Raw genomic sequence first — 44,032 nt, 5'->3', positions numbered from 1 at the left:
AGGGGCGGGCGAGGGAAGGGGGTGAGTTGTTTTTTGGTTGTGGGTGAGAGGGCAAGCTTCACGACCGGTTCGTGCGCCGATCACGCAACCGCTCTTGAAGGTACTGAACGCCTTGAGGCAAATGAGCGATGGCAGTGGCAGGCTACAAGGCTCCCCTTCCGACTCATATCTGATATCGATGCGAGTCGGTACATGGATAGAGTGATTTCCCCAGAGCGACTGTCCACTCTTGCCGGAGCGGTAGCTCTAACCACCGAGAGCGCAGCCAGGCACGTCTCCGCTGCGCTGGTGGGCATGAGCAAGATCGTAGATATGAGGTGCTCTCTTCAGGCGCGAGCGATCTTCTTCTGCAGGATCGCCGACGCTTCGTTATAGGCGCTCAGGAAGGCGCGGCTTTCGACCCAGGCCAGTGCCATGTCTTCGTCTTCATCGTGGAAGATCTCGCGATAGGTGACCAGCAGGCCCATTATGAAATCGGTCGTAGCCTCTTCCGGTTCCTCGGCGACCACCAACTGCAACACCGGGTATTGCAGGAACACCAGGCACATGGCGAGCAGGCTGATGTCCTCTGCGTCTCTCATGGCCTCGAACAGATCGCTGAAATACACCGGGTCGAAGCCGTTCTCCTGGATGTCCTTGAAGTCGAAGGTGCTCAGGTCGAGTTCGAAATCATCGAACGGCTCGTTGATCAGCGGGTGGGCCAGAAGCGGATGGATGACATTGGCTTTCGGCTTGCCCATGCGGTTCTGTTTGGCCTTGGCTTTGGCCCGCTGGGCACGTTTCTTCTGTTTGTCTGAGGAGGCCATGGAGGCGAGTTCCTTGTTCGGGTAGCTATTTCATGATCGGAAAGATCAGGCGCTTATTGTATGCGCAAACGTCCGTTTCTGGCCGGAAGCGGGCATGGCTACAGGTATCTAATGACCAAGAGGCTTCAGACTTATTCCCGGGCACTTGGTCCCACTTTTGGTTTCGATTCCGTCTTATTACTGTCTGGGCTCGGCTCTTGAAGCTGCCTGGCCTCGGCGATTGACAGGTAGTTTTTCCTGATCGCTTCCCAGCTCATGAAATGCCCATGAGCAAAATACACAAACCTGCCTATTAGACTCTTCAGAAACGATTGGTTATCGATGCTCAATTGAGCCATATGGTGCACCGCAGTAGCCAACCGAAACTCAGCACTGCCGGTACCGGACAAGGCGAGATAAAGGCTTAGTCCGTGGTTGAACACATGGGAGGTGTACGTCACCCAAGGGCTGTACCTTGAGTTGACCGCCAGAGCCTCTTTACCAAATAGGCAGTCAAGGTGCAGATAAATCGCGTTTAGCAGCATTTCCGGGCGCCCTTCAGCGGCGAAGATTTCGCGCCCATGAGTCTGAATGATCTTGAAAAGGATAAGTCCAGCCAGCGTGCTCGGGGTATTAGCCAAGCGATAGATATCTTGGAACGTGAGCGGCAGTGGAAGCGCTCCTAAAGCGTAGAGCACTAATGCGTGACGCCTTTGTTCGAAATCAAACGGTGCGCTCACCATTGCCCTAAGCAAAACTGCCTGGACATTCACTAAAGGATGGCCTTTCGCATTGTGAAGGGCACCAAAAGCCCCATCCATACAGAACCATGGAATCTGGTTGGCTATCGAGAGCTGCATCGCGTCATAAACTGTAGCGTCGACGGCGTCTTTGATCGCGAAGGCCTCAAGCTCAGCGTCATGCACAATCGGCCGGACAACGGTAGCGTTGTCCAGGATGAGGCATAAGTTTTCGAGGACGTGGGCATCCCGCTCACGCAAATCCAATGCTGTCGTTCGGAAAAGCCTCCCGCCCTCAGTAACGCCCAAGAGCATAAAGTGCTCGTCAGAGACCTCAGCGAGGAACGCCTTAAGGGTCTCTTTCGTAGCCGCAGGGACGACGAACGAGATACCAGTGTCTAGTAAATATCTAGCAGCATTTGTAACCGCCAGATAGCTGATGCTGTAAGCATCGAGTACGATTGCAGTCGGTTCCGTCTCTCCTGTATCACATAGTGGCGATTTGGGAATTCGTTGGTCAGTCCAGCAGTTCATAGCAGCCTTGAAGGCATCCGATGGGTATAGCGCATGACCGCGCAGGTACAACGGAATGGCCTCCATTGACTGCAGATGCTCACGCCGCTCCGCATCCCGTGTCATCTTTTCCTGGAGAAAAGGAATAAACTCGGCAGGGTCAGCTGGCATGTGCATCATCACGAAGCAATCGCTGCCATCGTTGTGGATGTGACGCAGCTTCAATGCGATTCGTACACATGCCACGTAAGGTAGAAGACGCTCCTCCATCTTGTAGGTAGCCATGTTCAGGTTTTCTCTCTCGCCTGGCGACAGCCTCTGCAAAAGCTGCCCTACCTGGCTAGAAGCCTTCAACGTGCACTCACTACCCTCCAGCTCATCATCGACAATAAGCCGGACGACTGAGTCCCCCTCATAGGTGTACTGAACAGCCGCCAGGCATTGCCGCATCGAGGACGAAACCTCCATGGGCTCACATCGCCGGAAAGCGAGGCCGAAGTGGAAATTGACGAGATCGACTGCATTTCCTCGGGGATCCTCGATCATCCACTCAACCCAGCGGGGTTCTGCTCGCTTGAAGCTTCCAGCGAGTGTCAGGAAAAAGAGGATGCCCTTCACTTCACGTGAAGGCTTTAGCAATACCGAGTCCGGAACGCGCGGATGGAATGCCTGCTGCTCCTCTAGGCTACGATAGTGACCAAGGAGATAGCAGCGCCGGTACCAGGCATAGGGCCATTCGGGCGCAAGCTCGATCATCGACTCGCTAATTTTGATCGCCAAGTCGATGTCACCGCCACGTTCAGCTTGCACCGACTGAAAGCTCAGCAACGCTACGGACTGATCGGCGCCTTTGATCTTGGCGATCACTTCGTCAAAGGTCTTGTTCTGTCTGGCTTCCTGCAAGCAATTCAGGTAAGTCAATACATAGGGCGAAGGCCACAGCTCATGGTTGGGCATGACCGGCGTGATGAGCCTGAGTGCCTTGTGCGGCAAATTGAGGGCGACTAACTTCTCCGCAAGCTCGAAGAGACCGTTTGGCATGATGGTGGGGAGTGCAGCCTCCCACTCGGCGGCGAACTGGTCTACGTGCTCCTCAATCTCATGCCGATGCACTGGGCTATCGCCTTGGCCCGAGCACCGAAAAATATCAGCGACTAGCCTGATATAGGCTTCCTCCATCTCGGAAGCCCCAGTCAGGATTGTCTCGCGGCTCAACCACTCACCAAGCTCGGACGACTTGGCCAGATTGATGAAAGGGCCCACCTCTCCAAGACTGTGAGAACTCGCCTCAAGAAATTGCCGGCACCATGCCTGCCGTTTTTGCGGATCTTCATAGGCTGCCTGCAAATCCTTCTCTGCCTGCGGGAGGTATGTATCGTCCCCTGCCAACGCCTTGCACCTGGCAATCTCCTCGGATCTATTCGGGTCTAAGTGCTCGACGTGTTTTTTCAGCGCTTCGAGCAGCACACCGCACTGATATTGGTATATTTTGAAAATCGAGCAACCAAGGTCATGAACGCGCCCGTCGGTACCCGACTCCTCAAAAAGCCGAATGACCATATCTCTGAGTTCGTCCACCCGCTCCTTCACCTCCGGCCGGTTCAGCCAAAGGTGATGCCCCGCAAGATCCGGATTGAGCGCAAGGCCTGTTGCCATCGCCAAGAGCACTCTGGCGTTGTAGGAGTCATAGAGCGAATTCAGCCGTGTTGCCAGCTCAAGCGCCAGATTTGCTGAGTGCAGCCGAATGGCCCCTTCGACAGCACCGGTTAGTACACCCTCCGGAGGAAAGCATTTCACGGCCGTACGCAGTTGCTCTTCGCCTGCGTAACAACGCAGATAGGCTTCCTGGGCGTACGCACCCGGTGAGGACTCAGCCAAATAAAGGTCTTTCGCCTCTTCCTCACGTGCGGTGCGGTAGGACAGTTGCAGCAGAGCGGCCTGGCAAACGTCCCTGATGATGGGGTTTGTGGTGCGTGAAACGATCCTCGCGACAGTCGTCCAGGCAGCATCGCGGTTTTGAGCGTCCACGAGCCCACCATAGATGGAAATGACCTCTATCAGCGCGGCAGACTCCTCTTCGCGCTGCGCGATCGCCTTGAGCATGCCCATCTGGGCCTTGGCTGTCGCCTTATCCTTTTGCCTAAGGCTTTCAAACACCATTCCTATGGGTGCGATGAGGTCTTTCGGGGCAAGCGACCTGATCTCATTGATGATCTTGTCACCCGCAACGTTGTCCCCATCACCGCTATGGTGTTGCTCAAAATTAGTCACACGCACACTTTCCGTAGCTCAGTTGACGATTTTGTTGCCAGCCACATTGTCGCCGCTGCCGCTATGCGTCTGGTTGACGGTGGTGATAGTGGACGGTGCAACCAGAGCAGCCTCCGCGTTGATGTCGCGGATTAGCGTGGAAATTGCCTGGGATTGATCGAGTTGCTGGGAGATAGCTTTTTCACTCAGCCCATCGTGAAGATCAAGCTTGGAAAGCTCGCCAGCAACGGCTTCGGCGACGACGTCCTCCTTGATCCATTGGCCCAGGCGATCCTTCAGCACGCCAGCACTGAGTTTCAGGCCGTTCTTCAGGAGGTCGTAAACAGCACTTGCGATGACACCGGTGGTAATGAAGTCCATTCCGGACATTCCTTTTATGTGATGGATTGATAATGACCGCTGGGTTAGGGGTGGTAAGCGCTGGAGGAAATTAGACTCTGAGGCACAAGCCGTACCGACAGCCTGACCTCTTGAGAAAGAGTAATTGGGGACAAGTCTCGATTTTCAAGCCCTTCTGCATTTTAAGTACTCTGCATCGTCCGGCACTTGGGGACCCCCGAGCATCCCCAAAACTGCTGTCCTGCTTTCACCCTTGATTTCACGGTGCGAATTAGCAGGGCACCGCCACACTTCAGGCATGGCCGCTCCGCTGTCGGATCACTACGACGTTTAAGGCTGCACATGCTCGCGGTGGGTGGTGAGGTGCGGCGCGCGTCGGCCGGCCTGCAGAGCTTTCAGTGTGGCGTCGACTTCAGCCGCGCTGAATACCGGCTGTTGGAATGACTTGATGTGGTGAATAAAGCCGATACCCTCGGTGACATTATCCGGCACATCGGTTTTGAAGGAGTTGCCGCTAACGAAGGTGATAACCAAGTGCAGATGTGCCGGAGCGCCATCCGGTCTGTCCCCGTATGTAACCCTCGACACGCAGTGAAGGCCGTACGAGAACCGATCTCTCCTGTGGCGAATAGCTCTCTGACCGGCTGCTTCTGGCCCAGGCTGTGTAAAAACGTATTCGAGAGCGGGGATGCTCAAAAAGAGAGCAAATTTCGCGCTTCCTCGCGAGTTCCAGCCGGGTCAGCTTGGAAAGTCTCCGTAGATTTTACGTAGCAACGTGAGCCTCGAATTTGAGCAAACGTTTTTACACAGCCTCGGCCGATAGCAGCCCCTCCTGACACCTACCATCCCCATCCTCTCGACGACAAGAAAACGAATGCCCGCAAATCGCGGGCATCCGGGAGCAGGGTAGGGCCCTACGCCGTCAGAACTTCCCGCGCAAGGTGACCATGAAGTTGCGCGGCGCGCCGTACCAGTTGCCCTGGTCGCTGCTGGCGACGGTCTGGTAGTACTTCTTGTCGAACAGGTTGTTGCCGTTGAGCGCGGTGGTCCAGTGTTCGTCGATGCGGTATTCCACCAGCGCGTTCCACAGCGCGTAGCCGGCCTGGGTGTATTCGAAGCTGTTGGTGCTGGGGCTCAGCGAGCCGTCTTCCAGGCGCCGCTGGACTTCGCCGCTGACGTAGTTGCTGCTCTGGAGGGTGGCGCCGGTGCCGAGCTTCCAGCGGTTCAGCTCGCCGGGCAGCTGGTAGGTGGTGAAGAACTTGAACAGGTGCTTGGGCGTCTGGGTGCTGATCGGCTTGCCGACCGCGGTGTCGTCGCCGGTCTTGCGCTGCTCGTTGATGTTGAAGGTGTAGCCGGCGGTGAGCTGCCAGCCCGGCGCCAGTTCGCCGGAGATTTCCGTGTCGAAGCCCTTGCTGACCATCTTGCCGCCGGCCACGTAGCAGCAGGCGTTGGTCGGCGTGCTCTCGTAGAACAGCTGGATCGCGTTGTTCTCCTGGCGGGTGTAGTAGAGCGCCGAGGAGAGGTTCAGGCGGCCGCCGAACAGCTCGCCCTTCACGCCCATCTCGTAGGTGTCGCCGGTGATGGCCTTGAGCGGCTTGAAGTCGCGGTCGAGGATTTCCGGCTGCGGTTTGTAGATTTCGGCATAGCTGGTGTACACCGACCACTGCGGGGTGAGGGCGTAGACCAGGCCGCCGAAGGGCGTGACGATGCCGCTGTCGTGGCCGCCGTCCTTGCTGTTGGTGCCGAAGGAGGGCACCAGGGCGTGGATGGTATTGGCGTAGTCGGAGTAGCGCGCGCCGACGATCAGCTTGAGCGGGTCGGCCAGCGCCAGGCGCAGGGTGCCGTAGGCGCCGCTCTTGCGGATGTTCCAGTCCGGGTACTCGTAGTAGAGCGCGGGGCTGGCCGGCTTGGGCAGCGAGCCGATGTCGGTGGAGAACACGTCCACCGCTTGCCGCGAGGTCCACTCGCTGTGGTCGGCGTAGCTGCGCTGGATGTCCGAGTAGTCCACGCCCATCAGCACTTCGTGGCGCCGGCCGAAGGCGGCGAAGGCGCCCTGCAGGTTGGCGTCGAACAGGTCCTGGTCGATGCTGTAGTTGCGGACGATGCGCTGGAAGGTGGCGCCTTCGAGGGTGTCGGGGTTGATCGGGCCGCTCACCGCGCCCATGTCCTGTTCGGTGTCGTAGCGGCTGCGGGTGAAGCTGGAGTTGATCTTCCAGTCCTCGTCGAAGCTGTGCTCGACCTTGAGGAAGCCCTCGCTGCGCTTGTAGTTGTTGCTCGACCAGTCGGCGCTCAGCTTGTCGCTGCGCGACAGGCCCAGCGGGTCGCCGGTGGTGTAGCGCGGCAGGCCGCCTTCCCAGTAGCCGTCCATGTCGCGCCACTCGTAGGTGCCGCCGACGCTGACCAGGGTGGCCGGGGTGAGGTCGGCCTCCAGCACGCCGAACAGCACGTGCTTGTCGCTGTCGGCGCCGTCGTAGAAGTAGCGCTTGTTTTCCTGGGACGCGGCGAAGCGCCCGCGCAGCGCGCCGTCGAAGGCCAGCGGGCCGGTCACGTCGACTTCGCTGCGGTAGTTGTCCCAGCTCCCGGCGGACAGGTTGACCTGCGTCTGCGCCTCGGACAGCGCCCGCTTGCGCACCAGGTTGATCACCCCGGAGGGCTCGCCGGTGCCGCCGAACAGGCCGTCGGAGCCGCGCAGTACCTCGATGTGGTCGTAGGCGGTGGTGTCCGCCAGGGTGTCGTAGGTCTGCTCGCGGAAGCCGGGCGTGCCGCCGTCGACCTGGATGTTGGTGAGGGCGAAGCCGCGGGACAGCACCTTGGTGTTGGCGTCGTTGCCGCCGACCAGGGTGATGCCGGTGGTCTGGTCGAGCGCCTCGGCCAGGTTGGTGATGCCCTGGTCCTCCATGCGCTGGCGGGTGATGATCGACACCGACTGGGGGATGTCCTTCAGCGCCTGCGGGCTCTTGCCGCCGATGCTGGCCGCGCCGGTGGTGTAGGAGCCGGTGCCCTCGGTCATGCTGCCCAGGGTCTGGCCGACCACCAGGGTGTCGTCCAGCGCCAGCGCCGCGTCGGGGTTGCGCACCAGGCCGTAGACGCCGTCGCCGCGGAACACCGCCTGCAGGCCGGTGCCGCGGAGCAGGGCGGCCAGGCCTTCCTCGACGCTGTAGTGGCCGCGCAGCCCGTTGGAGTTCAGGCCCTGGGTCAGGTCCGGGGAGAATTGCACGGTGATCTGCGCCTGGGCGGCGAAGCGGGTCAGCGCCTGGCCGAGGCTGCCGGCCTGGATGCTGTAGGCGTGCCCGGCGGCTTCTGGCGCGGCCAGGGCCTGTGGCATCGCCGACTGCAGGGCCATGGCCAGCGCGCTGAGCGCGAGCAGGCGGCGCGGCTGGGCCAGGCGCTGGCCGGGGAAGGAGCGGTGCGCTCCGGAGGCGGAGGTGATGCGGTGCTTCATGAATGGGTTGTCCTTGGTGTGTGGCAGTTCCACATCAAAGGACTGACGGCGTGGAAAAAGGGGCCAACATCCTTCAGCGTTTGCTGACGCTGACCCAGTAGCGCGTGCGGTAGCTGACCTCCACCGGCAGGGTGGCGGGCAGGGCGGCGAGGATGGCGTCGGTGTTGTCCAGCTGGAAGCCGCCGCTGATGCGCAGGCGCGCCGCCTCGCCGTCGCAGCGCAGCCAGCCGCTGCGGTAGCGGCCCAGCTCGCGGAGGAAATCGCCCAGCGGCATGTCGTCGGCCACCAGTTGGCCCTGGGTCCAGAGCAGGCTGTCGGCCTGGGTGGCGCGCGGCTTTTCCACGGCGAGTTCGCTGAAGAGCACCTGGCTGCCCGCCTCGACGACCTGCCCGTCGCCTTGCCGGGGCATGACCAGCACCTTGCCCTGCAGCACCTGCAGTTGCGTCAGGCCGTCGAGCTGGCGGACGCTGAAGCGCGTGCCCAGCGCCTGCAGCAGGCCTTGCCCGGTGGCGACGCGCAGGGGGCGATGCACCGGGCTTGCGCTGTCCGCGCCGCTCTCGACGAGGATTTCCCCGCGCAGCAGGCGGATCAGGCGTTGCCCGGCGCTGAAGTCGAGGTCGACGGCGGTATCGGTGTTCAGGTCCAGCAGGCTGCCGTCGGCCAGGCGCAGGTGCTGGCGCTCGCCCACGGCGGTCTGGTAGTCCGCGGTCCAGCGCGTCCAGGGGGCCTGGCGATAGCCGAGGTAGCCGGCCGGCAGCAGCGCGGCCAGCACCAGCAGCTTCTTCATCGCCTGGCGCCGTTCGCGGTTGAGCGTGCCCATGGCCAGGTCGCGTGGCAGCAGGCCGAGGCGTTCCTGCACCCGCTGCACGCGCTGCCAGGCACGCTCGTGTTCCGGGTCGGCCGCGCGCCAGCGGCTGCAGGCCTGGTACTGGCCGTTGTCCGCCGCGCTGTCGTGCATGCGCATCAGCCAGTGCGCCGCCTGGCGGGCCACTTCGGGGCGGATCGGCGCGCCGTTGTCGCTCATCCGAGGTCGCCTTCGAACAGGATGCAGGCCTCGAAGGCGCTGACCATGTGGCGCTTCACGGTGCGTTCGCTGATGCCGAGCTGGCGGGCGATCTGCAGGTAGGTGAGGCCGTCGAGCTGGGACAGCAGGAAGACGCTGCGCACCACGGGTTTCAGGCGGTCGAGGAGGGCGTCGAGCTGCTGCAGGGTCTCGCGCATCAGCCACAGTTCCTCGGCGGACAGGGCGAAGGCCTCGGGCGTGCGGGCGAGCAGGTCGAGGTAGGCCTGTTCGAGGGAGTGGCGGCGGAAGTGGTCGTACACCAGGCGCCGTCCGACCGTGGCCAGGTAGGCGCGCGGGCGCTGCAGGTCAAGCGCCTCGCCGGTCTTCTGCTGGGCCTGGAGCAGGCGCAGGAAGGTGTCCTGGGCCAGGTCGGCCGCCTGGCTGGTGCAGCCCAGGCGACGGTACAGCCAACCCTTCAGCCAGCTGTTGTGCTCCATGTACAACGACCCCATCTGATCCTTGCTCAAACCGACTCCCCCCACCCAGGAAGCGCGAACGATAATTGATAATTATTCTCACTTCAATGGTTGGCCGTCGGCTCGATGCTGGCGGGGCTAGTCCGGGTTACGAGGGGGAGGAAAGGCACGGCGGCAAGGATTCCCCTCCTGCTTTTCAAGGCCTGGATTTCTGCCCGGCCTCGTAGAGACGAAGCTCTTCCTGCGCCACGCGAAGATCGGTCGAACCCACTTCCGCCCTCAGGCACAGGCGCACGAACCTTCTCTTCTCATGGAATGCGGCGAGCTGCTCGGTGGAGAGCGGAAGGAGCCCGTTGCTACTGTTCCCGATCAGCTCGTCACGGATGTAGTCGCGGAAGCCGAACAGGGCCCGGCGGGCTTTCTGCGACAGGTAGAGCCCGCTCCTGGCGTTGAAGGTGTCTTCCAGCAGGCGGATGAACGCCCGGGCCTCCTCGACCGAAATGGCCTGGCCGCCGCCCCTGGCCTGCAGCATGCGGCCTTCGCCCCCCGAGCGGGAGGCCGCGGCGAAAATGCTCCAGATGGCCTCCAGGGCGTCCAGCTGGCGGCGGATGATCTCGGCCCGGTGCGCCGCCCCCAACTGCATCCGCGCCTGCCTGATCTGCGTGCGCAGGGTGAGGTAGGCAACGCCGAAACCGGTGAGGGCGGCAACCATTGCCGCCAGGACTTCGTTGCTCATTGTGCTTCTCGCTGGTTGTCGCGTACGGGGGAGGGCTTATTGCCGGTGTAGACCGGCGGCGAGGGGGCGGCAAGTGCGGGCGTGGCGGTCCGGTCATGGCCGGTTGCTGCCGTTGAACGGGTGGTCGTGTTCGTCCTCGCAAGCCACTTGAGATTGCTCTTTGGCAACCTTCGGCTTCCCGAGCAGGTTCGGGATTGCCCAGGATCTGGCGTGGTTGATACGATAATTATTCCCATTTGCATATGGATGATTATCGGCAATGACGAGCCAGGGCCCGGTCCGGCGCTTGGAGGTGGGCGACCTCTACAAGGAACAGCACCGCTGGCTGCGCGGCTGGTTGCGTAGCCGGGTGGATTGCAGCCAACTGGCGGCCGACCTGGTGCAGGACGTGTTCGTCCGCCTGCTGGGCAGTACCGACCGGCAGGGCAGCATCGAGGCGGTGCGTGAGCCACGCAGCTTCCTCGCCACCGTCGCGCGCCGGCTGATGATCGACCACTTCCGTCGCCAGCGGCTGGAGCGCGCCTGGTTGCAGGCGCTGGCGGAAACGCCCGAGGCGCTGGACATCTCCGCCGAGGATCGGCTGCTTCTCATGGAAACCCTGGTCCAGCTCGACGCCATGCTTGCCGCGCTGGGCGACAAGTTGCGCCAGGCCTTCCTGCTTTCCCAGCTCGATGGCATGACCTACCGCGACATCGCTCAGACTCTCGGTGTGTCGCTGGTCACGGTGAACCGCTACATCGCCAAGGCTACGCGCCATTGCATGCTCTACAGCCTGGAGCACGGGCTGTGAGCGGCACCGGTATCAGCGCTGCACAACTGGACTCCATCGAACAGGCGGCGGACTGGTTCAGCCTGTTCGCCAGCGGCGAGGCCTGCCCGGGGGACCGCGACGCCTGGCAGCGCTGGCTGGAAGCGTCGCCGCACAACGTTTGGGCCTGGCGGCAGGCTGAGCGTCTGCAGCAGCGTCTGCAGGGCATGCCCGGCGACTTCAGCGGACGCGTCTTCGGGCTGGCCCGCGAGGATCGTCGCCACAGCCGTCGTACGGTGCTCAAGGGATTGTTGCTGGCGCTGGGGACTGGGGCGCTCGGGCTGGGCGGCTACCGCGAGTTCGAACAAGGTGCGCTGTTCGCCGATTACCGCAGCGGCATTGGCGAGCGATTGCCCGTTACCCTCGCCGATGGCAGCCAACTGTTGCTCAATACACAGAGCGCCCTGGATGTCCGTTACGCCGGTGGACAGTGCCGAGTGACGCTGCGCCGCGGTGAAGTGCTGCTGAACGCCACGCCAGGCGCGCGCCTGAGCGTGGCGACGGCGCAGGGCGTGGTGCGTGCCGAGGGTGGGCGCTTCGCGGTGCGCCAGCTCGACGCGGCGACGCAGGTGCAAGTGTTCTCCGGGCAGGTTCAGGTGCAGCCTGAGCATTCACTTGCCGCCACGGCGTTGGAGCAGGGCAGGGCCTGCCTCTTCGATGCGGGCCGGATTCTGTCCACCCGAGTGCTGGACTACGCGGCCGACGCCTGGTCCCGCGGCCTGCTGATCGCCAACGACCAGCGCCTGGCCGACTTTCTTGCCGACCTTGGCCGCTATCGACCCGGCCTGCTGCGTTGCGACCCCCAGGTGGCGGACTTGCGCCTGAGTGGCACCTTCGAGCTGGACGATCCGGAACAGATCTTCCGTGCCCTTGCCAGTGCGTTGCCGGTGCGGGTTGAGCGTCGCACACGCTTCTGGATCACGGTCATGCCGGCCGGATAAAAAATATTTCGTGCCAGGTGATATCAATTCGCATCTTCGTTCGACCCATGAAAAACGGCCGATCCACACGGCCGATGACCATGAGAGAAGGACGATGATGATTTCCTCGCAAAATCCCCCGGTAGATTCCCTGCAGCCCCTGCGCGCCCGCATCCGCCTGGCCATCCTCTGCTCGGCGTTGCTGGCACCGCTGTCGGCGCTGGCCGACGCGCCCGCTACGCAGCGTTACCAGATTGCCGCCGGCGACCTGAGCCAGGTGCTGACTCGCTTTGCTGCGGAATCGGGGATCGTGCTGTCATTCGATGCCCGCCTGACGCGCGGCCAGAACAGTGCCGGCCTGGATGGCAGCTTCCCGGTGGAGGACGGGTTGCGCACGCTGCTCGCTGGCACCGGCATCCGCGCCCTGCGCGAAAGCGACGGGCGTTACACCCTGGTGGCCGCCTCCACGGAGGGAGCGCTGGAGATGGATGCCACCTCGGTGATCGGCCAGGGCCTGGGCGAAACCACGGAGCACACCGGCTCCTACACCACCGGCAGCAATAGCACGGCCACCAAGATGCCGCTATCGCTGCGCGAAACGCCGCAGTCGGTCAGTGTCATCACCCGCCAGCGCATGGATGACGAGAGTCTCATCACCCTGGGCGAGGTCCTCGAACAAACCACTGGGCTGACCGTCACCAAATGGGGCGGCGAGCGCGAGCGCTACAACTCCCGTGGTTTCCAGGTCGAGAACCTGATGGTCGACGGCCTGCCGATCCAGTACGAGGAAGCTGCGCTGTCCACTGGCGCGATGGCCATGTACGACCGCGTGGAGGTGGTGCGCGGCGCCTCCGGCCTGATGGAAGGTACGGGAACCCCAGCCGGCTCGATCAACCTGGTGCGCAAGCGCCCGACCCGCGAATTCCAGGGTTCGATCACCGGTTCCGCCGGTCGCTGGGACGACTACCGCAGCGAGCTGGACCTCTCCGGCGCGCTCAACGAGCAGGGCACATTGCGCGGTCGCACCGTGCTGTCCTACCAGGACAAGAATTCCTATATCGACTACTACGAGAACCAGCGCAGCCTGGCCTATGGCATCCTCGAGGCCGACCTGGACGACGCCACGACCCTCTCCCTCGGAGCTTCCTACAGCAAAGACAATAACCCCGGGGCCGACTGGAATGGCCTGGGCACTTATCCGGACGGCAGCTTCCTGCCGATCTCCCGGTCCACTCGCATGAGCCCGAGCTGGTCCTACTGGGACAAGGAAAGCCGGACCTTCTTCGCCGAGCTGGAGCATCGCTTCGACAACGATTGGAAAGGCAAGCTTTCGGCTACCTGGATCAACAGCGAGATGGACATGCTGGGGACTTTCCTCAACGCGCCGACTCTCGATGCCAACGGCGAGCCGCAGTACGCCATGCGCGGCGGCGCCTACAACTACGACCGCGACCAGAAGAGTTTCGACGGCTACTTCAGCGGCCCCTTCAGCCTGCTGGGCCGCGATCATTCTGCGGTTTTCGGAGCCAGCCGGCGCAGCGCGGACTGGCACGATACCGGCGCCGCCACGACCCTCGATGGCAGCTTCGACATCGCCACCATCAACCCGCTCAACTGGAACCCGAATTCGCTGGCGATTCCGCCGGTGGGCGAGTTCGGCGAATGGAACCGCTACCAGCAAATCGACCAGACCGGCGTCTACGGCACGCTGCGCCTGAGCCTGGCCGATCCGCTGAGCCTGGTGCTGGGCGGACGCGCCGACTGGTACGAGCTGGACGTGGTGCAGTACGACGGCGACTACCCCTACGGGGCGGCGAACTACAAGGTGACGCGCAAGTTCACCCCCTACGCCGGTGTCGTCTACGACCTGAACGATACCTACTCGGTCTACGCGAGCTGGACGCGCATCTTCAATCCGCAGAACTACCAGACCGCCGGCGGCAGCCTGCTGGAACCGCAGGAAGGCACCAACTACGAGGTTGGCTTGAAGGCCGAATACCTGCAGGGCCGCGTCAATGCCAGCCTGGCGCTGTTCCAGATAGACCTGGAGAACCTGCCCGACGCACTGCCCACCAGCACCTGCGCCACTGGGCTGACCAGTTGCTACAGTGCCGCCGGCGAAGTCCGCAGCCGCGGCGTGGAGCTGGAAGTGAATGGAGAAGTGCTGCCCGGCTGGAACCTCACCGCCGGCTACACCTACAACAGCGCCGAACGGGTCAAGGAGTCCGACTATGATCCCATCGGCGTCTTCAGCAAGGGCAAGCGCTACGGTACCAACCTGCCGCAGAACCTGTTCAAGCTGGGCACCAGCTATCGCCTTCCCGGTGAGCTGAATCGTTGGCGCGTGGGCGGCGCCTTGCATACCCAAAGCAAGATCAGCACACCTTATGGCGTCAAGCAGGGTGGCTACACCCTGGTGGACCTGAGTGCAGGCTTTGCCGCCACGCGGAAACTGGACCTGCAGCTGAACATCGACAACCTGTTCGACAAGCGCTACTACAGCAGCATCAGCGATACACAGGGCTCCAACTTCTTCGGCGACCCGCGTTCGTACCGGCTGACGGCGAAGTACAGTTTCTGAGCCTCGCAGGCGACCTGGAGGGAGACGCTGAGACTGTTTCCGACGAGTCTCACGAGTCTCCCCTTGAGTTGCACATCGGCAGCTTCCGACCCAAGGCGGACACTGGGAAAGCTTCAATATCAGGTTGCAGCAGCTGTACTCATAGCTTGCGTCGTTGTTGCTTCAGCCAATTGACGGTGGTGGGAGATGCTGCGCTCAAGGGAAGGGACGCCTGATACCAGGCGCCATTCCATCCCTCCATGGTGATCCACAACTCGGAGTCGGTAGGGCTGTCGGCCGCAATTGAAATCGAAGCGCTCATATCGTAGGGCGATCCGGAGAGGAGGCTGCCCGCCTTCTTGAGGCTCGAAGGCTTGCCTAAATGCAGGTAGACGGCCTTGACCTCTCCAATGCAAGCCTCACATAACGCGGCCTCGAAGCTTTTAAGTGGTTTGGGGGGCTGTACCCGGGATTCGGCCAGATACAGCTTCCAGGGCCCGACCACGACGACGCCTGCCTCGCGCTCGCCCAGCCCTCGCTCTCCCTTGAATAGAGCCTGATCGGCGAAATAACGTGGCAAGAAAAACACTGGTACTGCAACCAGCAGGATACTGAGATGGAAACGCCACGCCGGCCACAGGGAACGCCAGGCTGACGCCGGTTCGATAGTCTCATTCTTCCGTGCGGCGCGTTTGAGCGCCGATGCGGTAGCCACAGCGGTTCGCTTGCTCCATATCAGTAGCCCGCTGAGGATCAATACGCTTAGCACCAAGCCAAAGAGGAACCATATCCCCTTCAGCCACAAACCACCGAAGTCACCGGTGTGCAGAGGCCTCATGGATTCAGTGACAAGTTCGAACGCTGATCGATGGGCGAGGGTCCGTGCCGATTGAACAGTGCCGCTATACGGACTGGTACTGACAGTGTCGTAAACCAGTGGATAGCTGCTCCGGCCTCGGAAGCTGACGGTGTCGAAGGCGTTGCCAGGCATCCTGACGAAAGACGCCTGAAACGCGGGAATCTGCGCCATTACGTTACTGAGGGCATGCTCCAGGCTGACGATCCCCGGCCGTCCCGAGTGGCTTGTCGGAACCTTCTCGTAGGCAAGGCTGGTCGCGACCTTGTTACGCGACATGGTGATGTGGTTGTCGGCCAGAAAAGCCTGGATCAGGAACCAGCTGCCGGTGATCGAGATGAGCAAGATGAACCAGATGGACCAGATGCCGCCCAGGCGGTGGCAGTCGCCCCAAAAGACCCGCGCGCCATGGTTGAAACGCAGGGTAGGCTTGAGAAAACCCTTCCAGAACCGCTTGTATACGACCAGCCCTGTTACCAGTGAAGCAAGCATCGGCAACGCGAGGGCCGAAACCAGGTACCAGCCCCATGGATAGCCCCGGGTGACAGGAACCAACCACCACCCATGCAATGCGCGAAGGAAGCCTCGGAAATCGAACGACTGAGCGCCCTGAATCTTCCCCGTATAGGGGTTCACGTAGAGGTTTCGGGTACTGTGGTCGGGTCTGCTGACCTGGACCTGCAAGGCGAGGTACGCCTCGTCCGGACGCAGGATGTAACGGATATCCAGCTCCGGTTGGGCTTCGTGAATGGTCTTGATGATCTCGTCGAAGTTGAGTGGCCGGGCATCGTCCGAAGGCTTTGGTGCTCGTACTTCGGGATTGGCCAGCCAAACCAGTTCCTGGCTGATAACAGCGACTGTGCCGGTGACGCAAACGGCCAGAACGAAGAACCAGATCGGCAGGGCCAACCAGCTATGCGCTAGGAACCATAGCCGTGAGCGCGATTTCTTGGTCATGGAATTTACAGCGTTGGAGGTTGAGAAAGATCGTCGGATGGGACGCGGCTGCAAGCCTTCAAGAGGCTTGCGGCCATCCTCTGTTGGATCTGTACGTGCTTTAGAACTGCGGCGTGTACTTCACGGTGAGCATGAAGTTGCGTGGGTCGCCATAGTAGTTGTTTGCATTCAACTGGCTGTAGGCGGGCAGGTAGTAGACCTTGTCGAACAGATTGTTGAAGTTGACTGCCAGGGTGATCTCGTCGTTGACCTGGTAGCCCAGCCGCGCATTCCATACCGAGAAGCCAGGTTGCTCGTACTGGCGGTCGCTACTGATGGTGCCGCTCTGCGAGTTCACACCGGCACCCACGCTGAACTGTCTGTATTCGCCCGGCAAGGTGTAGTCGGCCCACAGCCGCACCATGTGTTTGGGCGTCCAAGTGGTAAACACCTTGCCCTGGTAGGTAGCGTCCTTGAGGAATTTGGTGGTGTTGTAGGTGTAGCTCGCGGAAGCCTGCAGGCCGGGAAGCACTTCACCCCCGATCTCGGCGTCCAGCCCCTGACTGCGGACCTTGCCCGATGCCTCCGAGCAGCTCCCGCCATTGCATTGGCCGACGGTGTTGGGGATGGTGACGGCGCGGTTCTCGTTGTCATAGCGGAACAAGGCGATGGAGGTATTGATCCGGCCATCCGCCAGCTCGCCTTTCAGGCCCGTTTCATAATTGCTGCCGGTGATGGGTTCGAGTGTCGAGCCGCCGACTCCGATCGCGCTCTGGGGAATGAAGACATCGGCATAACTGGCGTAGGCCGACCATTCAGGGGTCAGGGAGTAGATCAGCCCGGCGTAGGGTGTCACTACGCCGTTGTTGGCCTTGGTGCTGTTGGTGTCATAGCTGAAGACGTTGCGGTTGTAGACCGTGGCGTCGTAGTCATAGGAATACCAGCTGGTACGTCCGCCCAGCACCAGGGTCAGCGGGTCGGTTAGCTTGACGCGCCAGGTCCCGTAGATGCCTTTCTGGACGATCTTGTAGTTGCTGTCGGTTCGAGTACCGGCAGCAGCCAGGCTGTCGTAGTCCTGCCAGGGGAGATGATTGTCCAGGTCGAATATATTCGCGCCAGCGACAATCACCCTCGCCAATGTGTCATTGCTGGTTAGGCGGGAGTAGTTGGCCCCCAGTACCACCTCCTGATCGAATCCAAAGCCGTTGTAGTCACCGTCGACGAAGACATCCAAGCCGCGATTGCGTGACTCGAGATCGGTCCCGTACTGCCAATTGCTCAGCGCGCTGCCATCATCCAGAACACCGCCCATGCCATCCTGAAATGCGACGACGTAGGCGTAGGTCATTTTGTTGTGTTCGTTGATCGCGGCGAGTGCGGCTTTGAGTTTCCAGTGTTCGTTGAAACGGTGTTCGAGGTCGGCGTAGAGACCGGTTTGTTCGATCAGCCCTCGGTTCCAGTCGGAGCCGGTGTACGTGGAGCGCGCCAGGTCGATATCGCCGCCGTTCCGATAGCGCGGAAGGCCTGCGACCATAGGGCGGAAATGCGCTTTGCGATTGCTCACGCCGAAGCCGAACGTGGTGTTGTCGGACAAATCGAAGTCCAAGGCGCCGTAGAGCTTTTGATCCCATCCGTTTACATAATCGATGAAGGAGTGGCTGGTGTCGTAGTCGACCACGGTCCTGCCGCGAATGGTGCCTTCATCATTCAAGGGACCGCCGGCATCCAACTGGCTTGCGTAGTGGTTCCAGGAGCCAGCTTGGCCGGTAACGGTTACGGTCGGAGCGGCCTGTCCGCGTTTGCGTACAAAGTTGACCGCGCCCCCGGGACTGTTTGCACCTTGCAGCAGGGCGGCACCGCCACGAAGTATCTCCACGCGATCGTAGAACGCGGTGGACTCGGTGAGATAGCTGCCAAGGGCATAAATTCCGCGTGTCAGCGGCACGCCGTCGTACTGCATTGATTCGATTTCGAAGCCACGGGAGGAAATGAACCCACCGGTCCCTGGGCTTTTTGAGAACACCATGCCAGGAGCATTGGCAAATAGCTCCGGCAAGTTGGTGATGTTCTGATCGTCCATGCGCTGTCGAGTGATAACGCTGATGGTTTGCGGGATGTCCTTGAGCTTCTGCTCGCTCTTGCCAATGCTGACTTCGCCGGTAGTGTAAGACCCGGTACCCTCGGTGGTGAGCCCCAGGCTGCGGCCGACGACAGTCGACTCCCCCAACTCCAGTGCCGCGGAATCATTGGAGGGCTCGACGCTCAGCGCACCGCTGGGAGTTATCCGGACAGTCAGGCCGGTTTCCTTCAAAGCCTGGCTGACTGCCTGCTCGGCGGTCAGGTCGCCTCGTACTGCAACGGCCCGACGGCCTGCCACCAAGCCTTCCTGGAACAGCACCTGCCTGCCACTCAACTGGCCGATACGCATCAGTGTATTGGCCAGCGGGGCGGCCGGCAGATCCATACTGACGCTGGCTTCTGCGGCGACCAGTGACGTAGAAAGAACAACGGCAGCCACTCCAGCCGCCAAGGAGGAAATAACAATACGATGACCCATGGGACCACTCCAGATTCGATATGAATAGGCCCTCTGCAAAGGGGCCTTGCTGGTTCTGTGCGACGAACCGGGAGTTTTTTCAGGGGGAGGGAGAAAAATTTTTCAAGGAGGGGCCAAAGGCATCGGCGACCCGCGATTCAGGCGGGGACGATTCTTGTCCACCAGCCCAGGTAGCGCTCGATGCGAATCGGCAGAACATCGCTCAATGCCGCCAGGGCCTGGTCGCTATCATCCAAATAGAACAAACCGGAAATTCGCAGTTCCGCCACCTCCGGCGCCAAGCGTATCGAGCCATGGTGGTACGGTCGCAGCGCATCGATCACGCTGGCCAGTGACTGGTGATGTACTTCCAGCAGACCTCGAGTCCATGCCTGTGGGTCGCCGGCAAGCTCGCTCGGCAAAATGCCCTGGTCGGTAAGGCGGATACTCTGGCCTGCGTCCAACGCCATGCGTTCGCCGGATCTGCCGAGCACTGTCGCGTGGCCGGCCAGCAAAAAGAGCTGTGCTTCCGTCTTCTGCAGCATCAGCATGCAACGCCCACTGACCAGTTGAGCAGAGCCGTAGCGGCAACCCAGTTCCAATGGCGTCTGCGCACGAACTACATCGACAAGCAAGCCACCGTCGATGAGCCTCACCCGGCGCTGCCCATTGGAAAAGTCCAGATCCACAGCACTCTGCGCATTGAGTAGCAGGCTGGAGCCATCGGGCAGAATAAACGTACTGCGTTGCGCAGTCCCGGTACTCAGATCCGAGCGCAGGCCGGCCAGTGGGAAACCAGGCTCACTGAGCAGGCGTCCACCCAACGCGAGCCCTCCCAGGCATAGTGCGCCACGTAACAGGGATCGTCGTTGCTGACTGGACACCTGCAGAGCTCCTCGAGCCGGCGTTCCTGCCAGCGGTGCCAGGGTCTGAGCCAGGCGCTGTTCGAGTTGCCCCCAGGCGGCCTTGTGCTGCGGCGACTCCGCGAGCCAGCGCAGAAAGTGCTGGTGCTCTTCGATACTGAAGGTCCCGGAAGCCTGGCGGGCATACCAGTCGATTGCCTCGAGCAATGCAGAGCTGCCAGATGCGCTCACACTGTCACCTGGCAGCAAGCCCTGAGTCCTTGCACCACGTACTGATGCACTCGGGTCACCGACACGCCGATCTCATGTGCAATCTGACGGTAGGGCAAGCCATCCAGCTGACTATAAAGAAAGGCCGAGCGTGCTTTAGGGGAGAGGCCGTCGAGGAGGCGGTCCACCTCCAGCAACGCCTCCATTACCAGGTAGTGATCCTCGGCCGAAGGTGCCCAGGACTCCGGCTCGTTCGCCAGCGCCTGCATATAGGCCCGCTCCAGATCGCGCCGACGCCAACTGGCGAAGATCAGCCGCTTCGCGATGGTGGTAAGCAGTGCCCTCGGCTCGCGGATGTCCTGCGGGGTTGGCAGCGCTACTACCTGGGCGAAGGTTTCCGCCGCCATGTCCGCCGCATCGAAACGGCAGTTAAGGCGCAGGCGAAGACGCTCCAGTAGCCACCCGTGGTGCTCACCGAACAGACGGTGCAGCACCTTGGCTCTGGAAGGCTCGAAAGGAAGGCTGGAGGAGAGCGGTTCGCTCGGCATCGACGGAGTGCTGCTAAATGCGAATGATTTCTAATCGTCGCATGCGGCAAGTCGATCTGACAATTGTCTGAGCCGTTCAATCAAGCCGGGTATCGTTCTTTCCGTCCGATGAGGCGGCGGTTTCGCACGGACAGTGTCCGCTTTTTGGCCGGCAGCGGTCGAACCTTGTATCGCCTGTTGCTCCCGCGCTCGATTCCTCGCCATGAACGGCCAGCCCCACCATTGCAGCGGGCGCTGGCCGGAAGGGGCTCAACGCCGGACCTTCGGCTTGGGCCGGCCCTGCACGCACTTGAAGCGCGGGTTGGATTTGCAGATCACGTACAGCCGGCCGCGCCGCTTCACCACCTGGCAATCGCGGTGGCGCAGCTTGGCTTTCTTCAGGGAGGCGAGGACCTTCATCACGCCCCCTTGTTGCCGACGAAGCCGGCGAAACGCTTGTTGAAGCCCGCCACGCGGCCCTCGGACTTGGCCTTGCGCTGCTCGCCGGTATAGACCGGGTGCGAGGCGCTGGACACGTCCAGGGTCATGTAGGGGTAGGTGTTGCCGTCGGTGTGGGTGTAGGTCTTGTCCGTCTGCACGGTGGAGCGGATCAGGTAGAACACGTCGGCGGAGGTGTCGTGGAACAGCACGGGACGGTAGTCGGGGTGGATGCCTGGTTTCATGGGGTATCTCCTATATGTAATGTAATAATATTACATTTAATCGAGAAGAGTTCGCAATGCCACACGTCCGGTAGCTCAAGGCCGGGCCTCCCAGGGAGGCTGCCGCGGGCATGTCGGTCCGTCGATCGGCCCGATCTCCGGCCGTTGCCCACCCGCGGGGCGCGGCTCCAGCGACCAGTGCGCGGGCGCATGTGAAGGGGCTCGTTCCCGCCATCGGCAGGGCGGTGTCCAGCGTTCAGAAAATGGAACGCTGAGAGCCATTCAGCCGGACTACCGGCAGTATCGTTGCGGAATTACCGTGCTTCTCGTCGGCGACGTCGAGCGCGCTGGAGGGCCCGCCCCAGGCCGCTTCAGCTTCGACGCCGGGACCGCTGGCCGATCGGCGCACCGCCGTTCCCGGCAGCCATTTCCTTTCGTATTTGCCGGCAGCCATGGCAGGCGGCACGGGTTCGGCTTGCCCGCGATCCGTGAGCAGGGGCTGGGCCAGCGCGCCCGCCCTGGTGGGCACCTTTCCGATTTCAAGAACAAGAGTACGGAGTACGATCATGAACCCGCACAACACCTCCCACGTCATCGAAGTCCCCGTCCTGATCGTCGGGGGCGGCCCGTCCGGCCTCACGGCTTCGCTGCTGCTGTCGCGCTATGGCATCCGCAACCTGCTGGTCAACAAGTACCGCTGGACCGCCAACAGCCCGCGGGCGCACATCACCAACCAGCGCACCATGGAGGTCTTCCGCGACGCGGGCGTCGAGGCGCAGGTGGTGGCCGCCGCCAGCCCCCACGAGCTGATGGCCAACAACGTCTGGGCCACCAGCTTCAGCGGCCAGGAACTGGGCCGCCTGCTCACCTGGGGCAATGCCATCGAGCGCAAGTCCGACTACGAGCTGGCCAGCCCCTCGGCCATGTGCAACATCCCCCAGCACCTGATGGAACCGATCCTCGCCAACGAGGCCCTGCGCGCGGGCAGCGAGATGCGCTTCAACCACGAACTGCTGGACTTCACCCAGGACGGGGAGGGCGTCACCGCGCGCATCCTCGACCGCGGCACCGGGCGCGAATTCACCGTGCGCGCCCAGTACATGATCGGCGCCGACGGCGCCCGCAGCCGGGTGATGGAACTGCTCGGCATCCCGCTGGAAGGCGAGATGGGCCTGGGCTGCGCGGTGAACGTCTGGCTGCGCGCCGACCTGCGCCGCTACTGCGAGAGCCGCCCGGGCGTGCTCTACTGGATGGTCCAGCCGGGCAACGACTACTGGGTGGGCAGCGGCACCTTCATCTGCGTCCGCCCGTGGAACGAATGGGTGATGCTGTTCATGTACGACCCCGCCCAGGGCGAGCCGGACCTCGGCGAGGCAGCGGTGATCGAGCGGGCGCGGCGGGTGATCGGCGATGCCGACATCCCGGTGGAGATCCTCGCCACCAGCAAGTGGCAGATCAACCACGTGGTCGCCCAGCGCTACTCCGAGGGCCGGGTGTTCTGCTGCGGCGACGCCGTGCACCGCCACCCGCCGGCCAACGGCCTGGGCACCAACACCTCGGTGCAGGACGCCTACAACCTGGCCTGGAAGCTGGCCCTGGTGCTCAAGGGCCAGGCCGGCTCCGGGTTGCTGGACAGCTACTCCGCCGAGCGCCAGCCCGTCGGCCGCCAGGTGGTGGACCGGGCCATGGAAAGCGTGCGCAACATGCTGCCGATCTCCAACGCCCTGGGCTTCAAGCCGGGCCAGAGCGAGGCCGAGGGCTGGAACAGCCTGCACGAACTGAGCGCCGACAGCCCGCTGGGCCGCGAACGCCGCGCCGCCCTGGAACAGGCCATCCAGCTGCAGCACTACCAGTTCAGCTGCCACGGCGTGGAACTGGGGCAACGCTACCGCAGCGGCGCGGTGCTCGCCGACGGCAGCGAAGAGCCGGCCTACACCCGCGACCGCGAACTCTACTACCACCCCACCACCTGGCCCGGCGCCCACCTGCCGCACGCCTGGCTGCACGACACCGCCGGGCGCAAGCTGTCCACCCTCGACCTCTGCGGCCAGGGCCGCCTGACCCTGCTCACTGGCCACGGCGGCGAAGCCTGGCGCCAGGCCGCCGAGACGCTGGCCCGTGAACTGGGCATCGACCTGGTGGTGCGCCGCATCGGCCTGGGCCTCGACTACGAAGACAGCTACGGCGACTGGGCGCGCCTGCGCGAGATAGACGAGGACGGTTGCCTGTTGGTGCGGCCGGACCTGCATGTGGCCTGGCGTTCGCAAGGGGCGCCGGCGGATGCCGAGGCGCTGTTGCTGGGGGCGGTCAAGACGGTGCTGGCGCGGGGCTGAGGACTTTCCACGTTCCGCGGAGTAGCGGCCCAGGGAGGGGCCGCAGCGGTAATATGCGAGTTTCGTCGCCAGCGGATCCCAGTGATGCGGCCACCTCTCAGGCTGCAGTGTTCCTGGCGTGCCTTGGCCATCGCACGGCAGTCGTGATCGGCAGGGAACACCCGGGAGCCATCCGCCTCATCGACCAGGACACTGAAGGGAAAATTGCCATGCGCCTGACCATCCGCAACGAACAGCCCGAAGACATCGACGCCATCACGCGCCTGACCACAGCGGCATTCGAAAACGAAGAACACTCAAGCCATACCGAGCAATTCATCGTCAAAGCCCTGCGCCGCTGCGGGCAACTCACCGTCTCCCTGGTGGCGGTAGAAGAGGGCAAGGTCATTGGCCATGTCGCCATCTCGCCGGTCCGAATCTCGTCGGGAGCAAGTGGCTGGTACGGACTCGGGCCGATCTCCGTATGGCCGGATCGCCAGGGCCAGGGCATTGGATCAGCCTTGATGAAAGCGGCGCTGGCGGAGCTGCAACGCGTCGGCGGCATCGGCTGCGTAGTGCTGGGCGACCCTGGCTACTATGGCCGCTTCGGCTTCAAGGCCCACCCGGATTTGGAACTGCCTGGAGTGCCCCAGGAATACTTCCAGGCGCAGGCATTTGCCGGCGGGTTGCCAGCGGGGACTGTGCAGTACCATGAGGCGTTTGAGGCTGTCGAGTAACAGTGCGGCCTCTATTTTCCTACCCTGTACTAGCCAACCGGATGAGCCAAGCAGGGGCATGCAATGAAACTTGTCGAGCGAGCTGCATTGCGTGCGCGAAGAGACGGGGAGCGCTCATATGCCTACGTCAAGGCTGCGGAGGGTAACGCCAGGCAGTTCCAGCTTCATCTTTGTGCTGCCGCAACGGCTTGGTTCCTGCTGAACTCGCCATCGCTGATCGCCTTCATCCTTTCGCTGGCCGCGATTCAGGCTGGGATGTGGGCTTTCAATCGGGCGGTTGCCGAGAAGCTTGCGCAGTTGAGTGGCGCTGCCGAAGATTAAAGGCGGAAGGGCTGGGTTGCGGGAAAGGAGTTTGTCTTCCTATAGACTGTTTGTGAGCGATGGCTGCTTTTTGCGAGGGCTGCGTTCAACTCATAGCTGCCCTTCGTGAAGGGCTGCATACGGCCAGAAGCTGCCACTAACGATTAAACTAACGGACAGTCAAAAGCGTAGCTTTTGACTGTCCAGATAACGGAATGAGCGACAGTTGAGCGCATTGTTAGAATGCCAATACTCGGTTGTTTTCTAGGTTGCGCAACGCCGCGATGCCGTTACTGATATTTCATTGTTTTCGCTAACTTTGGCTTGAGTGTTGAGCTGTACAGCGCTTTTTTCTTTGGTGTCGTAACCGGTGTGGGTGATAATAACAGAATAGCCGTCTCGGTGGTACGGAATGACGCAGCCACTTTCATAGTGCCACTCATACTTAGACTCGAGTGGTTCATTTTCTTTGACATGCTTCATTATTGCAGTTGTAGCTTCCGGCCACTCACACCAAATATCGTCTAGAGATTCGTACTTTTGCATCATGCTTTCTTTGGCCTTCTAACGATTAAGCTAACGGGCGGCCAAAAGCGTAGCTTTTGGACGTCCAGCGAACGAAGTGAGCGGCAGTTGCGCGCATTTTTAGGCTGTACGCCCGTCGGTCTTGGCTGTGTAGCCATAACCATATAACGACACAAGAGAACCAATCACGAGGCACGCAGCAGCAATAGCGGAAGCTGAGTAAATGGAGAGTGTCAGGGCGCCGAATAAAGTTGATAGTCCTACCCAAAATGACCAGGTGCTCAGTGGTGAGTTTCGAGGATTGTCTTCCACAGTCATGTTGAGTTGAGTTAGTGAAAAGGTCAGATTGGCAGGTAGGGAAAGTGAGAAAAGTGCGAGTGCGGCCAGTTGGATTTGATTTGGCTCGTTTATTACGATTAAGACAAATATGGCGGCGACAGAGGTGGCTGCTGATGCTGCGCCAATCGCGGATCTTTGTTCGTGGGTGTTCATGTTTTTCTCGTGCGGCCTAACGTCTGAATTAAGCCGCGCCGCGAAGCGGCGTCGGCTTGAATGAATTAGCAAAGAAAGGGGGATTTATTTTTGCCACTCTAATTCTGTCCGGTTGGGTAGGTTTAGAGCAGTAGAAATAAATCTGTCCCCTTTTCTAGTCCCGGTAAGAGCTTTTACTTAATAGTGCGCACCAATAATCGTAATGATTGTTACAGAAGAGCCGCGCTTCGGCTTTTTCTTTGTAGTTGAATTGTAATAGCCAACAGCCTGGACCAATTCTGGGCGTGTCAGCGCTCGGTAAGCCATTACATGATAAGTAATATCTTTGGCCGAATCTTTAATCGAGTTGCGTACAGAAGGTGCTTCCATTGCTACCTCTAACGATTAAGCTAAGGGGCCGGCTTTGCCGGTCCCGGCGAACGAAGTTGCGCTTTGAGCGCATTGTTAGGAAATGCCCAGCTCGGAAAGTAGTTTCTTGGGGGTAATTTTAGAGCCTAGTTTGTTAATTGCGTCAGCTGCTGTGTTGTAGGCTCTGATTTTCATTGCGTCGGTGTTACCTTTTGCGTCGATGTCATAGCCAAGCTCTTTTAGTACTCTGACTTTAAAGCCAAAACCATCCCACCCTGGGCCACCTAGCGAAGAGAGCGCTCCTTCAATTTTTAGATGATTTGGTAGCGGGCCTTCGACCCTGTACAGATCTTCAATATTTACGTGCTCGAGCATAAATTTTCCTAGGCGGCTCCTAAGGTTTGGTTAAGGGGCGGGCTTTAGCCCGTCCTAGTGAGCGAAGCGAATATTTTGAGCCATTTGTTAGCCTTTGGAGGCCAATAGAAGATTTAGCTTTTTATGGAACTCCATTGCATTGGAGATTGATAGGGCTATTCCCGAGCTAAATATAAATATAGCTAGGCCGACATATATCCAGACTGAAAGATTAAGTATTAGCACTGCATTTGCGACGCCAAGTATTAGCAGAAATGTAAGTGAAATTATTGCTAGTAAAATAGCCAGCTGACCAGCAAGGCTCCTCCAGTGACTTGAGTTGCTTTCGTTTGCTGGCACAGGCAGCAGCATGCTTAGGTAATGAAATGAGAAACAGCCGCCCCAAAAGAATACTGCGAATCTTGAAAATGCAGCCTCATCAAGACCTCTCATGTCGGTTAGGCTTATCGCGTATAAAAGCGCGCTTGTAAAGAGCACGTACATGAGAATTACAAACCGTTTTAGGGCTTCGTATTTGTTTGTCATGCGCATACCTAGGGCTAATTATAAGTAGGCGACACATGCAGGGTGATTTTTTACGTCACTTATGTCGCATAACGTTCCTTGTCGCCCTGTCAGTCCTTCATCAGCTAGCAAGGCGCGGTTGAAACGCGACATTGGGCAGGGAGAAAAAGCGACATGGCCTGATGGAGATTACGAAGTTGCTAGCAGTGTGTCCATCGCCTGGTTTGGCCGGTTACTGCAGTTCATGACAAGGTTTCAGCCACCTTACTCGAGGAGCCGCTTCTGGCCGATAACTGCCAACCACCGACCTGTCCGCTCTGTTGCCCCTTTAGTCCGAGCCTTGGAAAATCACTCACCTCCTCACATAACTCTTCCGCCCACCCGGCGTCAGGCAATAAACCCCACCCCGAGGCCCCGTACAGAAACTACCGGAACCACAACCACATTCGCTGGAGGCACCCGAAAAGCGCTGCAGGGACGGTGTGGCTTGGCTGCCAGAACCGCTCGCTCCACCCAGATAGGCCGAACAACTCCGCTTCGACCCACTGATCGACCCGTCATTGCAAAGGAATAGATCGCCATCGCACCGGGCAATCCCGCCCTTGCTACCGGAGCAGGGCTTATTGCCGGCGTGGGCCTGGAGCGAAAGCGCGGCAAGCGCGATGGCGAGGAGGAGGAAGAGGCGTAGCGGTCCTGGCACGTCGAGCATCCTTGCAGGTAATGGCCCGATGCTATCCCTCGGGCCTATCCTCAGACAAGGAATTCGCCTTCAGCCTTTACCTTCGTCGTATATCCCGACCGGCGCCGCCATTGCAGCGAACACCGGCCGGAAACGAACACACGCAGGCTTATCAGGCCCCATTGGCCTCGAAGCTGTCACTGCGCGCCATGCGCCACATGCGCTCGTAGAACTCCCCCTCGATATTGCCGCTGAGCAGTTCGCCCGGCTTGAGGAAGTAGTGCAGGTGGGCGAACAGGCGGATTTCGCTGGAGGAGACGCGGCGCACCAGGTGCTTGGCTTCCACTTCCGAGGGGTGGCGCAGGCCGGCGGCGGCGAGCATTTCGGCCAGGGCTTTCAGGGTGTTGCGGTGGAAGTTGTAGACGCGTTCGGCCTTGTCCGGCACCACCAGGGCGCGTTGGCGCAGCGGGTCCTGGGTGGCCACGCCGGTGGGGCATTTGTTGGTGTGGCAGCTCTGGCTCTGGATGCAGCCGATGGCGAACATGAAGCCGCGCGCCGAGTTGGCCCAGTCGGCGCCCATGGCCAGCACGCTGGCGATGTCGAAGGCGCTGACCACCTTGCCGCTGGCGCCGACGCGGATCTTGTCGCGCAGGTTCAGGCCGACCAGGGTGTTGTGCACGAACAGCAGGCCTTCGCGCATGGGCAGGCCCATGTGGTCGACGAATTCCACCGGGGCTGCGCCGGTGCCGCCTTCCTTGCCGTCGACCACGATGAAGTCGGGGAGGATGCCGGTTTCGTGCATGGCCTTGGCGATGCCCATGAATTCCCAGGGGTGGCCGATGCACAGCTTGAAGCCCACCGGCTTGCCGCCGGAGAGTTCGCGCAGGCGGACGATGAAGTCTAGCAGTTCCCGGGGCGTGCTGAATTCGCTGTGGCTGGAGGGCGAAATGCAGTCCTGGCCCATGGGCACGCCGCGGGTGGCGGCGATTTCGGCGGTGACCTTGTGCTTGGGCAGGATGCCGCCGTGGCCGGGCTTGGCGCCCTGGCTGAGCTTGATCTCGATCATCTTCACCTGCGGGCTGGCGGCCTGGGCGGCGAAGCGCTCGGGGTCGAAGCGGCCGTCGTCGGTGCGGCAGCCGAAGTAGCCGCTGCCCAGTTCCCAGGTGAGGTCGCCGCCGTACTCGCGGTGGTAGGGGCTGATGCTGCCTTCGCCGGTGTCGTGGATGAAGTTGCCCATGCGCGCGCCCTTGTTCAGCGCGCGGATGGCGTTGGCGCTCAGCGCGCCGAAGCTCATGGCGGAGATGTTGAACACCGAGATGGAGTAGGGCTGCCTGCATTCCGGCCCGCCGACCATCACCCGGAAGGTGCTGGGGTCGGCCAGGGGCGCGGGGCGGATGGAGTGGGCGATGAACTCGAAGCCGGACTCGTAGACGTCGATGAGGGTGCCGAAGGGCTTGTCGGCGGTTTCCTGCTTGGCGCGGGCGTAGACCAGGCCGCGCTGGGCGCGGGAGAAGGGCAGGGCCTCGCGGTCGCCTTCGAGCAGGTACTGGCGGATTTCCGGGCGGATGCCTTCGACCAGGTAGCGGATGTTGCCGAGGATCGGGTAGTTGCGCCGCACCGCGTGGGGCGCCTGCAGCAGGTCGAACACCCCCAGCAGGCTGAGGGCGAGGGTCACCAGGGTGAAGGGCCAGACCCAGTCGTGCCCGAGGAAGGGCAGGCTGAACAGGGTGAAGAGCACACAAGCGGCGAAAAAGGCGTAACGGCTTAGCAGCGACAGGTTCATGGAATCTCCAGTCGTCGGGCTTGATCACGGGGGTGGGCTGCCGGCATGGCGCAGCGGACCGCCATTGAGCATGGCAGGCGTTGCGCCGCTGCGCTCGGGCGAAGGTCAATGGGCTGGGCGTTGCGGGCGGATTCTTATGGTGTGGAAGGCTTGCGAGGCCGAACTTAGCCCGAAGCGGAGGAAAAAGAAAGCAAGCTAACGATATTTTCCGTCGCTGAGAAAGCTTGCTTCCAGATGCGCAAAAAACTGGCACAGGCGTGGGCGCAGCCTGGCCGCGGGAGGATCAACGCCCCGCCCGCAGGAAGTCCGCCCACTTGCGCACCAGGTAGTTGTGTTCATCCATGACGGAGTTCCACACGCCGATATGCCCCATCCGCTGGGCGTATGAGCCACCTTCGCGTATTTCACCGGGCTCGATCAGGGGCTCCCCATCGCTGCCGGGCAGCCGTTCGGTGGCGGGCTTGCCTTCGTACCAGTAGTCCCATTCCGCCGCGGACAGGTGGTCGCGGGCACGTGGCGGGTTGGAAATGTAGAAGCCTTGCCTGGCCATCAGCGCGCCGGGCCAGCCCGCCAGCCACCAGTTGAGGTAGGCGTATGCGGCGTCCTTCACTCGGCCTTCCACGCAACGGGAGAGGGAGAGGCCGCCGAACCAGGCGCGGTAGCCTTCCTTGGGAATGGCCAGGCGGTATTTCACGCCGGCCCGGTGCAGTTGCATCAGCGTTGGCGACCAAAGGCTCTGGATATGGACGTCCGGCCCCAGCATGAGCTCGCCGGCCTCGTGGTCGTCCGACCAGAAGGCGGCGAAGTGCCCATGGCGTTGCAACCTGATGAGGATCGCAGCCAGTTGATCGATCTCTTCCAGGCGCAGGTTGCCGATGTTTTCGAAGTGCGCCAGCCCCTTGGCCTGGACCGCCATGGCGGCATCCAGCGCGCCGATGGCGGCGTCGCTTTGCAGGGCGATGTGCCCACACCATCCTTCGTCCAGGAGCCACGACCAGCTTTCCTCCTGGCCGGCCAGGCTGGTGGGCAGCCGCTCCGGCCGATAGGCGAAGCTGTCGGCATTGTGCGTCAGGGGCAGCATGCTGATCAGCTCGCTGGGGTGGCTGCCCAGGCTGGCATCGCGCTGCACGAACAGGCGGTCACAAGGCAGGCTGCCGCTCGCCAGGCGATCTTCCTGGTGCAGCCGGCCACGCTTGGGCAGGTCGTTGATCTCCTCCCACAGGGCGATGCGACGGGTATCGATAGGCTGGATCGCGCGTGCGGGCCAGACGAAGTCGATGTTGTGGAACCACTGATCGTAGAGGTCGTAGCTTTCCGGCTGCATCACAGCTATGCGTTGCGCCGTCTGGGTGTCGTGGATCCGATATTCCAGGCGGATGCCCAGCTCTTCTTCGGCGCGCAGGCGGATCGGCTCCAGCAATGTGACCGAGGTGCCGAGTACGCGCAGGGTGACGGGATTGCTCATGCCGCCCGTCCCAGGCGTTTCAGGAAGGCATTGAAGGATCGGCGCAGTTGCTGGAGGTCCAGGTCGCGGACGATGAAGACCAGGCGCGAGCGGCGGGGGCCGACTGGCCAGTCCTTCAGGTGGACGGGGGCGTACAGGCAGTGCTGTACGCCATGGACGACGATGGGCTGGGGGGAGTCGATCACGTCGAGAATGCCTTTGACTCGGAGAATTCGCTCGCCGTGGCATCTTAGCAGCATGGACAGCCAGACTCCGAAAGCCATCCAGTCGAGCGAGCCATCGAACTCCAGGCAGCAGACATTGGCGCTGCCATGGCGGATTTGCGCCAGCGGGGCGAACAACTGCCAGCGGGCGACTTCGGCATCCGCGGCCACGCCCTTGAGCCCTTCGCCGAGGAGCAATTCGTCCCCGTCGGCTACTTCATCGGTCAGTGCCAGCGAGGCCGTGGGGTTCAGTTGCCGGAGGCGTCGCAGAAGCTGTGCCAGCGCCTGCGGGGAGACCAGTTCGCGCTTGCTCACCAGGAGCCTGTCGGCGGCGGTGACCTGCCCGAGCCATTCAGGGTGAAGCCGTTCCTGCATCGGCGCGTGCTGCCCATCGACGACGGTGGCCAGCAACCCGAGATGAAAGCGGCCGCGCAATTGCGGGTCCCGGTGCACGGTGCTCAGGATCGGACCGGGATCCGCCAGCCCTGTGGTTTCCAGCAACACTCGGCGAAAGGCCGGCATGTCGCCACGGCTGCGCTTTGCATGCAGGTCGAGCAGCGCCTGCTTCAGGTCGCCGCGTACCGAACAGCAGACACAGCCGCCGGGCAGCAGCACCGTACCGGGCGCTATCTCCTCGACCAGCAGGTCATCGATTCCGACCTCGCCGAATTCGTTGATCAGCAATGCCGTCTCCCCGAGTGCCTTGCCAGCCAGCAGACGCTTGAGCAAAGTGGTCTTGCCGCTGCCGAGGAACCCCGTGATGACATTGATCGGCAGGCTCATGGGCGGGCCTCCAGGTGGTCGAGCACGCGCGGGTCGAGGGGGTCGAGCTTGCTGCCAAGCACTTCCTCGGCCACCCGCCAGAGTTCCTCCAGGCCATTGGCGAGCGCCTGTTTTCCGGTCGGCCCTTGCACGAGGTAGGAGGTGCCCTGGACGTCACTGACCCGCAGGCGGAACGGTGCGATCACCTGATTGATCGCAGCGATCCGCCGCAGGCGCTCGCGCCGGCGGGGCAGGGAGCCCCCCAGCGGGTCGCTCCAGTGCACATCTTCCCCGAGAAGACCACAGAGTCCGCACATCTTTTCACCTCAAGGCATCACGTCGCCGGCGTTCGGGCCGAGGGTCTGGCCGACGAAGAGATTGCCGCCGGGCTCCGATGCCAGCAGCACGGCGATGGGAGCGACTTCATCGGCCCTGCCGAAGCGCCCCAGGGGCAGCTCCCTGGCCTTGGCGGTCTTCCACGCCTGGCTGATCCCGTCCACTAGGGGCGTTTCGATGGGGCCGGGCGCGATGGCATTGACCAGGACGTTGTGCTTGCTGACCTCCAGCGCCAGGGATTTGCTGAAGCCGATCACCCCGGCCTTGGCCGCGGCGTAGTGCGCCAGTTCCGCGCCGCCCTTGATGCCCAGCTGCGAGGCGATGTTGATGATGCGTCCCCAGCCTTGGGCGAGCATGTGCGGCAAGGCGCGCTGGCTGGCGACGAAGACGCTGGTCAGGTCGACGCGCAGCATTTCTTCCCACATCTCGTAGGTCAGCTCGACGCAGGGTGCCTGGGTCAGCATGCCGGCATTGTTCACCAGGATGTCGATGCCGCCGAAGGCCTCCAGGCAGGCATCGACGCCAGCCTGCGCACCCTCACGGGTGCCAACGTCGGCCACGCACGCCTGCGCCTGCGCTCCACGGGCGCGGCATTCTTCGACCGTTGTCGCCAGGCGTGTGGCGTCGCGGTCGCATAGCAGCAGGCGCGCGCCGGCGTCGGCATAGGCGTGGGCGATGGCCGCGCCGATTCCGCTCGCTGCCCCGGTGATCACCGCACGCCGATTCTGCAGATGTTTCATGTGTCTCTCCCTGGAAGCCGCGCGGGCTATCCCGCGCGGCGGTTCGATATCAATCGGGCCAGCGAACGGTCAGGCCACCATCGATGATGATGCTCTGCCCGGTGATGTAGCTGGCCTGGGGGCTGGTCAGGTAACGCACGAGGTCCGCGACTTCGCTGGCGCGGCCCACCCGGCCCAGTGGAATGGCTGCGGCCGCTTTCGCCAGGCCCTCGGGACCCAGGGAGTTCTTCGCATCGAGCGACTGCGGCGTTTCGATCAGCCCGGGAATCACCGCGTTGCAGCGAATGCCCCTGGGCGCCAGCTCCACGGCCAGCGAGCGGCACAGGCCGGGTACGCCCGCCTTGGCCGCCGCATAGTGGGCATGCTCCTGCCAGCCGTAGACGCCACCGGCGATGGAGGAGATGGCCACCAGGGCGCCGCCTTCGCCCATGTGCCGAACCGCGCTGCGGAAGGTCCGCATGACGCCGCCCAGGTCCACGTCGAGCATCTCGTTCCAGCGCTCGTCGGACATCTCCAGCAGGGGTGCACGCCGCAGCAGCCCGGCGTTGGCCACGGCGTAGTCGAGCCGCCCGAAACGTTCCATGGCGGCAGCCGCGAGCGCATCCAGGGAGGCGCTGTCCGTAACGTCGGTGGGCAGCATCAGGCACTCGCCTCCAGCCTCCTCTACCAGGTGGCGGGTGCGGGCGGGGTCGTGGGGATCGCCGGGGAAGTAGCCACCGGCGACGCGCACGCCGTGCGTGGCGTAGGCCACGGCCAGGGCCTGGCCGATTCCGCTGGCGGCGCCGGTGATCAATGCGACGGGTCGAGACATGTCGGAGGCTCCTGGTTACTTGACGCTGGTGGGTTCGACGTGGCGGGCGGCGAACATCACCAGCCCGGAGAGGAAGCAGGGCAGGGCGCCGAACCACAGCGCCGCGGCGTGCCACTGGCCGCCGCCGGCCAGCACGCTGGTGATGCCCAGGCCGGCGACTATCGCGCCGATCGGCCCCATGGCATGGACGATCGCACCGCCCGTGGCGCGGATGCTCGTCGGGAAGCTCTCGCCCATGAAGAACAGCATTGCCGAGTAGGGGCCGGTCAGGAAGAACAGGCCCAGGCTGTACAGCGCGACGACGGTGGCCAGTTCGCTCGGCGCCTGGAGCATGGCGAAGAAGGCCAGGCCTCCGCACATCCAGCCGGCGGCCACGGTGTTGCGGCGGCCGATGCGGTCGCCGAGCCAGCCATGGAACAGGTAGCCGATGAAGCCGACCAGGTTGGAAAGCACGAGGATCCACAGCGAGTTCTCGAACGACAGCTTGTGCACGCTGACGATCACCGAGGTGCCGAGCACGCTGAACACCTGGATCGCGGACCAGTTCAGCAGGATCGCCAGGCTCAGCACCAGGGTGGGACGCAGTGCGGCGCCACGGAAGGCCGCGGCCACTCCGGCCTTGGCGTGCTCGTCGTAGTCCACGTCGTACTCGCGGGCCAGGGCGCGGGCGTCGGCGTCCTGGCCGGCTTTGCGTAGATGAACGATGCGCTGGTGCACCTGGAACTGGGGGCTTTCCTTGAGCTTGCGGGCCAGCACTGCGATCACGAAGGCGGGAACCGCCGCGAAGACGAAGCAGCCCTGCCAGCCGATATGCGGAAGCAGCAAGGCGGTGAGGCCGGCGGCTATCAGCGCGCCCACCGGCCAGCCGCTCTGCACGAGGCTGTAGATGAAGCCGCGGCGCTTGACCAGGCGGGGATCGGTAGAGGCGGCGTACACCTCGGTCAGGTAGGTCGCGTTGACGCCTTCCTCGGCATAGCCGAGCCCTGCCACCGAGCGGACCAGGACCAGGGGCGCCTTGCCCAGGCCGGCGCACACCGCCGTCAACGCGGAGCACAGCGCGGTTCCGCCGATGGTGAGCATGATGCCCCCGCGCCGCCCGATGCGATCGACGACCGGGCCGATGGCGAAGGCGACGACGGCGCCACCGATGGCGACCCAGGTCGCGATCTCGGCCTGCTGGGTTTCGTTCCAGTCGAAGTGCCCACCCATGACCGGCAGCAGCGTGCCGAACAGGATGAAGTCGTAGACGGCGAAAACCCAGGCGAAGAAGGCGATCCAGGTGGCATAGGTGACGTCCCTGGATTCCAGCTGGACGGGTTTCCAGGCGTCTGGCTCGGTGACTTGCGTCGTGGTTGCGGCGTGCGTGGAGGTCATGTCGGCATTCTCTTGTTGTTGAGGGTCAGCGCTTGCGCGGCTGGCGACGCAGGAAGTCGTCGGCGATCTCGTCCATGGTCACGAATCGCACGCCTGCATGGCCCTGCATGTGCTCGATGAGGCGCTCCAGCATGAGCAGCACCTGGGGGCGTCCGGACACGTCGGGGTGGATGGTGATGGGGAAGACCGCATAGTCCAGCTCGCGGTAGACCCAGTCGAACTGGTCGCGCCACATCTCTTCCAGGTGGCGGGGGTTGACGAAGCCGTGGCTGTTCGGCGACTTCTTGATGAACATCATCGGTGGCAGGTCGTCGAGGTACCAGTTCGCCGGAATCTCCACCAGGTCGGTTTCCTCGCCGCGGACCAGGGGCTTCATCCAGGTGTCCGGGTGGGCGCTGTAGTCGATCCGCGTCCAGCTGTCCTTCACCCGCACGTAATAGGGGTGGAAGTCGTTGTGCATCAGGCTGTGGTCGTACTTGATGCCCTTCTTGAGCAGCAGTTCGTTGGTCACGTTGCTGAATTCCCACCAGGGCGCGACGTAGCCGGTGGGCCGCTTGCCCGCCAGCGCGGTGATCAGCTCGATGGACTTGTCGAGGACGATTTCCTCCTGCTCGGGGGTCATGGCGATGGGGTTCTCATGGCTGTAGCCATGAATGCCGATCTCGTGGCCGGCGTCGACCACGGCTTTCATCTGTTCCGGGAAGGTCTCGACGGAGTGCCCGGGGATGAACCAGGTGGTGCGCAGGTCGTACTTCCGGAACAGGTCGAGCAGGCGCAGCGAGCCCACCTCGCCGGCGAACAGGCCGCGCGAGATGTCGTCCGGGGAATCCTCGCCGCCGTAGGAGCCAAGCCAGCCGGCCACTGCATCCACATCGACGCCGATGGAGACGAATATTTCTTTTGCCATCGTTGAGTCCTCTGTTGCCCGGGAACTGATACCGCGGGGGCAAGGCCGGGCCCTTGCCCCGCAAGGGGGTGTCGGGGCGTCAGGCCCGGCCCAGGGCCTGTTCGATCGAAAGGGCGGCGCGCAGCAAGTGCTCGTCGCTGCCACTGGGGCCGGCGACCAGCAGGCTGGTGGGCAGGCCATGCTCGTCGACGCCGCTGGGCAGGGCCACGCCCGGCATGTCGAGCATGCTTCCGGGCATGGTCAGGCGCAGCGTGGCCAGGTTGGTCCGCGCGAAGAGGTCGTCGTCGTTTTCCAGGGGCGCGAGGGCCGGTGCGACGTGGCCCACCGTGGGGGTGATCAGCAAGGCGCCGTCAAGCTCGAGCGCCAGTTGTCGCTGCAAGCGTTCCGCGGCCTGGTACAGGCGAATCTGCGCGCTTGCCGGGAACTGCCGGGCCGCTTCCAGGCGCTTGCGCACGCGGGGATCGAGGTGTTCGGCATCGGGGCTGTCGAGCAATTCCTGATGCAAGGTGAAGGCTTCGGCGCTACCCAGCCAGCCGCTGCTTTCCACGAGCCGCAGGGCCTCCTGGAAGGCTGCCAGGGGCTGCTCCTCGATCACGGCTCCGGCCTCGGCCAGGCGTTTCAGGGCGGCCAGGAGATTGCCCGCGACGCCCGCCTGCAGGCGGGCGTCGCCGAGAAGCTGCGGGTCGACCCGCAGGCGCATCCCCGCCAGGGGCAGCCCCGAGACGGGGCGGTTCGAGGCAATGTCTGCGCGCATGAGCCGATCCATGGCGATCAGGTCGCGAACGCTCTTCGCGATGGGCCCCAGGGCGTCCAGCGAGCGGGCGAGGGGGAATACCCCGTCGAACGAATAGCGCTGGCGGCTGCTGCGGTAGCCGACCAGGCCGTTGAAGGCGGCTGGAATGCGGATCGAACCGGCGGTGTCGGTAGCCATGGCCAGCGGCACTACACCGGTCGCCACGGCGATCGCGGAGCCGGAGGATGAACCGCCGGGGACCCTGGCTTCGCCTTTGAAATGGCTATTGGCAGGGGTGCCGAAGTGGGGGTTCAGGCCAAGTCCGGAGTAGGCCAGTTCGCTGAGATTGGTCTTGCCCACGGTGACCAGCCCCGAGCGGGCCAGGGCGGTGACCAGCGCCGAGTCCGCCACCGCCGCCGGGGAATGCAGGCGAAGCCTGGCGCCCGCCGTCGTCACGCATCCGGCGACATCGAACAGGTCTTTCCAGGCCATCGGCACCCCATCCAGTGGCGACAGCGGTTGACCCGCTTCCCAGCGTGCCTTGGCGGCCAGGGCTTCACGGCGTGCCCTGTACTCGGTCAGGCAGATGAAGGCTTCGGGTATCCGGGCGGCACGGCTGAGCGCCTCGTCCAGCGCCGCGACGGGATCGGAGGCGCCGGTGGCAAAGCCTTGCGCCAATGAGAGAGCGTCAGTGAACATGGGTTTCCATAAATGTATATGTTTCTAATAAGTACATTTATGAAAGCACTGTTCATGCCAACCCATCGCTGGGCCATGTCCGGGCCGCATATAGATTGCGTGGCAGATGCCCTTGGAGGCTTTTACCTCTCGATGAAGCGGTTCAAACGAAATAATGTATATATGATGAAATGATCCATTTATGGGTGTTCCTGTAACAGCTGCACCAAGAGGTATCACGGGGAGTGTTACCGGTTCGGATCGGCACGTCCCGCTGGTCGTCTGTGAGAGACTTGTCGATCGAAGCGTTTTGGGAAGTCGCTAATGCCCGTTACCCCCCCGCACGAAGAGCGCCTGGCGTCGCGCTACGAAATGATCCGGAACACGCTGCGCGAGGCGATACTCGCTGGCCAGGCCGCCCCCGGCCTGGTGCTGGTCGAAGGGCCCCTGGCCGAGCTTTTCGGCACCAGCCGTGTCCCGGTGCGGCAGGCACTCAACCTCCTGCACGAGGAGGGCTTGATCCGTCGGTTCGACGGGCGCGGGTATCTCATCGACCCCGATGGCAGCGCAACGGCTCCGCAGCGCCTGCCCTTGACGCGCAAGCTCCTTGGGCTGGAGCCGCGCGAGGACCTGATCGACAACCGCTCGCTGGGGGAGCGGATCCATGACGAGCTGGCGAGCTGCGTGATTCGCTTCATGGTGTTCGGCCATTACCGGATCGACGAGCAGCGCGCGGCCGAGGCGCTGGGGGTCAGCCGAAGCATCGTCCGCGAAGCGCTCATGAGGCTCAGGGACCGCGGGCTGGTGGAGAAGGAGCCGTATTCCCAATGGTTGGCCGGCCCGCTGACCGCCCAGGCGGTGATCCAGGACTACGAACTGCGCGTCCTGCTGGAGCCCGATGCGCTTCGGCAGGGGGTCGAGGGCGTTACCCGTGACGAGCTCGAAAAGATGCTGGCGCGCATCGTCGATGCCCAGGAGGCGGGGAGCCGGGTGGAACGTTCCGCCATCGAGCAGATCGAGCAGGATTTGCACGTGACCTGCCTGGCCGGGCTGCGCAATGCGCGCATGGCGGCGATCATCCGGCAGTGCCAGATTCCGATGAACGTGGGCCGGGTGCTGCACGAGGCGCTGCATACCAGTACCGATGAAGCGATGTTGCAGGAGCATCGGCTGGTCTTCGAGGCATTGCTCCACGGGACCGTGGAGTCGGCCTCATCGTGCCTGCGCGACCATCTTTGCCGAGCGCGGGAGCGTACGCTTCAGCGTCTGAAGGTGCTTTCGGTTCTGCCCGAGCCGGAGCTTCCGCCCTACCTCGAACGCCTGGCTTGACCCCCCATGCGCTGAGCGCTACCTGGCGGCCGGCGGTGCAGATCAGAGCGTGGCCTTGACCTGCAGGCCGAACACCAGGGCGTTGTCGATGTTCTGCCCGGAGAAGGCGCCCGGTTCGATCACGTACTGCACGTCCGGGCGCAGCAGCAGCCAGGGCGTGGCCTGGTAGCCGTAGCTCAGTTCGACCAGGCGCTCGGCGTTGTCCAGGCCGGGGTAGGCCTGGCCGTTGGCCTCCTGCACCTCGCGGCTGCGCGGGTTGGGCACGGCGCGGCCGAAGCCCAGGGCGAGGGTGTCGCGCGGGCGGCTGGCGAAGGGCTGGTAGAGCACAAAGCCTGCGCTGTACCACTTGCTGAAGGGCGAGGCCGCCGAGCTGGCCACGGAGGCCTGGCCGAACAGGTGCAGGCGCTGCCCCGGCAGGCCCTGTGCGTGCCAGACGGCCTGGTCCAGGAGGAAGTAGTGGCCGCCGCGGCCGGCCACTTCCTCGTCGCTGCCGATGCGCTGGGCGTCGGAGCTGTCGTAGTACCAGCCCAGCTTGTATTCGCCGGGCAGCTCGCCCAGGCGCTTGTGGACCAGTTCGATGGGCACCACGGTACCGGTGCTGTGCTTGGGCGTGAGGTGCCAGGCACGGCTGGAGTTGCCGTTGCTCTCGGGGTCGACGTTGAAGGCCGCCACGCGCAGTTGCCAGGCCGGCGAGAAGCTGTACTTCAGGCGCACGCCCAGGTGGGCGTTGGGGTAGTTGGCCCAGCCGCTGCCGCCGGACATGTTCAGCGGGTGGCCGCAGAAGCCGGCGTTCATGAAGTTGCAGAGGATGCCGCTGTCCAGGCCGCCGAGGTCGTTGCCCATGGCCATGTAGCCGAGCTTCACGTCCAGCGCCGGGGTGAACAGGGTGCGCTCGTAGCTCAGTTCGGTGAGGCGGGTGTAGAGGCCGCCGTAGTTCTCCTGGACCGGCAGGCGGTTGCCCACCAGGTCGCCGGAGCCGTCGTTGCCGCGGCGGTCGTTGATGGTCAGTTGCACCAGGCCGCCGTTGTCCAGGCCGTAGAGCTTGCCCAGGTCGAACTGCACGCCGAGCTTGAGGTTCTGCGAGTAGCGCTCCGAGCGCTTCAGGCCGCCGTCGGCGTTGTAGACGGTCTCGCCGCTGTATTCGCCGCTGAAGCGGATGCCCTCGTCGTCCAGCTGGCGGCGCAGGCCGCCCCAGTCGCCGGTCAGGGTCGAACGCTGGAACGGCTCGTCGGCCAGGGCCAGGGACGGGGTGAGGCAGGCGGCGCCCAGCAGCAGGCGGGGCAGCAGGTGTGGGGAGGTGAAGGGGGATCGCATGACGGAACACTTACCGGAAGAGGGGCGTGGCCCCGGGGCCGCGCCGGAAGGAGGCGCCCGCCGGGTGGCGGGCGTCGGGTTCAGGGCAGGGCGTAGGCCAGCACGTAGTCGCCGCGGTCCGGCGACTGGCGGGCGCCGCCGGCGGTGACCACGATGTACTGCTTGCCGGTCTTCGGTGAGACGTAGGTCATCGGGCCGCCCTGGCTGCCCACGGGCAGGCGGGCCTTCCAGATTTCCTTGCCGTTGCTGCTGTCGAAGGCGCGCAGGTAGAAGTCCTGGGTACCGGCGATGAACACCAGGCCGCCCTGGGTGGACAGGGTGCCGCCGAGGGTCGGCAGGCCGATGGGGATCGGCAGGTGCATGCGGATGCCCAGCGGGCCGGTGTCTTCCACGGTGCCCACCGGCACTTGCCAGGCGATCTTGCGGGTCTTCAGGTCGATGGCGCTGAGGGTGCCGAAGGGCGGCGCCTGGCAGGGGATGCCGGCCACCGAGAGGAAGCGGTTCTTGTTCACCGCGTAGGGCGTGCCCTTGAGCGGCACAGCGCCCATGCCGGTGTTCAGCGCCTCGCCGCCGCCGGCGGCCTGGCCCTTGTTGGCCGAGGGGATCATCTGCACCCACAGGCCCAGGCGCATGTCGTTGACGAAGATGAAGCCGTGCACCGGGTCGGTAGACAGGCTGCCCCAGTTCATGCCGCCCAGGGAGCCGGGGAAGCTCAGCGAGAGGTCGGTGCCCGGCGCGGTGTACAGGCCGTCGTAGCGCATCTTCCTGAAGTCGATGCGGCACAGCAACTGGTCATAGGGGGTGGCGCCCCACATGTCCGACTCGGTGAGGGTCTGCGCGCCTATCTGTGGCATGCCGACCGATTTCGGCTGGGTCGGGGCGTAGGGCTCGTTGGGGATGTTGGCGGCCTTGACCGGCACTTCGTCGACCTGGGTCAGCGGCTTGCCGGTGGCGCGGTCGAGCACGTAGATCTGCCCGGCCTTGGTGCCGATCACCACGGCCGGCACCTGCTTGCCGTCGGCCGTGGGGAAGTCCACCAGGCTCGGCTGCATGGGCAGGTCGAAGTCCCAGAGGTCGTTGTGCACGGTCTGGTACACCCATTTCTGGGTGCCGGTGGTGGCGTCCAGGGCCAGCACCGAGGCGCCGTAGGTGTGGTCGAGCTTCGTGCGCTCCACGCCGTAGATATCGGTGGAGGAGCTGCCCATGGGCAGGAAGACGGTGTTCATCGCCGGGTCGTAGGACATCGGCGCCCAGCTGTTGGGGGTGCTGCGCACGTAGGTGCCGCCCGCCGCCGGGGCCTGCCGGTCCTGCGGGTTGCCCGGGTCGAAGGCCCAGCGCATCTGCCCGCTGATGACGTCGAAGCCGCGGATCACGCCGCCGGGCATGTCGGTCTGGACGTTGTCCGCCACGCGCCCGCCGACCACCACCGTGGTGCCGGCCATCAGCGGCGCGGAGCTGAGCTGGTAGTAGGAGTCCGGCACGTCGCCCAGGCCGGCCTTGAGGTCCACCTGGCCATTGACGCCGAAGCCCTGGCAGAAGGCGCCGGTGTCGGCGTCCACGGCGATCAGGCGGGCGTCGATGGTGTTGGTCAGCAGGCGGCGCTGGCAGTTGGCGCCGGCCGGCACGCCGACGGCGGTGACCGGGGTGCTGTCGGGCTGGCTGGGCTGGACGACGGCCCTGGTCGCGTCGAAATAGGCCAGGCCGCGGCAGCGCTGCCAGACCTTGGACTGCGCGTTGATCTCGTTCTTCCACAGCTGCTTGCCGGTGTCGGCATCCAGCGCGATCAGGTTGTTGTGCGGGGTGCAGATGAACACCTTGTTGCCCACCTGCAGCGGGGTGAGCTGGTCCTCGGCGCCGTTGCCGTCGCTCTCGGCCACGTCGCCGGTGTGGTAGGTCCAGGCTACGTGCAGCTTGTCGACGTTGCCGCGGTTGATCTGGTCCAGCGCGGCGAAGCGGCTGCCGCCCTCGGTGTTGCCGTAGTGGGCCCAGTCCTTCTGGGCGTGGGCCGGGTCCACCGGGGTCAGGCCGGGGCCGTCGCCGCTGGGGGCCACGCTGGGGTGGGCGACGAACATGTTGCCGGCGGCCACCGCCAGCAGCACGGCGAGCACCGTGGCCACGCCGTAGGCGCCGCGCCCCGGCGCGCCACCGGAGGCGCGCACCAGCAGCGGGTAGGCCAGTGCCACCACCAGGCCGATGGCGCCGAACATGAACAGCCGCGAGATCAGCGGCCAGAACTGCAGGCCGACGTCGGCCAGGGCCCAGAGGGCGGTGCCCGCCAGGAAGGCGCCGAACAGCCAGGCGCCGGCCGGCTTGCGCAGCGCCACCAGGACGCCGGCCAGGGCCATGGCCAAACCGCCGATGAGGAAGTACCAGGAACCGCCCAGGCTGGCCAGGCGCGCACCGCCGGCGACCAGGGCGAGGCCGAGTAGGGCGATGACCGCCCCCAGGCCGACCAGGATGAAGGTGCTGGCGCCGGAGGCGCGCTGTGCTTGTTTCATGCCGGGAATCTCGCAGTGTGGGGGGCGAATTATACCCTTAGCAAGCTAATTAACTAGATGGTTAATGGCATTTCGTCCGATTCCCGACCGGCCGGTCGCGCTCAGCAGGCGATCACGTTCACCGCCAGGCCGCCCTTGGAGGTCTCCTTGTACTTGTCCATCATGTCGCGCCCGGTGTCGCGCAGGGTGTCGATGGCCTTGTCCAGCGACACCAGGTGCTGGCCGTCGCCGCGCAGGGCCAGTTGGGCGGCGTTGATGGCCTTGAGCGAGGCCATGGCGTTGCGCTCGATGCAGGGCACCTGGACCAGGCCGGCGACCGGGTCGCAGGTCAGCCCGAGGTTGTGCTCCAGGCCGATCTCGGCGGCGTTCTCCACCTGTTCCAGGCTGCCGCCGAGCACTTCCGCCAGCCCCGCCGCGGCCATGGCGCAGGCCGAGCCGACCTCGCCCTGGCAGCCCACCTCGGCGCCGGAGATGGAGGCGTTGAGCTTGCACAGGATGCCGATGGCGGCGGCGGTGAGCAGGTAGCGCTCGATGGCGTCCATGGGCGCGTCGCTCTGGTAGTGCGCGTAGTAGTGCAGCACCGCCGGGACTATGCCGGCCGCGCCGTTGGTGGGCGCGGTGACCACGCGGCCGCCAGCGGCGTTCTCTTCGTTCACCGCCAGGGCCCAGAGGTCCACCCAGTCCATGGCGCCCAGGGTGCTGGCGATCAGGTTGCCGCTGCCGGCCTCGTTCAGGCGGCGGTAGAGCATGGGCGCGCGGCGGCGCACCTTGAGGCCGCCGGGCAGGGTGCCCTCGGTCTCCAGGCCGCGGCGCACGCAGGCCTGCATTTCCGCCCAGATGTGCGCCAGGCCGGCGTGGATGTCCGCCTCGCTGCGCAGCGCCAGCTCGTTGGCCCACATCAGCTCGCTGATGCGCCGGAAGCCATGGGCGTGGCACAGCCGCAGCAGTTCCTCGGCGCTGTGGAAGGGGTGGGGCATGGGGTTGTCGGGCAGGGCGCGGTCGGTGTTGAAGTCGGCCTCGTCCACCACGAAGCCGCCGCCCACGGAATAGCAGGTGCGCTCGGCCAGCACGTGGCCGGCGGCGTCCAGGGCGCGCAGGCGCATGCCGTTGGGGTGGGCGGGCAGGCTGCCGTCGTGGAACACCAGGTCGCGGCCGGGGCTGAAGTCGATGACGTGCTCGCCGTCCAGGGCCAGGCTGTGCTCGGCGAAGATGGCGTCCACCAGCGGCGCCAGGGCGGCCGGGTCGGCGTCCGCCGGGTCGATGCCGAGCAGGCCGATCAGGCAGGCGCGGTCGGTGGCGTGGCCCTTGCCGGTGGCGCTGAGCGAGCCGTAGAGGTTCACCTCCACCCGGGCCACGCGGGTCAGCAGGCCGGCGGCGCGCAGGCGCTCGACGAACTCGCGGGTGGCGCGCATGGGCCCCACGGTGTGCGAGCTGGACGGGCCGACGCCGGGCTTGAACATATCGAAGACGCTGAGGGTCATGGCTGCGTTCCTCCTGTGTTCAAGCATGGACCTGTTTGGGGGGATGGTCGATTGGAGGGAGCGGGGTGGGTTTCCGGGGAGTCCAGCGTGGCCGGTGGAGACAATCGCGGACGGAGTCCGCTCCTACGACGGTGCTTCCTGGAACCGTAGGAGCGGACTCTGT

Annotated in this window: 37 protein-coding genes and 2 pseudogenes; 7 read left to right on the top strand and 32 right to left on the bottom strand. The window is 63.5% G+C overall.

Annotated elements, in window-relative coordinates; translation table 11 throughout:
- Positions 1-326 precede the first annotated feature (326 nt).
- The 8 genes and pseudogenes from DK254_RS33620 to DK254_RS33585 form a co-directional block, all read right to left on the bottom strand.
- Positions 327-806, bottom strand: coding sequence for a hypothetical protein (locus DK254_RS33620; protein WP_109937287.1), 480 nt, complete (start codon positions 804-806; stop codon positions 327-329).
- 131 nt (positions 807-937) lie between these two features.
- Positions 938-4,309, bottom strand: coding sequence for a hypothetical protein (locus tag DK254_RS33615; RefSeq protein WP_109937286.1), 3,372 nt, complete (start codon positions 4,307-4,309; stop codon positions 938-940).
- 18 nt (positions 4,310-4,327) lie between these two features.
- A complete protein-coding gene (locus tag DK254_RS33610; protein WP_109937285.1) occupies positions 4,328-4,669 on the bottom strand; it encodes a hypothetical protein in 342 nt (113 codons plus the stop codon).
- Positions 4,670-4,830: 161 nt separating this feature from the next.
- Positions 4,831-5,197 (bottom strand): annotated as a pseudogene (locus DK254_RS33605) (nuclease); the annotation flags it as partial.
- A 373-nt stretch (positions 5,198-5,570) separates the two neighbouring features.
- Positions 5,571-8,090 carry a TonB-dependent siderophore receptor gene (locus DK254_RS33600; RefSeq protein ID WP_109937284.1) on the bottom strand — a complete coding sequence of 840 codons (2,520 nt, stop codon included), beginning with the start codon at positions 8,088-8,090 and terminating at the stop codon, positions 5,571-5,573.
- A gap of 73 nt (positions 8,091-8,163) precedes the next feature.
- Positions 8,164-9,114 (bottom strand): FecR domain-containing protein, encoded by a 951-nt coding sequence (locus tag DK254_RS33595; protein ID WP_109937283.1) that lies wholly within the window; start codon positions 9,112-9,114, stop codon positions 8,164-8,166.
- Complete coding sequence (locus DK254_RS33590; RefSeq protein ID WP_109937282.1) at positions 9,111-9,605, bottom strand: sigma-70 family RNA polymerase sigma factor; 495 nt, start codon at positions 9,603-9,605, stop codon at positions 9,111-9,113. Before DK254_RS33590 ends, DK254_RS33595 begins: the two co-directional genes overlap by 4 nt.
- 160 nt (positions 9,606-9,765) lie before the next feature.
- Positions 9,766-10,305 carry a hypothetical protein gene (locus tag DK254_RS33585; RefSeq protein WP_109937281.1) on the bottom strand — a complete coding sequence of 180 codons (540 nt, stop codon included), beginning with the start codon at positions 10,303-10,305 and terminating at the stop codon, positions 9,766-9,768.
- A gap of 259 nt (positions 10,306-10,564) precedes the next feature.
- On the opposite strand from DK254_RS33585, the gene DK254_RS33580 reads away from it, so the two are divergent.
- The 3 genes from DK254_RS33580 (at position 10,565) to DK254_RS33570 (ending at position 14,614) form a co-directional block, all read left to right on the top strand.
- Entirely contained in the window at positions 10,565-11,095 is a 531-nt protein-coding gene (locus DK254_RS33580) for a sigma-70 family RNA polymerase sigma factor (RefSeq protein ID WP_109937280.1), read from the top strand.
- On the top strand, positions 11,092-12,054 hold the full coding sequence (locus DK254_RS33575) for a FecR domain-containing protein (RefSeq protein WP_158546461.1): 963 nt from the start codon (positions 11,092-11,094) through the stop codon (positions 12,052-12,054). Before DK254_RS33580 ends, DK254_RS33575 begins: the two co-directional genes overlap by 4 nt.
- 97 nt (positions 12,055-12,151) lie before the next feature.
- Positions 12,152-14,614 (top strand): TonB-dependent receptor, encoded by a 2,463-nt coding sequence (locus DK254_RS33570; protein WP_109937389.1) that lies wholly within the window; start codon positions 12,152-12,154, stop codon positions 14,612-14,614.
- A gap of 634 nt (positions 14,615-15,248) precedes the next feature.
- Here DK254_RS33570 and DK254_RS33565 read toward each other — a convergent pair.
- From DK254_RS33565 to DK254_RS34010, 7 genes and pseudogenes are all read right to left on the bottom strand, one after another.
- Positions 15,249-16,406 (bottom strand): annotated as a pseudogene (locus DK254_RS33565) (PepSY-associated TM helix domain-containing protein); the annotation flags it as partial.
- Between the two features lie 100 nt (positions 16,407-16,506).
- Positions 16,507-18,942 carry a TonB-dependent receptor gene (locus DK254_RS33560; RefSeq protein WP_109937277.1) on the bottom strand — a complete coding sequence of 812 codons (2,436 nt, stop codon included), beginning with the start codon at positions 18,940-18,942 and terminating at the stop codon, positions 16,507-16,509.
- A gap of 137 nt (positions 18,943-19,079) precedes the next feature.
- Positions 19,080-20,015 (bottom strand): DUF4880 domain-containing protein, encoded by a 936-nt coding sequence (locus DK254_RS33555; RefSeq protein WP_158546460.1) that lies wholly within the window; start codon positions 20,013-20,015, stop codon positions 19,080-19,082.
- The gene (locus DK254_RS33550) at positions 20,012-20,542 is read right to left on the bottom strand and encodes a sigma-70 family RNA polymerase sigma factor (RefSeq protein WP_109937275.1); all 531 of its coding nucleotides are present in this window, start codon (positions 20,540-20,542) and stop codon (positions 20,012-20,014) included. The genes DK254_RS33555 and DK254_RS33550 overlap by 4 nt, the downstream gene beginning before the upstream one ends.
- 249 nt (positions 20,543-20,791) lie before the next feature.
- Entirely contained in the window at positions 20,792-20,941 is a 150-nt protein-coding gene (gene ykgO / locus DK254_RS33545) for a type B 50S ribosomal protein L36 (protein WP_009619020.1), read from the bottom strand.
- A complete protein-coding gene (locus tag DK254_RS33540; protein WP_109937274.1) occupies positions 20,941-21,204 on the bottom strand; it encodes a type B 50S ribosomal protein L31 in 264 nt (87 codons plus the stop codon). The genes ykgO and DK254_RS33540 overlap by 1 nt, the downstream gene beginning before the upstream one ends.
- A 235-nt stretch (positions 21,205-21,439) precedes the next feature.
- On the bottom strand, positions 21,440-21,751 hold the full coding sequence (locus DK254_RS34010; protein ID WP_146219677.1) for a hypothetical protein: 312 nt from the start codon (positions 21,749-21,751) through the stop codon (positions 21,440-21,442).
- Between DK254_RS34010 and DK254_RS33535 the strand changes: the two genes are divergently transcribed.
- The 3 genes from DK254_RS33535 to DK254_RS33525 all read left to right on the top strand — a co-directional run bounded on the left by DK254_RS33535 (position 21,750) and on the right by DK254_RS33525 (position 24,553).
- Positions 21,750-23,516: an FAD-dependent monooxygenase gene (locus tag DK254_RS33535; protein WP_109937273.1), complete on the top strand. Its 1,767-nt coding sequence runs from the start codon at positions 21,750-21,752 to the stop codon at positions 23,514-23,516. The genes DK254_RS34010 and DK254_RS33535 overlap by 2 nt on opposite strands.
- Positions 23,517-23,725: 209 nt before the next feature.
- Positions 23,726-24,232 (top strand): GNAT family N-acetyltransferase, encoded by a 507-nt coding sequence (locus DK254_RS33530; RefSeq protein WP_109937388.1) that lies wholly within the window; start codon positions 23,726-23,728, stop codon positions 24,230-24,232.
- 63 nt (positions 24,233-24,295) lie between these two features.
- The gene (locus DK254_RS33525) at positions 24,296-24,553 is read left to right on the top strand and encodes a hypothetical protein (RefSeq protein ID WP_109937272.1); all 258 of its coding nucleotides are present in this window, start codon (positions 24,296-24,298) and stop codon (positions 24,551-24,553) included.
- Positions 24,554-24,796: 243 nt separating this feature from the next.
- Here DK254_RS33525 and DK254_RS34005 read toward each other — a convergent pair whose 3' ends face one another.
- The 14 genes from DK254_RS34005 to DK254_RS33475 all read right to left on the bottom strand — a co-directional run bounded on the left by DK254_RS34005 (position 24,797) and on the right by DK254_RS33475 (position 37,268).
- Positions 24,797-25,078 (bottom strand): hypothetical protein, encoded by a 282-nt coding sequence (locus DK254_RS34005; RefSeq protein ID WP_146219676.1) that lies wholly within the window; start codon positions 25,076-25,078, stop codon positions 24,797-24,799.
- Positions 25,079-25,177: 99 nt separating this feature from the next.
- Positions 25,178-25,549, bottom strand: a complete 372-nt coding sequence (locus DK254_RS34000) for a hypothetical protein (protein WP_146219675.1) — start codon at positions 25,547-25,549, stop codon at positions 25,178-25,180.
- A gap of 444 nt (positions 25,550-25,993) precedes the next feature.
- Positions 25,994-26,272 carry a helix-hairpin-helix domain-containing protein gene (locus tag DK254_RS33995; protein ID WP_146219674.1) on the bottom strand — a complete coding sequence of 93 codons (279 nt, stop codon included), beginning with the start codon at positions 26,270-26,272 and terminating at the stop codon, positions 25,994-25,996.
- A gap of 87 nt (positions 26,273-26,359) precedes the next feature.
- A complete protein-coding gene (locus tag DK254_RS33990) occupies positions 26,360-26,797 on the bottom strand; it encodes a hypothetical protein (protein WP_146219673.1) in 438 nt (145 codons plus the stop codon).
- 331 nt (positions 26,798-27,128) lie between these two features.
- Positions 27,129-27,485, bottom strand: a complete 357-nt coding sequence (locus DK254_RS35020; RefSeq protein WP_109937271.1) for a hypothetical protein — start codon at positions 27,483-27,485, stop codon at positions 27,129-27,131.
- Positions 27,486-27,627: 142 nt separating this feature from the next.
- Positions 27,628-29,238, bottom strand: a complete 1,611-nt coding sequence (locus tag DK254_RS33515; protein WP_089391605.1) for an FMN-binding glutamate synthase family protein — start codon at positions 29,236-29,238, stop codon at positions 27,628-27,630.
- A gap of 283 nt (positions 29,239-29,521) precedes the next feature.
- Positions 29,522-30,703: a PotD/PotF family extracellular solute-binding protein gene (locus tag DK254_RS33510; RefSeq protein ID WP_109937270.1), complete on the bottom strand. Its 1,182-nt coding sequence runs from the start codon at positions 30,701-30,703 to the stop codon at positions 29,522-29,524.
- Positions 30,700-31,689, bottom strand: coding sequence for a GTP-binding protein (locus DK254_RS33505; RefSeq protein WP_109937269.1), 990 nt, complete (start codon positions 31,687-31,689; stop codon positions 30,700-30,702). Before DK254_RS33505 ends, DK254_RS33510 begins: the two co-directional genes overlap by 4 nt.
- Positions 31,686-31,985: a hypothetical protein gene (locus DK254_RS33500; RefSeq protein ID WP_109937268.1), complete on the bottom strand. Its 300-nt coding sequence runs from the start codon at positions 31,983-31,985 to the stop codon at positions 31,686-31,688. Before DK254_RS33500 ends, DK254_RS33505 begins: the two co-directional genes overlap by 4 nt.
- Positions 31,986-31,994: 9 nt before the next feature.
- The gene (locus DK254_RS33495; RefSeq protein ID WP_109937267.1) at positions 31,995-32,744 is read right to left on the bottom strand and encodes an SDR family NAD(P)-dependent oxidoreductase; all 750 of its coding nucleotides are present in this window, start codon (positions 32,742-32,744) and stop codon (positions 31,995-31,997) included.
- 49 nt (positions 32,745-32,793) lie between these two features.
- Complete coding sequence (locus tag DK254_RS33490) at positions 32,794-33,555, bottom strand: SDR family NAD(P)-dependent oxidoreductase (RefSeq protein WP_109937266.1); 762 nt, start codon at positions 33,553-33,555, stop codon at positions 32,794-32,796.
- Positions 33,556-33,570: 15 nt separating this feature from the next.
- Positions 33,571-34,929 (bottom strand): MFS transporter, encoded by a 1,359-nt coding sequence (locus DK254_RS33485; protein ID WP_109937265.1) that lies wholly within the window; start codon positions 34,927-34,929, stop codon positions 33,571-33,573.
- 25 nt (positions 34,930-34,954) lie between these two features.
- Positions 34,955-35,836 (bottom strand): polysaccharide deacetylase, encoded by an 882-nt coding sequence (locus DK254_RS33480; RefSeq protein WP_109937264.1) that lies wholly within the window; start codon positions 35,834-35,836, stop codon positions 34,955-34,957.
- A 79-nt stretch (positions 35,837-35,915) separates the two neighbouring features.
- Complete coding sequence (locus tag DK254_RS33475) at positions 35,916-37,268, bottom strand: amidase (RefSeq protein ID WP_109937263.1); 1,353 nt, start codon at positions 37,266-37,268, stop codon at positions 35,916-35,918.
- 303 nt (positions 37,269-37,571) lie between these two features.
- Between DK254_RS33475 and DK254_RS33470 the strand changes: the two genes are divergently transcribed.
- Positions 37,572-38,576 (top strand): GntR family transcriptional regulator, encoded by a 1,005-nt coding sequence (locus DK254_RS33470; RefSeq protein WP_109937262.1) that lies wholly within the window; start codon positions 37,572-37,574, stop codon positions 38,574-38,576.
- Between the two features lie 42 nt (positions 38,577-38,618).
- On the opposite strand, the gene DK254_RS33465 is transcribed toward DK254_RS33470, so the two are convergent.
- From DK254_RS33465 to DK254_RS33455, 3 genes are all read right to left on the bottom strand, one after another.
- The gene (locus tag DK254_RS33465) at positions 38,619-39,890 is read right to left on the bottom strand and encodes a carbohydrate porin (RefSeq protein ID WP_256596008.1); all 1,272 of its coding nucleotides are present in this window, start codon (positions 39,888-39,890) and stop codon (positions 38,619-38,621) included.
- A gap of 80 nt (positions 39,891-39,970) precedes the next feature.
- Entirely contained in the window at positions 39,971-42,388 is a 2,418-nt protein-coding gene (locus tag DK254_RS33460) for a glucose/quinate/shikimate family membrane-bound PQQ-dependent dehydrogenase (RefSeq protein WP_109937261.1), read from the bottom strand.
- Positions 42,389-42,489: 101 nt separating this feature from the next.
- On the bottom strand, positions 42,490-43,869 hold the full coding sequence (locus DK254_RS33455) for an L-serine ammonia-lyase (protein ID WP_089391603.1): 1,380 nt from the start codon (positions 43,867-43,869) through the stop codon (positions 42,490-42,492).
- Between the last annotated feature and the right edge of the window lie 163 nt (positions 43,870-44,032).

It is taken from the genome of Pseudomonas sp. RW407 (genome assembly GCF_003176655.1).
In the GTDB taxonomy this organism is placed as follows: domain Bacteria; phylum Pseudomonadota; class Gammaproteobacteria; order Pseudomonadales; family Pseudomonadaceae; genus Pseudomonas; species Pseudomonas delhiensis.
Note: the sequence above shows the minus strand (reverse complement) of the source record. Positions and strands in the feature narration are given on the sequence as shown.

Excerpts from the sequence above, each read along its gene's own strand:
- DK254_RS33995 (WP_146219674.1), bottom strand. The coding sequence starts at position 26,272 with ATGCTCGAGCACGTAAATATTGAAGATCTGTACAGGGTCGAAGGCCCG.
- DK254_RS33610 (WP_109937285.1), bottom strand. The coding sequence starts at position 4,669 with ATGGACTTCATTACCACCGGTGTCATCGCAAGTGCTGTTTACGACCTC.
- DK254_RS33620 (WP_109937287.1), bottom strand. The coding sequence starts at position 806 with ATGGCCTCCTCAGACAAACAGAAGAAACGTGCCCAGCGGGCCAAAGCC.
- DK254_RS33590 (WP_109937282.1), bottom strand. The coding sequence starts at position 9,605 with ATGGGGTCGTTGTACATGGAGCACAACAGCTGGCTGAAGGGTTGGCTG.
- DK254_RS33480 (WP_109937264.1), bottom strand. The coding sequence starts at position 35,836 with ATGGCAAAAGAAATATTCGTCTCCATCGGCGTCGATGTGGATGCAGTG.
- DK254_RS33460 (WP_109937261.1), bottom strand. The coding sequence starts at position 42,388 with ATGAAACAAGCACAGCGCGCCTCCGGCGCCAGCACCTTCATCCTGGTC.
- DK254_RS33580 (WP_109937280.1), top strand. The coding sequence starts at position 10,565 with ATGACGAGCCAGGGCCCGGTCCGGCGCTTGGAGGTGGGCGACCTCTAC.
- DK254_RS33455 (WP_089391603.1), bottom strand. The coding sequence starts at position 43,869 with ATGACCCTCAGCGTCTTCGATATGTTCAAGCCCGGCGTCGGCCCGTCC.
- DK254_RS33570 (WP_109937389.1), top strand. The coding sequence starts at position 12,152 with ATGATTTCCTCGCAAAATCCCCCGGTAGATTCCCTGCAGCCCCTGCGC.
- DK254_RS34005 (WP_146219676.1), bottom strand. The coding sequence starts at position 25,078 with ATGCAAAAGTACGAATCTCTAGACGATATTTGGTGTGAGTGGCCGGAA.
- DK254_RS33515 (WP_089391605.1), bottom strand. The coding sequence starts at position 29,238 with ATGAACCTGTCGCTGCTAAGCCGTTACGCCTTTTTCGCCGCTTGTGTG.
- DK254_RS34010 (WP_146219677.1), bottom strand. The coding sequence starts at position 21,751 with ATGATCGTACTCCGTACTCTTGTTCTTGAAATCGGAAAGGTGCCCACC.
- ykgO (WP_009619020.1), bottom strand. The coding sequence starts at position 20,941 with ATGAAGGTCCTCGCCTCCCTGAAGAAAGCCAAGCTGCGCCACCGCGAT.
- DK254_RS33525 (WP_109937272.1), top strand. The coding sequence starts at position 24,296 with ATGAAACTTGTCGAGCGAGCTGCATTGCGTGCGCGAAGAGACGGGGAG.
- DK254_RS33500 (WP_109937268.1), bottom strand. The coding sequence starts at position 31,985 with ATGTGCGGACTCTGTGGTCTTCTCGGGGAAGATGTGCACTGGAGCGAC.
- DK254_RS33550 (WP_109937275.1), bottom strand. The coding sequence starts at position 20,542 with ATGCCGAGCGAACCGCTCTCCTCCAGCCTTCCTTTCGAGCCTTCCAGA.
- DK254_RS33585 (WP_109937281.1), bottom strand. The coding sequence starts at position 10,305 with ATGAGCAACGAAGTCCTGGCGGCAATGGTTGCCGCCCTCACCGGTTTC.
- DK254_RS33595 (WP_109937283.1), bottom strand. The coding sequence starts at position 9,114 with ATGAGCGACAACGGCGCGCCGATCCGCCCCGAAGTGGCCCGCCAGGCG.
- DK254_RS33495 (WP_109937267.1), bottom strand. The coding sequence starts at position 32,744 with ATGAAACATCTGCAGAATCGGCGTGCGGTGATCACCGGGGCAGCGAGC.
- DK254_RS33540 (WP_109937274.1), bottom strand. The coding sequence starts at position 21,204 with ATGAAACCAGGCATCCACCCCGACTACCGTCCCGTGCTGTTCCACGAC.
- DK254_RS33510 (WP_109937270.1), bottom strand. The coding sequence starts at position 30,703 with ATGAGCAATCCCGTCACCCTGCGCGTACTCGGCACCTCGGTCACATTG.
- DK254_RS33535 (WP_109937273.1), top strand. The coding sequence starts at position 21,750 with ATGAACCCGCACAACACCTCCCACGTCATCGAAGTCCCCGTCCTGATC.
- DK254_RS33470 (WP_109937262.1), top strand. The coding sequence starts at position 37,572 with ATGCCCGTTACCCCCCCGCACGAAGAGCGCCTGGCGTCGCGCTACGAA.
- DK254_RS35020 (WP_109937271.1), bottom strand. The coding sequence starts at position 27,485 with ATGCTCGACGTGCCAGGACCGCTACGCCTCTTCCTCCTCCTCGCCATC.
- DK254_RS33560 (WP_109937277.1), bottom strand. The coding sequence starts at position 18,942 with ATGGGTCATCGTATTGTTATTTCCTCCTTGGCGGCTGGAGTGGCTGCC.
- DK254_RS33530 (WP_109937388.1), top strand. The coding sequence starts at position 23,726 with ATGCGCCTGACCATCCGCAACGAACAGCCCGAAGACATCGACGCCATC.
- DK254_RS33990 (WP_146219673.1), bottom strand. The coding sequence starts at position 26,797 with ATGACAAACAAATACGAAGCCCTAAAACGGTTTGTAATTCTCATGTAC.
- DK254_RS34000 (WP_146219675.1), bottom strand. The coding sequence starts at position 25,549 with ATGAACACCCACGAACAAAGATCCGCGATTGGCGCAGCATCAGCAGCC.
- DK254_RS33475 (WP_109937263.1), bottom strand. The coding sequence starts at position 37,268 with ATGTTCACTGACGCTCTCTCATTGGCGCAAGGCTTTGCCACCGGCGCC.
- DK254_RS33490 (WP_109937266.1), bottom strand. The coding sequence starts at position 33,555 with ATGTCTCGACCCGTCGCATTGATCACCGGCGCCGCCAGCGGAATCGGC.
- DK254_RS33600 (WP_109937284.1), bottom strand. The coding sequence starts at position 8,090 with ATGAAGCACCGCATCACCTCCGCCTCCGGAGCGCACCGCTCCTTCCCC.
- DK254_RS33505 (WP_109937269.1), bottom strand. The coding sequence starts at position 31,689 with ATGAGCCTGCCGATCAATGTCATCACGGGGTTCCTCGGCAGCGGCAAG.
- DK254_RS33465 (WP_256596008.1), bottom strand. The coding sequence starts at position 39,890 with ATGCGATCCCCCTTCACCTCCCCACACCTGCTGCCCCGCCTGCTGCTG.
- DK254_RS33485 (WP_109937265.1), bottom strand. The coding sequence starts at position 34,929 with ATGACCTCCACGCACGCCGCAACCACGACGCAAGTCACCGAGCCAGAC.